The organism is Chryseobacterium sp. NFX27 (assembly GCF_049887855.1).
In the GTDB taxonomy this organism is placed as follows: domain Bacteria; phylum Bacteroidota; class Bacteroidia; order Flavobacteriales; family Weeksellaceae; genus Chryseobacterium.
In genome coordinates this window covers 288358-346028 of sequence record NZ_JAGEKK010000002.1, presented here as the reverse complement: position 1 = coordinate 346028, position 57671 = coordinate 288358, and the positions used below count along the sequence as shown (strand labels likewise).

Sequence of the window (57671 nt, the reverse complement as noted above, 5' to 3'; positions counted from 1 at the left end):
AACTTGACAAGCACGCTGTTGAGTACGCTGTAACTAGAAGAACTAAAATCAAAGCGGCTAGAGCTTAATTATTAACCCTATTTTTTAAAAAAGACAAGACATGGCAATAGACGAAATGGCTAAACAAGCCTCAGCTGGAGGAGAATCTGAAGTAAAATTCCTTACTCCACTTGATATCAATACAAAATCTGAAAAGAAATATTGTAGATTCAAAAAATACGGAATTAAGCACGTTGATTACAAAGATGCTGATTTCTTATTACAGTTCGTAAACGAGCAAGGTAAAATCTTACCAAGAAGATACACTGGAACTTCTTTAAAATACCAAAGAAAAGTTTCTGCTGCTATCAAAAGAGCAAGACACCTTTCTTTACTACCTTACGTAGCTGACTTATTGAAATAAGACAAAAAAATAAATAAGAGAAGAGGCCAACCTCTTCTTTTGTTGCTGAATAAATAATTTAATTCTAACTTGATTTTAGATAAAAGATCTAAGATTTCAGATCAAAAGACATTGTCTTCCATCTCATTTCTAATTTCCAGCATCTAAATTCTAAAAAAAGGACAACAACAATGGATATCATCCTAAAAAAAGACGTAGAAAACTTAGGACTTGAGTTTGATACAGTAAGCGTAAAGCCAGGTTATGCAAGAAACTTCTTACTTCCTCAGGGAATTGCACTTTTAGCAACTCCTAAAAACAAGGCAGCTCTTGAGGCTACTTTAGAAGCTAGAAAAGAAGAAGAAGCTAAATTAATCGCTGCTGCTAACGCTGTAGTAGATCAATTAAAGAAAACTTCTGTTACTATTCCTGCAAAAGTAGGTTCTGGCGACAAGTTATTCGGATCTATCAACAATGCAGATCTTTCTGCTGCTCTTGCTAAAGCTGGAGTTTCTGTAGAGAAGAAATACATCAAAATCCCAGGGAACACTATTAAAAGAACTGGTAAAGTTACTGCAAACATCAGACTACACAGAAATGTTGAGTACAACTTTGAATTCGACATCGTATCTGACGCTCCGGTAGAAGCTCCTAAGCCAGCTGCTCCTAAAGCTAAAGTAGTAGAAGAAACTCCTTCTGAAGAAGCTTAAGATTCTAAAGAGATTTTCTCAAATATATAAACCACTTCAAATGAAGTGGTTTTTTTGTGTTTGTAGTGTGATTTGTATATTGCTCTTCTTAACTATCCCTGTCTTTTTGCGCTGCAAAATCCACCCTTCAAAGAAGGGAATTAGGCTAAAAAAGCTTGAAGTAAAATATTTATCTTCTTTTTTCCATTGAATTCCTAAACACCACTCCATATCAACCCTCAAACCCTCAAACCCTCAAACCCTCAAACTCTTAAACTCTCAAACTCAAAACTCCACCACTTACTTATCCCCTCTCAGCTTCTGCTGATATTCTGTAGGCGGAACCCCAATTACTTTTTTAAAGATATTACTGAATGAAGAAAGGCTGTTATACCCTACCATCATCGCTATTTCGTACATATTGTATTTTCCTTCCAGCATCAGCTCCAGAGAACGGGTGATTCTTAAAGCACGCAGAAAACGGACGTAATTCATGCCTAAAATTTCTTTAAACTTTCGGGAAAGGGTTCTGGTACTCATTCCGAACTCTTTTGCCGTAGATTCTATCGTCAGGGGCTTTTCCAGGTTTGCATGAATATAACTTGCAATCTTCAAAAGAGTTTCATCTTTTGGAAACGGATGCTGAACCGGGAAAGCCAGCTTTTTATCTCTTTTTTCAGGAAGAATTCCTTTTAAGGCTTTAAGGAAATAATATTTTGCTCCATCATTTTTTGTGATTTTCCCATCCCAGTCTTTAGTGTACAAAATCATTTCCCTAAGCAGATGACTGACTGAATAGATATTAATTTCATCAAAGAAGCCACTTTCATTTTCCTCCTTTTTAAAATAAAAATTGTACAGATCTACTTTTGGGCTGGTTGAAAAAATATAATGTGGCGTTCCTGCCGGGATCCACATAAAACATCTTGCGGGAAGATACCAGTGCTTAAGATCTGTAAAAACGTGGACAATTCCGCCCTCTGCATACACTAACTGGGCAGAACTGTGATGATGAATGTCTGTGGTGACATCTCCTGTAAGCACATTATAAACATAAAATTCTGCATCATCATCTTCTACTGCTTTAAAATGGCTGTCATTCATTGAATAAAGGTAAGAAGAAAATTTTAAATTGGCGTAAATGGACAAATCTTTTTCTGCTTTCACAAATCGGGTCCGATACTCTGCATCGTAACTTTGCTGCATCAAAATCATTTTAGCAAAAATCCTTTAAATACATTATGAATATGATATTTAACGCTGGCAGATATCAGTGCATAGCGTTGTGCTTACTGCTGACAGGCAGTTTTTTACACTCACAAATGACCGATTATCGCCATCTCGGCCTTCAGCAGGCTATAGAGACCGGTTTGAAAAACAATAAAAACCTACAGATAAGCCATTTAAAAAAGGAAATGTCTGCCACCAGGGAAAAAGATCTGGCGATGGAAAAACTTCCGGATATAGAATTTCACACCAGCTATAATCAGATGACCAACCTTTTCCAGCATCAAAACGGTTTTTTCAGTAAAGCCACCCAATATGATGTCATTAATGGTATGTATGATTTCACGCTTTCAGCATCAATACCAGTGTATATGGGAGGAAAGATCAGAAATACAGAGAAAAAAGCATCTGTTGATACTGAAATTTCAGCCCTGAGAACCCATCAGGATGAAAGACAGCTTACAATGGAGATCATTACTGCCTTTCTTCAGATCCATCATTTAAAGGAGCAGCAAAATCTTATCAATGATAAAATGAAGGAAGACTCTGTCAATATCAGGCAGGTAAAAGCTTTAAAAGCTAATGGAGTCGTGACGGTAAATGAAGTGCTGAGGACATCTTTGCAGCTTTCCAACCATACCATGAGCTGGACAGAACTGGACAATGACATTCATATCGCGGAGCATAAGCTTAAAACGATCCTTTCGCTTCCGGAAAACCAGGAAATGCATGTGGACACAGAGGACCTTATTTCCGACAGAGCCTCAATTCCTTATATAAATGAATTAACGGAAACAGCCCTAAACAAAAATGAATCTGTAGAAATAGCCCATAAAAATCTTTCCCTAAAAGAGCTGGATCAAAAAATCACAAAAGCGAATTATTTACCCAAAATTACGGCTGGTGGAGAATATTTTATCAAATATCCCAATATGATGTTCTTCCCTCCCGAGCCTTATGCCTACCGCTTGGGAATGCTTGGCGTAAACCTTACCTATCCCATCGGAAACCTGTATAAGAACAAGTATAAGATGCAGGAAGCCAGGGAGAATATTGACCTGGCAAAACTTCAGATCGAAGAAAACGATGAAAATATAAGACATACCGTTTACGAAGCCTATAAAAAGTTTGAGGAAACTGACCAGAAAGTCAAAATCGCCGAAGAAGCCATTGGCCAGGCCAAAGAAAACTACCGCATTGTAAAAACAAAATATGCTAATAAACTGAGTCTGATCACCGAGCTTATCGATGCTGACAATGCCTATCTGGAAGCCGAATCCAATCTTATCTCCGTAAAAATTAACCGACAACTAAAATATTACCAACTCCAGTACACGATTGGAAACTTATAAAACAATGACAAAGAAACAACTGACACAAAAGGAAAAAAGAATCAACAAGTCGATTACGCTTCTGGCCTGGATCCTGATCATCAGCGGTATCACCGGCATGGTAAGCTTCTATCTTTTCTCAAGGAAAAATGTCACCACCAACGATGCCCAGATCGAACAGTATATTACCCCGGTTTCGAGCAAAGTTTCAGGATTTATTAAAAGCATACGGTTTGAAGAAAATCAGTTCGTCCGTAAAGGAGATACCCTGATCTTGATCGACAACAGGGAATTTGTCAACCAGGTAAAAATAGCTGAAGCAGGCCTCAATGCCAACGCTGAAAATATTACTACGATTGAAAGCGGTGTGAACACAAAAGAAAGTGATTCAAAGATTATTGATGCCAGAATTGCCTCAGCAAAAATTGATATATGGAGAACGGAACAGGATTTCACAAGATATAAAAACCTTGTCTCTGAAGATGCGGCCACCGAACAGCAGTTTGAAAATGTGAAAGCATCTTATGAGCAGGCCAAAGCCAATCTTTTAGCCTTAGAACAACAGAAAAATGCCATAAAAGCCGGTGCTAATGAACAGCAGACTAAAGTGGCTCCGGTAAAAAGCCAGATCCGGCAGAGCTCCGCAAACCTGAACAATGCCAGACTTTTTCTTTCCTACACCGTGATCACAGCTCCGTATGATGGCTGGGTAGGCAAAAAAACAATTCAGGAAGGCCAGCTGATTAAAGAAGGCCAGGCTCTGGTACAAATGGTAAGCAAGGAAAAATGGATTATTGCCAACTATAAGGAGACGCAACTCGGCCAGATTGATACGAAACAGGAAGTAACTATTACTGCAGATGCTTATCCTGATCTTGAGTTTAAAGGGAAAGTAGTTTCCATATCACCTGCATCAGGCTCACAGTTTTCTCTGGTAAAGCCTGATAATGCCACGGGAAACTTCGTCAAGATCGAACAGAGATTTCCTGTAAAAATTATTCTCGATACCCATCAAAATAACGAAAAACTGCTTTCCGGGATGAATGTCCTGGTGAGCGCGAAGAAGATATAAAGTTTTTGTGTGGGAGGGTTTTAGAGTATTAGAGTATTAGAGTATTAGAGTATTAGAGTATTAGAGTATTAGAGTATTAGAGTATTAGAGTAAAAATAGTATCACGGCTCAAATTATCAAATTCCTAAATGAACAAATTAGCCGGATTAAATTTTTTTTAGCGGAAAGACAGAACTGCAACGACAGGCTTCTGAGTATTCTTAAGCGTTTGTCATCTTACCTTTTACTTTTACACCCTGCTTTTTGTCTTTCTGCATTTTTATTCCGATGAAATGATGAGAAAACATCAATATCTTTTCCATCAAACAACCATCAATTATCACATTTACAATTCCTTATGCAGCATAATACAGTTTATCACAAATGGGTCCCGCAATGGCTGAAACTGCCGCTTCTGGTGCTGGCCTTGTTTCCCCACCTGATGTTGTTGTCACTTTTGCATTCCAACAGTGCTTTTACCTCCTCTTTTATGGACGTAGACTCAGATGACATCCAGTATTTAATGATTCTGATGTATGGAACCTTTGTGGTTACCCTTTTGGTCTTGCAGAGATTTATGGCTTATTTCAGCGTTAAATATTATGTTTTGCTGATGTCTTCTATTTCCGTAATCATTCTGTATATTCTGTCGGTTACCAATAATTATTCGGTAATTCTGGTCATACGATTCCTGGAAGGCATTTTCGGATTACTGGAAGGTGCTATTTTTCTTCCGCTGATCATTGCCGAACTAAAAACAAAACACGCCAAGGTAATCGCTTATCTTTTCATGTATACCATTATGCTGACAGGTGGAACAGTAACTACATCATTGCTTAAATCGAGCATTGAAAATTATGATTTCCGGCATATGATCTTAATGATGGTTTATTTTCATGTTTTTGTCCTGATTATCGGAATCGCTCTTTTCAATACCAACAGATTTTTCCCTAAAATGCCGCTTTATCAACTGGATATTACCAGTTGGTTTCTGCTATGGGCCTGTCTTCAGTCAGGAGGATATGCCATCATTTACGGAAAAAGACTCATGTGGCTGGAGTCAGATACCGTTATTATGTGTCTTTTTATATTCCTGCTTTCGGGAGGATTGTTTATGCTTAAACAGAGAAATTCCAAAAGACCGATTTTTCATTTTGAGGTTTTCAGCTCAAAAAATGTCATTGCCGGGATGATCCTGTTCTTTATTTTTTATCTGATCCGTTCAGGTCTGAATAATGTGTACAGCATGATGGCAACGGTCTGGAAATGGCCATGGGATTATATTGTTAATATTCAATACTGGAATGTGGCAGGAACGCTCATAGGTATTCTTCTCTCCGGGATCTGCCTGATGCGGGGCATTTCTTCAAGAATCGTTTTCTTTACCGGATTTCTGCTGCTGGCACTAGACTGTGCATGGTTTACGTATACATTTTATCCGGACACTACCCTCTCCACGATCTGCCCGCCTTTATTTCTGCAGGGACTTGCCCAGGGATTACTGTTTACACCTCTTGTTTTCTTTCTCATTTCCGGAACACCGGAAGAATATGTCGCCAATGCAACGGCTCTGGGAACTACAACCCGTTTCTGGACCACTGCGATAGGGTATGCTTTAATGCAGAATCTGATGCTTTATTTAACGTTAAAACATTCTGATACTTTAAGTTTTAATCTGACAGATACCAATCCGGTTTTCTACAGCCAGTGGAATCAGATTTTTGGAGCCCACCTATCCAGACTTCCTGTGAATGAGTCCTTATCAATGACTGCCGGAGCATTTAAAGCAAAAATAACGGCCCAGTCCATCCTGCTTTCCAATATGGAAATCTTTACCGGACTGTTCTGGCTGGCTTTGATCACCGCCTTGACCTTACTGCTTTATCATCCTGTGAAAATTGCAGTGAGAAATATTATGTGATTTTAGGCCGAAAATTTGCTATACTTTCCGAAATTTGAGAGTATGGAAATTCAGGAAATAGTAGATCGTCAGAAAGCCTTTTTCAAAACACAGCAAACGAAGAATATCAAGTTCAGAAAAATGTATCTTGAAAAGCTCCGGGATCTTATTGTAAAAAATGAAGAGTTCTTGTATGAAGCTATTTATAATGATTTCGGCAAATCGAAATTTGATACTTTTACCACAGAACTCTCTTTTGTTCTGAATGATATAAATTATTATCTGAAGAACTTAAATGCACTTTCAAAACCTAAAAGAGTCAGAACCAACCTGGCCAATCAACTGGGGAAAAGTAAAATTTATCCGGAACCTTTGGGGAATGTTCTTGTTATAGGCGCCTGGAATTATCCTTATCAATTATCACTTTCCCCTGTCATTGCAGCATTGGCGGCAGGTAACTGCTGTATTTTAAAGCCAAGTGAAATTGCTGAAAATACGATGAAAGCAATGGCAAAAATCATCAATGAAAATTTTCCTTCTGAATACCTGTATGTTTATAAAGGTGGTATTGATGAAACCACAGAACTCTTAAAGTTAAAATTCGACAAAATATTTTTTACCGGAAGTACCAAGGTTGGAAAGATTGTTTATCAGGCTGCCGCGGAAAGTTTAACGCCTGTAGTTCTTGAATTAGGAGGCAAATCGCCTGCTATTGTAACCAAAGATGCAGACCTTGAGGTAGCTGCCAAAAGAATTGTATGGGGAAAATTTCTCAACGCCGGACAAACCTGCGTGGCTCCTGACTATCTGCTGGTCGAAGAATCTATCCATGAACAGTTTCTGGAAATGCTGAGAAAATACGTGATGGAATTTAAATACGGACCGGATTCTGAACAGTATACAAGAATTATCAATCAAAGAAATTTCCAGCGACTGATAAAGATGATCAATAAAGAAAAAGTATATTTTGGAGGAAATTCCGATGAAAAGAAACTCTTTATAGAGCCTACCCTTCTGAATAACGTAAGCTGGGAAGATGATATTATGCAGGAAGAAATTTTCGGACCTATACTGCCTGTTATGAGCTTTACAAATTTTAATCTGGTTCTTACGACCATCCTGGAACTTGAAAAGCCACTAGCCGCCTATCTCTTCACCCGGAATTCTGAAGAAAAAGAAGCGTTCACCACTAAATTATCGTTTGGTGGCGGATGCATTAATGATGTGATCATGCATTTAGGAAATGACCGTCTTCCTTTTGGAGGTGTCGGGAATTCCGGTATCGGAAATTATCATGGTACTTATGGCTTTGAAGCCTTTTCTCATCAGAAATCTATTCTTGAAAAAGCAACCTGGGGCGAACCTAATATTAAATACCCGCCGTACTCTGAAAAAAAATTAAGCTGGATCAGGAAATTGCTGTAAATAAAAAACCGGGAAATTTTTCCCGGTTGTACTTTTATTATAAAATTGTACCATCCATATTAACCCAAGCAATACCATTGCAAAGGATTTTCTTTTTCAAATCTTTATCATAGTATTCAAATCCTTCGAATTCTAAGGATGGAGTTGGTCGCTGAGCCGTTGTACCTTTAGATTTAGCCGGCGGAAAGCCATTTCCATCAACAAGTTTACCTGTAAAAGCATTAATAAAATAAAATTTTTCATCTCCGTACTTATAATACATGATATCAGGAAGAGGTGTTTCCGGAAGATCATGTAGGGATTCTACCATTAAAAGAGTTGTAGATTTCCACCAATCTGAGGTTTCATTTCCGCTTGTTGAATAATCCATGCAAAAATCTGCCACTAACCTTGAGGAACCTCCGGGCTTATTCCTGATAAATCTAATGAAGCCCTGTTCTGATGATGATTTTTCTATCATAGCATGGATGTCATTTATAGGAAGAGAAATTGCATTTGCTGTATTCCCCATTTTTCTCTTCATACCAAAAGAAAAAACATTATTATCATCAATTCTGGCAAAGCCATTATTTTGAGTTTTTAAAACAGTAGCATTTATAGTCCGTTCAATATTTCTATCAACAGAAATTCCATTATCTGGATATTCATTTTCAGATAATGAAATATTTACAACAGGCTGGATAGATGCAAGCCTCTTCTTTTCGAAAGAAAAAGCATTTATATACAGATATTTTCTTGTTTCTTCAGAAATTATGCTATTTGGAGAAATCAAATTCATAAAACGATCTATCGCTATTGAATTAAAAGATATATTGATCTTTCCTAATTGTAATTCTTCATCATTAATCTCCATTATATTACGATATCTTCCGAAGGTATCACCTGATGAAAACCAAGCTCCTGATGAAATTTTAATAAAATCTGAATAGTTTTGAATTTCAAAATTATACCCAAACCACATACAATTAACGGAAGATATCCTGAAATTCTGAACATCATCAAAAGGTAAGACTTCAATCTCTGCACTCTTTCTAGCAGATGAGCTGTTATTATTTTCAGAATAACAGTTGATAAAAGACAAGGATGTAAAATTTGTTTTATCGACAGTAACGTCACCAGCAATAGCTGTAGGATCAATTAAAAATGATTGGATTCTACTGCTTTCAAAAATACAATTATCAAAGTTACAGTTAAGAACAGCAGATGGATCATTTTTAAAGTGATAGTCATTATCAAAAATATAGCAGTTTGAAAAGATTGTTGAAGTACTGGTGCTTTTCAAATTTTTATGATAATATATGGCAATATGATTTTGTGATATATCTGTATTGATAAATTTTGAAGATATTAAAACTGAAAGTTTCAAGCCGTAATGAAAATTCCTAAATTCACAATCCATAATATTTACTGATGCATCATCTGTAATAGCCAGACCGGTACTTTCCGTATTAGAGCCCAGCCCAACTACGGATATGTTTTTCATATACAATGTTGTGTGGTTAAATAACATACCTGTGGCAACTTTTGTATATAAAAAAACATTGTTTCCTTCATAAAAAAATGTAGTTTTATAATCATTGATTGCTCGGCCATTAAGTTTTTGAGACGGATAACCTCCTATGATCATACATGATGAAACGTCAACACTGTCATTGAATTTAAAAGTGCCTTCTCCGATATTTATTACCCTATGCGAAGAATAAACTTTAACAGGACTTTTTATAGCGTTTCGCAGATATTGGGTATTGTCCGGATTATTTTCATCAAGTCCGAACCATTCCGCATTCACAACAGCAAGGCCATCTACTAAAGTATTTTCAAAGATATAGGCTTTCTCATCAGCAATAACTTCTTTACAGTTGGTAATTACTCCATTCTTAAACCTACCGTTTTCAAATTTCAATGTACATCCATTCGGAATAACTACTGTTCCGTTAAGCAAATCTATTTCCCCATCAATAACTACAATATGATCATTTTTATAGTGAGAAATAATGAATAATCCAAAATTTCCAAAATATTTATAGGAAAAATCCCCAATAAATATATGTTCAAGCTTAATATTGCCTACTTCTATTATACTTCCACCATCATCAACTCTATTTGTGGAAGATAAATAATAAGGAATGGGTGCAGGTGTATCTCCTTTTTCATAATATCCTAATAATAAAACTCCTGAAAAGAGACCTGTTTGCAAATCACTAATTTCAGAAGTGGAAAGAGATCTTATTTCCAACATTGTGGACTTAACTAATAAATTACTCATAAGTCGTTGATTAAAATTCAGATACAATATAAATTAAAAATAGATCAAGAAATGAGATTTTATAATTAATTCTTATTAACTCTGAAATAACAAGTAAAACAATATATAAATTATACAAATTCAGAAAATATTTTATATGAAAAATTGCTAATAAAAAACCGGGAAAAATTTCCCGGTTTACTTTTATGACTTTGGAGCCCATTGGTTAAAGAACTCTTTTACTTTTTCTTTGCTGTATCCTTTTCCTTCTTCAAGCACTGAACTGTCTTTTAAAACATGGATCATTTTTCCGTTTTTATCTAAAACTATGAAAAAAGGATAGCCAAGCTTTTCTTTAATATCTACATATTTAGCAAAGACTTTTTCATTTTTATTATCAGGAGAATAATTCAAATGATAGTATAAATAGTTTTTATCTACAGTTTCCTTCAGCTCAGGAGTGCTTTGAACAAAATTATTAAAACGGAGGCACCAGATACACCAGTTTCCACCGGCCTGGATCACAATATTTTTTCCTTCTTTTTTAGCCTGGGCAATTAACTTATTGATATCAGCTTCAGCATTAGCTTTAGGATCATAAGGTTTGGGAAGTTTTGCTTTTTCCTCTCCTGCTTTCTTCTTTGCGTCCAGCTCTGCATGATCAGTTTTTACCAAAAGGGCATTATCCTGCTTTCTTGTTTCCGGTACATTTTTGGTATCCTGAGAAAAAGCAAGTGTGCTTAGCCCAAGGAAGGCTATAATCGACAATTTTTTCATAACATAAAAATAAAAAAAATAATACTTATTGCAAGCAAAAATAGAACCATAATTTTATTATCACTAGATTTGCATGTTTTATGAATTTCCTAATCAAAATATTATATTTCATTTCTAAACTTCCGCTTAAAGTATTGTATATTTTTTCGGACGTTATGTTCTTTTTAAATTACTATCTGGTAGGCTACCGGAAGAAGGTGATCACACAGAATCTACGCAATTCTTTTCCTGAAAAATCTGAGGAAGAAATAAGAGCCATAAGAAAGAAGTTTTATCTTAATTTTTCAGATTACCTTGTAGAAACCATTAAATCGTTCAGTATTACTGAAACGGAATCCCGGGTAAGAATGCAGCATATCAACCAGGAGGCTTTCCATGAGGCTAAAGCGGAAGGTAAAAACGTTATCATGCTTGCCGGCCATGTCTTTAACTGGGAATGGATGAATGCTTTCGCAAGAATTATTCCGCAGAGTCACTGCCATCCGGTATACAGAAAGGTAAACAGTGATTTCTGGGAAAATCAGATGAAGAAAGTGAGGAATAAGTTCGGGAATGAAGCTCTGGAGGCCAATGAAGTGATCAAGAATATCTTCAGATCAAAAAATGACGGTGAATCGGCCTATATGTTTGTAGCAGACCAGACGCCGCATGTTGCCCACGTCAATTACGGATTAGAGTTTCTCAACCAGAGGACCCCTGCCTTTATAGGATATGATAAACTGGCTACCAGAATGGACCTTGCCTTCATTTACTGTGAAATGAAGAAAGTAAAAAGGGGATATTACCAGGTAAATTATCACAGAATCTATCCTGACGGTGAAAAGTTTACAGAACATGAAGTGGTAAGGAAATTTCATAAGCTTCTGGAAAATACTTTACATAAGCATCCGGACAATTATCTCTGGTCACACAGAAAATGGAAATACCAGGAGTCTATCAAAACGTTTGACGTTGAAAAAATATAATTCTGATGCCGAAAAATTTAGCAGTTGTCATTTTAAACTGGAACGGTAAAAACTGGCTTGAAAAATTTCTCCCCAGTGTCGTCAGCTTTTCTCAGGATGCAGATATTTATGTCATAGACAACCTTTCTACCGATGACTCAGTAGAATTTATACAGGCTCATTTTCCTGCGGTAAAAATTGTTAAAAACAATCACAATTATGGTTTTGCAGGCGGGTATAATGAAGGTTTAAAGGAAATAAAGAACGAATATTACTGCCTTCTCAATTCTGATGTGGAGGTTACTGAAAACTGGACCATTCCTGCATTGGATTTATTTGAAAAAGATCCTTCAATCTCAGCTGTACAGCCTAAAATTTTATCTTTCAACAATAGAAAACAGTTTGAATTTGCCGGTGCTGCCGGAGGTCTCATTGACAATCTGGGTTATCCTTACTGCCGTGGACGTATATTTGATGAACTTGAAGAGGATAACGGTCAGTATAATGATGAAACAGAGATTTTCTGGGCTTCAGGATGCTGCTTTTTTGTGCGCTCAAAAGATTTTTGGGAGCAAAATGGTTTCGATGAACGATTTTTCGCCCATCAGGAAGAGATTGATCTTTGCTGGAGACTGATCAATTCAGGAAAAAAAATATTCTATACAGGAAAATCAAAAGTATATCATGTAGGTGGCGGAACCCTGAATAAGCAAAGTGCCCGGAAGACCTATTTAAACATCAGGAATAATCTTTCTATGATGCTGAAAAACCTGCCGTTTCCTAAATTGATAGGATTACTATTTTTCAGACTGTGCCTGGATGGAATTGCCGGAATTTATTTCGGATTAAAGAATGGCTTCCCACACCTTTGGGCTGTTGTAAGAGCTCATTTCGGTTTTTACGGGCAACTTCCGGGAACATGGAAACTGCGTCAGAAGCATCAGATAAATAAATTCTACCAGTCGAAATGGCTGATCTTCAGACATTTTTTAGGCGGTAAATAGGCTTGCAAAAAAAATCATAACTTGGAAACTTTAAACTCTGAACATTAAACCGGCAACCCATCACCATCATTCATAACTTATAATTTAATACAATGGATTTCTGCGCAATAGATTTTGAAACAGCCACTCACGAAAAAAGCTCAGCGTGCGAAATGGGTATCTGTGTTGTTCAGGATTCGAAGATCGTGGAAACGAAAACATGGCTGATCAAACCACCCAGTTTTCCTTATTTCAGCAGATTTAATATTGGGGTTCATGGGATAACTCCGGAAGATGTGAAGGATGCCCCTACTTTTGATGAGATCTGGTATGAAGCTGAAGAAATGATGTACGGAACCCTGATGATTGCGCATAATGCAAGTTTTGATGCGGGAGTCATGCGAGGCTGTTTTGAACATTACGGAATGTTTACTCCAAAATTAAATTACCTCTGTAGTATTCAGCTGGCTAAAAAATCATGGAATTATCTTCCGAAATACGGACTGAAACATCTGGCAGAGCATCACCAAATCAACCTTAATCATCACCGGGCCGGAGATGATGCGGAAGCCTGTGCAAAAATTGCCCTGCTCGCTTTTGAAAAATTAATCATCACTGAGAATGAAGAAATACATGATTCTTTCTTGAATAAGTATATTAAAAAGCTATAAGAAAAAAACCTTTTTACGGCTGCTATTCACATCAGTATCTTTTCTACAACCTCAAGCAATACTCCTAATTGCTTAACACTTCAGACAGCAGATTAAACTTTGGAATCTCAATTTCAAAAGTTTCCTGAGTCTCCATGTTTTTAACCAGGTATTTTCCGCTCATATTCCCTACTCCGGACCGAAGCATTACATTGGAGAAATAAGCGAAATTTTCGCTTACAGGAATCTCTGGTGTCAATCCTATTACACCATCTCCTGTAATCTCAGTATATCCAAAGCCTACGTCGAAGATCAGCCATTTTCTTTTCAGTACTTTAATCGGAAAGCTGCCGTCATTTTCTATTGTAATATTATACTTGAAGACGTAACGGTTTTCAGATGGATAACTGTTTTTACTATCATATTCAGGTATTACTGAAACTTTGATATTGGAAGTCATTTTTGAGAACATCATCTTAGTATTTCTTTAACAGATACAAAAATCTCGCCTTTTTTAAGGCGAGATTGTAAGTATATTATAATTTTATTCAAATTTATAATCCAAGGCCTTTTCTTTCGTCACCACCCATCAGTAATTCAACAGGATTGTCGATACCTTCTTTTACGGCTACAAGGAATCCTACAGACTCTTTTCCGTCGATAATTCTGTGGTCATAAGACATTGCTACATACATCATTGGTCTGATTACTACCTGCCCGTCAACCGCTACCGGTCTCTGAATGATGTTGTGCATTCCAAGAATAGCAGACTGTGGAGGGTTGATGATTGGTGTAGACAACATAGATCCGAAAGTACCACCGTTTGTAATAGTGAATGTACCGCCAGTCATTTCATCAACTGTGATTTTACCGTCTCTTACTTTAGTTGCAAGATCTTTGATATTGGCTTCAACACCGGCGAAAGACATGTTTTCAGCATTTCTCAATACCGGAACCATCAATCCTTTAGGACCTGAAACTGCAATTGAGATATCACAGAAATCATAATTGATCTTATAATCTCCGTCGATAGATGCATTAACGTCCGGGTACATCTGTAATGCTCTTGTTACCGCTTTTGTAAAGAAAGACATAAAGCCTAGTCCTACTCCGTGCTTCTGAGCAAATTCTTCTTTATATAGTTTTCTTAATCTGAAGATTTCAGACATGTCAACTTCATTGAAAGTCGTCAACATAGCTGTTTCATTCTTTACAGAAACTAATCTGGAAGCGATTTTTCTTCTTAGAACTGAAAGTTTAGTCGTTGTTGTAGTACGTGCACCTGTTGCAGTAGAAGGGCTTCCTCCTAAAGCAGGAACAGCAGCTAGCTCTGCATCAGTCTTAGTGATTCTTCCGTCTCTTCCGCTTCCTGAAACCTGTCCAGCCTCAATACCTTTCTCATCAAGAATCTTTTTCGCTGCAGGAGATGGAGCTCCTGTTGCATACGTTTGTGGAGCCGGTGCCGGAGCAGCTGGTTTTGGAGCTTCCTGTTTAGCCGGTTCAGCAGCTTTTGGCGCTTCTTCCTGTTTTGGAGCTTCAGCTTCCGCAGCCGGTGTGCTTGCGCCTTCAGGTCTTGCAGCATCCATATCAATTAAACAAACTACCTGGCCAACCTGTACTACATCACCCTCTTCTGCTTTTAACGTGATTATACCGCTTTGTTCTGCAGGCAATTCAAGAGTTGCTTTATCTGAGTCTACTTCTGCGATTGGCTGATCTTTTTCTACATAATCACCATCTTTCACAAGCCAAGTTGCAATTTCAACTTCTGTAATGGATTCTCCCGGTGAAGGAACTTTCATTTCTAAAACTGACATATTGAGTATTTTTTATTTTTTAATTGGGTATTATTCTTAATTACGCTGTAACGGGTCTTTTTGCAGGAGCATCATCTCTGTCGAAAACTCTGTTGATCACTGCATTCTGGTTTTTCTCAAACATTTTATGGCTTCCCGGAGCCGGAGCACCGCTTGGTACCGGAGCAACTACCTGGATTCCTGTATCTCTGAAATTTCTCAGGATATAAGACCATGCTCCCATATTTTCAGGTTCTTCCTGAGCCCAAACCAATTGTGTTCTGTTGCCATATTTGCTGAAGATTGTTTCCAATGCATCTGCCTGAAGCGGATACAGCTGCTCTAATCTTACCAGAGCAATATTTTCACAGTTAAGTTCTTCTTTCTTCGCTAATAATTCGAAGTATAGCTTACCTGAACACAATACTAATTTTTCCACTTTTTTAGGATCTGCTGTAGGATCGTCCAATATCGGCTGGAATGAACCGTTTGCAAAATCTTCTAATGGAGAAACCACTTTCGGATGTCTCAACAGAGATTTAGGGCTCATTACGATCAACGGCTTTCTGAATGTCCATTTAAGCTGTCTTCTTAATAAATGGAAGTAGTTGGCAGGTGAAGTGATATTGGCTACCACCATATTTTCGTTCGCACAAAGCGTTAAGAATCTTTCTAATCTTGCTGAAGAGTGTTCTGCTCCCTGTCCTTCCGAACCGTGAGGCAACAGCATGACCAATCCGTCCTGGATCTTCCATTTTTCTTCTGCAGCAGCCAGATACTGGTCAACGATGATCTGAGCACCGTTCACGAAGTCTCCGAACTGAGCTTCCCAGATCGTCAGCGTATTAGGAGAAGCCATTGCATATCCGTAGTCGAAACCTAGAACTCCGTATTCTGAAAGGTGAGAGTTGTATACATCAAATCTGCTTTCTGACACATGTCTTAACGGGATATACTCTTCTTCTGTATCTTCAGTTTTCACTACCGCATGTCTGTGGGAGAACGTTCCTCTTTCCACATCTTCTCCGGAAATTCTAATGTTGTGACCTTCCACCAAAAGTGTTGCATAAGCCAACCATTCTCCAAGAGCCCAGTCTAATGAATTCCCTTCGATAGCCTTAACACGGTTATCAAACAGTCTTGTAATTTTATTGATGAACTTTTTATCAGCCGGAAGAGATGACATTTTAATCGCCAGCTCTTTAAGCTTTGCCAGGTCATATTTTGTATCTACAGGAATCTGAACTGCACCTCTTTTTCCGATCGGATAATTGGTCCAGTCTTCTGCCATGAAAAGATCCATTGCATTTTTCTCAATCTCTTTGGAAGCATCAAAGTCTTTATCTAGAAGTGCTTTGAACTCTGATTCCATTTTAGCAATAAGATCATTGGATGTAATGCTGTCCTTAAGTAATTTATCTTTATAAATTTCTCTTGGGTTCGGATGTTTAGAAATTAGTTTATACAGATTAGGCTGCGTGAATCTCGGCTCATCACCTTCGTTGTGTCCATATTTTCTGTATCCTAATAAATCGATATAAACGTCTTTTCCGAATTTCGCTCTGAAATCTGCTGCAAAATGCATGGCATGAACTACCGCTTCAGCATCATCAGCATTAACGTGCATTACCGGAGATTCCGTAACTTTTGCAATGTCTGTACAGTATGTTGACGATCTTGCATCAGCATAGTTTGTTGTAAATGACACCTGGTTGTTGACAACGATGTGAACAGTTCCTCCTGTTCTGTATCCTTCTAAGGTCATCATCTGAGCCACTTCATAAGCAATCCCCTGACCTGCAATAGCACCGTCACCATGGATTACGATAGGAAGGATCTTGGAACCGTCTCCTTTGTATTTGTCATCTATCTTAGCACGGCAGATCCCTTCTACAAGAGCTGCTACAGTTTCAAGGTGAGATGGGTTCGGTGTAAGGTTGATGGCTACTTCTTCTCCGGAAGCGGTTTTCACTTTTTTAGATGATCCCAAGTGATATTTAACGTCCCCTGAGAATACATCTTCTTCAAATTCTTTTCCTTCAAATTCTGAGAAGATCTGCTTGTAAGATTTTCCAAAAATGTTGGATAAAACATTCAGTCTTCCTCTGTGGGCCATTCCCAATACCACTTCATCCACTCCAAGCTGAGAAGATCTTGAAATCAGCTGGTCCAGTGCCGGAATTAATGTTTCGCCTCCTTCCAGAGAGAATCTTTTCTGTCCAACAAATTTTGTGTGAAGATAGTTTTCAAAAGCTACTGCCTGATTTAACTTCAATAAAATCTCAGTTTTTTCATTGGCAGAAAGGCTTGGGTGGTTTTCGTTCACCTGAAGCCACTTCTTGATGAAATCTTTTTCTTCAACGTTGTTGATATAGGTATACTCTACCCCGATAGAATCGCAGTAGATATTTTCCAAATGCTTGATCAGATCCTGTAATGTAGCAGGCTCTTTCATTCCTGTTTCAACAGCACAGTTGAATTTTGTATTTAAATCCTCCTTGCTCAAACCGAAGTTTTCGATGTCTAAAGTAGGCGTATAATGTCTTCTTTCTCTGACAGGATTTGTTTTTGTGAACAGGTGCCCTCTTGTTCTGTAAGCCTCGATAAGGTTTACTACCTTGAACTCTTTTTTGATGTGCTCAGGAACTTCTCCGCCGGCTACTGCCTGAGAGATCTGCTGTACTGCCGGAGCAGCATTGGCCGGAGCCTGGATGTATTGGATGTTATCGTCATCTCCATAGTTCTCCAAAGCAAAATCAAAGCCTTGAAAAAAGGCTTTCCATGATGGCTCTAAAGAATCCGGGAATTTTAAGTACTGTTGGTATAAATCCTCAATTAACTGAGAATGAGCTGCGTTTAGGAATGAAAATCTGTCCATTATTACAGTTTATCTATTATTAAAATTTATTTGTAGAATTAATCTTCAAATTTAATAAAAAAAACCGAGTTAAGACAGCCTGAAACCGTTAAAAAAAATTAAGAAAAAAATAATCGAAAAAAAATTACTTAAACACTGATAATGAGAGCTTAATATTCACCTCCTGCCCTTCAATGGGACGTTCAATAAAGGTCTGACGGATATCTCCGAAGCGCATCTCGTCTTTTTTCGCCTTCTGAATCAGCTGCTGAACTGCCCGTATTCTTCCTTCATAGCTTCCTTTGTAGTACATCACATAATTTTGGGAAGGGTTTACAGTCCGGAAATTGAAATTGTTATCCGGAACTCCTATCTTTTTGGAAAGGGGAATTCCCATGAAATAAGAAACTTCTTTGTCTTTGTAGTTATCGGCATCGGTAATCAGGACCGGAAAGCCGAATTCATCGTCTTTTTTACCAAGATCCATGGTAACATAGTTATAAACCTTGCTGTAATTCATAACGATGTTTTTATACAAAGCTTCTTTCTTGTTTGATGCACTTACATTGATACCCAGCAACAGTTTATCTTCCTCATTTTCCACCATAAGACTATCATATTTGATGGAGGCCATCTGGTTGTCTTTTTCCACCTTATTGCCCAGTACATTTTTCAGATTGACCATGCTTTTATTAATATTTTCGGCAAAACGGTCTTCTGTCCAGAAATTTTCCACTCTTCTGAACACGGAGAGTTTAGGCGTGTGCACATACCATGTAATCTTTGTTTTATCTGCAGAAACAGGCTTAAACTGGACATCCACCACTGTTGGGCTTTCATTTCTGTCTTCAAAAAGCTGATATCTCAAGCTTTTAGCGGGGTTTTCATAGCGGATGAACATTTCCCCGTCCGTATCGTTTTTCGGATCTACATAGCTTATTGCACTTCCCTGGCCTTCGTAAGGGGTATAATAATCGATATCGATTGATGGTGAACTTGTGAAAAAATTGTTCCAGCGGGTAAAATGCTGAAGATTATTAAACTGGGAAAAGACTTTATCTATGGGATAATCTACTTCTTTTTCTATCTTAAAATCCTTGTTTTCGTCCACGAAAAAATACATGGAAGCAGCATAGGCTCCTACCACAAGAACAAGAATTACGGCTATAACTTTAAAAAAACGCATCACGCAAAAGTAAGACAAATAAAAAAAGTAACCAATATCTCAGTTATTTTGAAAAAGATCATTTCAAAAATAAACTACTATATAAAAAAGTGAATTATTCAAATTACACTTTTTTAAAAAAGCTCATTATTATTAGCAATTTTAATTATTAATATGCTATTTTATAAAAATAACTCCACTTTTAAACACTGAATAACGGTATATTTTTTGATGCATGAAAAAGCCTAAAATTAAATATTTTTCTATGAAGAAGTTATTTGTATTTCCTTTTATTTTACTTTTTTCAACGGGCTTTTCCCAGTATTCAATTTCAGAGATCCCAGAAGACGGTTATCTCAAAGATTTTGATATTGCAGTTGACATTATCCAAAAACAACATCCTAATCCTTACAGGTTTCATAGCAAAGAAACCATTACCAGAAAGCTGGATTCCCTGCGTAATGAAATTAAAAAAAATCCGGGCTATATCAATTTGCTGATTAACAACCCTACAAGAATCATTGGTGATGGTCACAGTTCTTTTGGCACTGATTCCAATTATTTTGAGGATGTTATGAATTCCATCTCCTATTTCCCTCTTTCAACGTATGTACATAATGGTGCTATATATGTAAACGGAGCTAACAAATATGCTATTGAAACAGGCAGTGAGATCACCGAAATTAATGGTTTAAGCGCGGATACTATTCTGAAAAGAATTCCTAAAGCTGCAGACGGAAATATTAAAGTGGAAGATTTGGATATATCTTTCAATATTCCTTTTATTTTAAAAAACCGCACCAATGATTATACTTTAAAATATAGAGCTTTAAACGGAGCGCAGAAGACAGTGAAAGTAAGTGGCATACAATATCCTCAGTATTATTACGAAACCAAGCATGCTGTACTCCCCATTGACTTAGTTTCGGAAAACTACGGAATTTACGGTTATAAAATAGATCCGGAAACGTATTATTTATCGGTAAAATCTTTCTCCTACGATGAAAGCTTTTTTTACGAAAGATTAAAAAAATATTTCCAGGAAATAAGGGATCTGAAATCTAAAAAACTTATCATAGATATCCGTAATAATTCAGGTGGTGCCATCAGTAACGTAGCATTATTATATTCTTTTATAGCAGCAGAGAAAAGCTTTAATAATGAGTATAAATACGGAACTAAAGTTGTTGATATCAATTATACCAACTATCTGATAGATCCTCAAACCAACCAGTATTATTCAGATAAAGACATTACGGATCTGAATAATTTTATGAGACAGCGCTTTGACAAAGGAGAAAAAGGAGACTATTATTTTGGAAATTCAAGGCTTGATAACACTTATATAAAAAGCTACCCAAGAGATGGATTGTTTTTTGACGGCAAAACTTTATTGTTGACCAATAACCGTACGTTTTCTGCTGCCACTTATTTTGCTTCTTTATTCAAAACTGAAAAAAGAGGAGAAATTGTGGGAAAAGAAACAGGCTCATGCAGTAATTTCACCACTGCTGCATGGTTTCTATCTTACAGGCTCCCTAATACTAAATCCACCCTTTCCATTCCGCGGACGGAAATTTTCTTTAACAGTAATGATAAAGAAAATGTTGCCCACTGCACAGGGGTAATCCCTGATCATAGTATTAAAAGTGATTATTTTTTAAAATCATTAAAGGAACAGAAAGATCCGGAGTTAGAATATTCCTTAAAACTGCTTTCTCAATAAAAGCGTGAAGCTTACTATATACAGAAAGAGGAAACCTTTATTGGTCTCCTCTTTTTTATTGAGAACTAGTCAGACTAGTCAATTAGTCACATCTTTTTATTAACCTATATGGGTTCCCGAAGGAAGCACAGCTCCTTTTTTCACCACTACAATTCCATCCTGAACGGAATAGGTTCCATAGTCGCCGTCCGGAATATGTTTTCCGCCAATAATCTTCACATTGTCGCCGATATAGCAGTTTTTATCAAGAATAGCCATTTCAATATAGCAGTATTTTCCGATTCCCATATTCGGATATCCGTTTCTGTCATTGAGTACAATTTCGGTCGTATTCTGGTAAAAATCGGCACCCATCACGTAAGAATTGACGATGGTGCTTCCTTTATCTATTCTGGTTCTGTTTCCAATCACGGAATTTTCAATCTTATCGGCCATAATGATGCATCCGTCCCCGAAAACAGCTTTACTTACGTAAGAACCGTTAATTTTGGACGGCGGAAGCATCCTTGCTCTTGTATAAATGGGTGAAGAGGAAAACAGATTAAACTGCGGAAAATCCTGACACAGATCCAGGTTGGCTTCGTAGAAAGATTCTATGGTTCCAATGTCTGTCCAGTAGCCTTCATACTGGTAGCTCAGTGTTTTATATTTCCCTATAGAATTTGGAATGATATCTTTCCCAAAATCATCCCCGGCTCCATCTTCGAACATTTTTTTCAGAATGGTTCTCGTGAAAATATAAATACCCATCGATGCCAGATATTCTTTTCCTTTACGCTTATTTTCTTCTGAAACTTCAGATTTTAAGCTGTCCAGAACCTCATATTCCGGTTTTTCATAGAAGGACGTGATATTACCGTCATCATCAGACTTTAAGATCCCGAATCCTGTAGCATCTTTTGCCACCACGGGAATAGTCGCAATTGTCACGTCGCCACCATTCTCAATATGAAAATCGAGCATTTCCCTGAAATCCATCTGATAAAGCTGGTCACCGGAAAGGATCAGGATATAGTCATAATCATATTTTTCCAGATGCTTCATCGACTGGCGGACAGCATCTGCAGTTCCCTGATACCAGCTGTCATTTTCAACATTCTGCTCTGCTGCGAGAATATCTACAAATCCTTTGCTGAAAATATCAAAGTGATAAGAATTTTTGATATGTGAATTTAAGGAAGCTGAATTGAACTGCGTTAAAACAAGGATCTTATTGAGTCCCGAATTCAGACAGTTGGAAATAGGAATATCTACCAGCCTGTATTTTCCTGCAATAGGAACTGCCGGTTTCGATCTTGAATATGTTAACGGGAATAATCTTGTCCCTCTGCCGCCTCCCAAAACAATGGAGATTACATTTCGTTTCATAGGTATCTTGCGTTTTATTGAATTAAATTTACTGTTTTTTTCTTAGTATTTACCGCTAATCTAAAGCACTCTTTATTTTCGTATTTGAGTTCATTATTATACACAATGACCCTAAATTCACCTTCATTATTGAGTTCAAACACTTCTTTGTCTACATTATAAATTTCTATATAATGTTTTTTAAGTTCATCCCTGAATAATTTATTCGTAATCAGAACATCCATGACATCTACTTTCTTCACTACGAAATCATCAATATCCTTATTGTATTTTTCTTTCCAGTTCTTCCCGAATTTTTTTTCAATTGCAGTGTAGGTCCTTTTATTTTCTGCATCTGCATTATGCATCTCTTTTTGGCTGATCGTACATCCTGAAACAGCATAATATTTAATTTTCCATTTTTCAGAGAGGCCTTCCGCTGCCTCATAAAAAGCCATTCTCGGATATCCGTAAGTATAAATCCAATAATATCCGCCATGGTAATTTCCATCATCTTCTTTGCATGAAAAAATCATGATCATAATCAGCAAAAGAGATCCGGAAACTTTCATGACATCAGTTATTATATAAAGCTATATATTTTTCTGCAGATTTCTCCCATGCAAAATCAAATTTCATATTGGCGTTGATAAGGTCTTCCATAACTCCTTTTTGGTTATAGATCCCCAATGCCCTGTTCATGGCATGTACTATATCATCTACTCCCGGGTAGGTAAAATTCAATCCTGCCCCTCCGGTTGAAATATCTTCCACTGTATCTCTGAGGCCTCCGGTATATCTTACAACGGGAACAGTCCCGTACCTCATAGAATACATCTGGTTAAGTCCGCACGGCTCCACTCTCGATGGCATCAGCAGAAAGTCTGCGGAGGCATAAATCTTGTGGGAAAGATATTCTTTATATCCCAGATCCAGTGCAAAATTGGTATACGTGTAGGTATATTCCTTAAGCTTATTTTCAATATAAGCATCTCCGGAACCCAGGATCATAATATTCAGTGCGCCATAACTCTGTTTAATGCTTCTCCAGACTACATCCGGCAGGAAATCGGCTCCTTTTTCGGTGGCAAATCTTCCTATAAAAGCAAATAGAGGAAGTTCCGGTTTCAAACCATATTCTTTGCAGAGCTTTTCTTTATTTTTTTTCTTTTGGGCTACTGCATTTTTAATATTAAAATTAAAATCCAGCATCGGATCTGTCTCCGGGTTCCATATTTCCGTATCAATCCCGTTGATGATTCCGTATGCTTTTCCGAATTCCTGGCGCACCAGGCTTTCCAGTCCGCGGAAGCTGATAAACAGTTCTTCGAGATAGCCTTCAGAAACGGTTGTAAAAGCATCTGCACATTTAATCATGCTTGCCAGTGGATTCATCAATCCGTTCCAGTCCATCAGTCCCCATTTGTAGGAATCAAAAAATGGCATATAATTCGCCATATTCCAGCTCATCATTCCCTGGTACTCTCCATTGTGGATGGTCCCGATAGTTTTCACTCCTTTCAAAAATTCAAATTCAGGACAGTGCTGGGTCATAAAAGGCACCAGACCTGTATGATAATCGTGGCAATGCAATACATCCGGACGGATCTTCATAGCACTCAGCCAGTGAAGCACTCCATGCTGAAAAGCTAAAAACTGGAAGCTTTCATCCTGATATCCGTAAGGATTTTCCCTGTCTAAAAGCCCGGGAATTTTCACCATATACAATTCAAATCCCAAAGCATCCGTTGTCTCCTTCATGACCTGAACCTGAAGCATATTCTCTCCCTGATGAATAAAACCATCAAAAACTATGTCAAACTCGTGATCATGAATAAAAGATTTATTATACCAGGGCATTACAACCTTGGCATCTATTCCCTTTATTTTATTCTGATACTTCGGCAGTGCTCCCACCACATCTGCAAGACCACCTACTTTTGCTACCGGATAACACTCTGTACTTAAATGATATATTACCATAATTTCACTTTCATTTGTATTTCATCAACCTCTTTTTTAACCGTCATCATAATGATTATTTCTTATGTAGTTTTATTCTCTGTAATTTATATTTTTTATCTTTTCTCTGTCTTAAAATAATTCCTGCCATTGGCGGAAGTTTAATTGTAACAGCTTTTGGATGCCTCATCCATTCTTCCTGCTTTTCATTCAGAATATCAGCATCTACACCGCTTCCGCCATATTTCTGATCATCTGAATTAAATATAACTTCCCAGTGGGTTCCTGCATTGACTCCGATGGTATATTCCAAAACCTGTGGAATCATGTTGAGAACAACCATCAATACATCGTCTCTTCTTTTACCTTTTCTGAGATAGACATACACCGAATTCTCGAGATCATCTGCTTCCACCCATTCAAATCCGTTTTTATCAAATTGATTTTCATAAAAAGCAGCCTCCTTCCTGTACAAATGATTCAGATCTCTGATGAGTGTCTGTATTCCTTTATGAACCGGATACTGAAGCAAATGCCAGTCGAGGCTTCTGGTAAAATTCCATTCACCGGTCTGTGCAAATTCGTCTCCCATAAAGAGAAGTTTGGCTCCGGGATGGCTATACATATAGACATATAGTGTACGGAGATTGGCAAATTTCTGCCATTCGTCACCCGGCATTTTATAGATCAGACTCGCTTTTCCGTGCACGACTTCATCATGCGACAGCGGCATCATATAATTTTCATTATACATGTATACGGATGCAAAAGTGATTTTATGGTGGTGGTATTTTCTGTTTTCAGGGGCTTCTTTAAAATAATCCAGCGTATCATGCATCCATCCCATCATCCATTTCATTCCGAAACCTACTCCGCCATCATGAACGGGCTTTGTAAGCATAGGAAAATCCGAACTTTCCTCAGCGATCGTAACAATACTGTCACCAAATTCTTTATATACTGCTGTATTGAATTCCTGCAGGAAAGCCTTGGCTTCAAGATTTACATTTCCCCCTTCAATATTGGGTTCCCATTCTCCTTCGTTTCGTGAATAATCAAGATGAAGCATAGAGGTGACTGCATCTACACGAAGTCCGTCGGCATGATAACGCTCCAGCCAGAACATCGCATTGGAGATCAGGAAAGACTTTACCTCATTTCTGCCATAATTGAAAATATAAGACTTCCAGTCGGGATGAAATCCTTTTCTGGGATCTTCATGCTCATAAAGATAGGAACCGTCAAAACGGTGAAGCCCGTTGGCATCTCCCGGAAAATGAGACGGCACCCAATCCAAAATAACCCCAATATCATTTTTATGAAGTTCATTAATCAGAAACATCAGATCCTGTGGTGAACCGAAACGTGAGGTGGCTGCATAAAACCCGGTAATCTGATATCCCCAGCTCGGATCGTACGGATATTCCATGACAGGCATGAATTCTACATGGGTAAAGCCTGTTTCCTTTACATAAGGAACTAATTTGTCAGCAATATCACGGTAATTTAAATATTTATCCGGAGCGTCACTTTGCCTTATCCAGGAACCTAAATGAAGTTCATACACAGATATCGGTGCGTTCAGGCTGTTGCTTTTCCAGCGTTTTGTCATCCACTCTTCATCACTCCATTCATACCATGTTGTGGACACCAGCGAGGCTGCCTGCAGATTTTGTTCCCAGCTTAAAGCATAAGGATCACTTTTTTCCAGAATTTCACCTCTGGCAGTTTCTACAGCATATTTATACAATGTACCCCAGGTAAGTCCGGAAATAAATCCTTCCCAGATTCCCGACCCGTCCCACCGCGGAAACAGAATATGATCTTTATGATTCCAGTTATTGAAATTTCCTATAACAGAAACTTTTTTTGCATTGGGAGCCCAAACTGAAAAATAGACGCCTTTTACACCCTCTTTTTCAACAGAATGTGCTCCAAATTTCCCATACAGCTTATAATGTCTGCCTTCTTTGAAAAGGTAGATATCATGATCCGTGAACAGTGTATAGGTTTTAACAGAATTCATCAAGATATAGTTATACTTTATTATTCTCTGAAACTACGAAAATTCCCAGCAATAATGACTAATAATTGATCAAATAATTATTATGTTAATTTCCCACTTTTGGGCACAATTATCAAATATATTATTTTTTCTATTTATTTTTTTATGATTTTAAAACAATCTTTTTTATAAATTTAGCTTCAAAATTATATTAAACACATAGGATGAGGTTTGAACTTTATACTGAAGAAAGCGACGACAGAACGGTATACATCACCGGAAATTTCAACAACTGGAACCCCAGAGATTACAATTATCAGCTTAAACAGCTGGATCCGCACAATTATTTCATAGAGATTGACAGCGAAATACTTCCTGATACCGTAGAATACAAATTCACAAAAGGAGGCTGGGAAAATGTGGAGCTCGATAAATACGGAAATATTACTCCCAACCGGAAAGCTGAAAAAACAGCAGAAAAAACATCTGATGTCATAGAAAAATGGAGGCTCAACTGGGGACCTTTTAAAAAAGAGTATTTCCCCATTGCAGAAGTTATTTCCGAGGAATTCTATATTCCGCAGCTTGAACGTTACCGGAAGGTCTGGGCCGTATTGCCTTATGATTACTATGTATCCGATAAAAGCTATCCTGTGCTTTATCTTCAGGATGCCCAAAATCTCTTCAACGAAGGAAGCGGGTACGGAAACTGGGAAATCGACAAAAAACTGTCTATTCTGGCAGAATACGGACGTGGCGATGTTATTATCATTGCGATAGAACACGGCAGTGAAGAGCGTATTAAGGAATATATCTTTGACAATGACAATATTGCAAACGGCTCAGAAGGAAAAAAATACATCCGCTTTATTACGGATACTTTAAAACCTTTTGTAGATGAACATTACCGCACAAAAAAAGACCGTGACAATACAGGAATCGGAGGCAGCTCTTTAGGTGCACTGATCAGTATTTACAGCGGATTTCTTTATCCTGAAGTATATTCTAAACTGCTGATCTTCTCCCCTTCACTCTGGGTGGAACCTAACAATAATTTTCCGATGATGAGCTTCAGGGTACCTTTTAAAACCAAAATATACCTGTATGGAGGTGGCCAGGAAGGTTCCAAAATGGTAAAAAGAATTCATGTTTTTGAAGAATATTTAAAACGTTGGGAAAAAAAGAATCTTTTTGACTTTGAATTCAGAACCAGCATCAATCCGGAAGGAACCCACAGTGAATTTTACTGGTCTCAGGAGTTTCCCAGAGCCATTGAGTGGCTGTTCTATGACAACACAGAAAATCCGGTAGAAGTAAAACCACAACAACAGAGCATTAAAAATTAAGCTTATGAAACTGATCAACAAAAAAAATAAAAAATATACGCAGGTTTTCCACCTTTTCACAGAGGAAGAATGGACAAAATCCAGCAAGAATTACAATAAAAATATTTCTTCTTTTTTCTCCGGAAAGAAGCATGAGGTTTTCATTCATACCGATGAGGAAAGTATCATGTATCTGATTGGATTGGGGAAATCTACGCTACAGAATTTCGAGGTTCAGCAGGTAGCCGTTAAATTCTCCCAAACACAAAAAGACAAGCTTCAGGCCGTTCCTAGCCTCATTTTAGCAGATTTTCTGAATGAGAAACAGTTTGAAGAGTTCATAAAAGGTTTACTTTTAGGAACATACAGCTATCCTTTTGATAAAAAGCATGCTTTCTGGAATCCAAAACTGGAGATCCATTTTGAAAACCTAAGCCAGAAAAAGCTGGATGTAATCAGTTCAAGAGCCGAAGCATTGGCCAACGGACAAACAGCCTGTCAGGAATGGCTGAATAAGCCAGCCAATTTAAAAAAACCTGATATCTTAAGCCTGTTTCTGAAAAACCTGGCCAAGAAATATGAATTAAAATATACCGCATTCAACAGAAAAAAATGTGAAGAGCTTGGTCTCGGTGCTTATCTGTCAGTTAACCAGGGAAGTGCCTATGATGCCGCTTTTACCATTATAGAATACAAAACTACCGTTAAAAATGCCAAAACATTCGGGCTGGTAGGGAAATGTGTCCTTTTTGATACAGGAGGTATTTCCCTGAAAAATCCGGACAATATGCATTATATGAAATCTGATATGGGGGGTGCCACGGCAGTTATCGGAACCCTGATCTATGCCGCAGAAATGAAGCTTCCGGTGAATATAGTTGCCGTACTTCCTATCACGGACAATGCCATTTCTGAAAACGCTTTTCTTCCAAGCGATGTCATTACGGCTTATAATGGAAAAACCATCGAGGTCCTTAATACAGATGCAGAAGGCAGAATGATCCTCGCCGACGGACTTTCCTATCTTGCTAAAAACTATACAACGGATTTTCTGATTGACCTTGCCACTTTAACGGGGAGCTCTGTCCGAATGTTCGGTGATACCTGCGGAGCCATGTTCTCCAACCATGATGAGCTGAGAAATCTTCTGATAAAAACCGGAGACAATACCAACCAAAGGGTATGGAATCTTCCTTTGTGGGAGGTATGGAAAGATGATATACAGTCTGATGTCGCAGATCTGAAAAACATTTCTATGAAACCTATCGGTGACTGTATCATTGCCGCTAAATTTCTGGAACAGTTTATTGAAAACCACCCTAAATGGGCACATCTGGATATTGCAGGCGTTGCTTTTGGAAGTACGGGATACTCAAAGGAAAAAGCCGCAACCGGCTTTGGAGTGCAGCTGCTGGCCGATTTAATTGAAAATTATCATTAAAAATTAGTTTTTTAGAAAAATTCTCTGTATACTTGATTGTGTATTTTCAAAAAAGCAGTATATAATGGTTATTTAACGTTAATTAATCAATAAAAAATTGCTTTTATTTTTGATAATTCACCAAAAGCTAAAAAACATTATATGGAGGAGAAAACAATAGTATGTATTTCGTGCTATTACAAGGGCTATGACTTCATGGACGAAATGAAGAAGCTCGGTAATAAAATCATCTTGGTAACATCAGAGGGCCTTAAGGAAAAAAACTGGCCATGGCACGCTATTGATGAGGTATTTTATATGTCTGAACTACGACCGTCTGTCTGGAATATGGAACATCTGGTCCAGGGATTTTCACATCTTATGAAAACCAGAAAAGTAGATGCTGTAGTGGCTCTTGACGATTATGATGTAGAAAAGGCTGCGCTGATCAGAGAAACATTCCGTATTCCCGGGATGGGACAGACTACCCACCGGTATTTCAGGGATAAGCTGGCTATGCGCCAGAAGGCAAAAGATTCAGGAATCAGTGTTCCTGAGTTTACAGCAGTTTTTAATAATGATGAAGTAAACAGCTTTATAGAGAAAGTTCCGGCTCCGTGGGTACTAAAGCCACGGTCAGAAGCATCAGCCTCCGGCATTAAAAAGTTTTCGTCCAAAGATGAGCTTTGGGACGAACTGAATGCTCTGGGTGAAGAACGTCATCTTTTTTTACTGGAAAGTTTTAAACCGGGAGATGTTTATCATGTGGACAGCCTCACTTTTAATAAAGAAATTGTATTTACATCAGCTTCAAAATATCTTGCCCCTCCTATGCAGGTTTCTCATGAAGGCGGCGTATTCAGATCCAAAACACTGGGAAGATATTCTGATGAATTTAAAGCCCTTGATGAAGTGAATGCTAAAGTGCTTTCAAGTTTCGGATTGCTAAACGGAGCTACTCATACTGAATTTATCCGTGGAAAAGCGGACGGAAAATGGTATTTCCTTGAAACATCCTCCAGGGTTGGCGGTGCTCACATTCCGGATCTTGTAGAAGCTTCCAGTAATATCAATATCTGGCGGGAATGGGCAAAAATTGAAGATGCTCTTCTGCGTGGGAAAACTTACCAGGCATCAAAACCTACGGGCTACTATTCGGGGCTTATCGTTGCTCTGATCAAGGACAAAGATCCCGATTACAGTGTTTTTGACAGTGAAGAAGCCATAAAATATCTTCCTATTGATTATCATGTCGGAATTGTTTACAAATCCACCGATCCGGACATTATACAGGAAAGATTAGACAGCGCTGCCGAAAAGATCCAGGCTGAGATGCTGAATATCCTGCCACCCAAAAGTAAACTAACAAGCTAAACACAGTATAATAAAAGAAATTTATCAATGCCGCATATAGAACATACAGATTACTACTCCAATATATTAGGAACAAGCCTTAAAATAGAAGTTACCGGGCATTACGGACATCCCATCATTATGTTTCCCACTTCTCAGGGGCAATATACCCAAAATCATGATTTCCATCTCAACGGAAGCATCAACTGGTTTATAGAGCAGGGAAAAGTAAAACTTTATAATGTCCAGACTATTGATGCATGGAGCTTTTATGATGAAAAGATTTCACCCCAGAAAAGAATAAAGAACTATGAGCTGTATATGCAGTTTCTGATCCAGGAATTTATACCGTATATCCAGAAGCTCCATAAAACACACCGTGTCGCAGTGGCCGGCGCAAGTTTCGGAGGTTATCATGCCGCAAATTTTGCTTTCAGATTCCCGGATGTGGTTTCACACCTTTTTTGCCTTTCCGGAGCCTTCAGCATCAGAAATTTCATGGATGGATACTCGGATGAGCTTGTTTATTTTAACTGTCCGAAGGAATTTGTAAAGAATGATGAAGCCTGGAAATACAAGCATATGCATATTGTCCTAAGCACTTCTGACCAGGACATCTGCAGAGATAAAAATATTGAAATGGCAGAAATATTAAGCTCGAAAGGGATTGATTTCTGGTATGATGAGAAAAAATGGATCAATCACGACTGGCCGTTATGGAGAATGGTTTTTCCAACATTTATAGGAGCATTTTTTTCCTGAAAACAGCATATTAAAGATAAAAATACATTTACACCAATTTAAAAACAGAAATTATGGCAAAAAAAGTGGGAATTCTATTCGGTATGGAAGATACATTTCCTTGGGCGTTTATCGACAAAGTAAATGAACTGGGTGGTGGAGAAATCATTGCTGAAGCAGTTAATATCGACAAACTGGAGCAGGGAGCTGATTACGGCTATGCAGTCATTATCGACAGAATTTCGCAGGATGTTCCTTTTTACAGAGCTTATTTGAAAAATGCCGCGCTTAACGGAACTTATGTAATCAATAATCCTTTCTGGTGGAGCGCTGATGAAAAGTTCTTCAATAATGCGCTGATGACAAAACTTGGGATTCCTCTTCCTAAAACTGTACTTCTTCCTTCGCATGAAAGACCTACCGACACTTCGGAAACATCATTCAGAAACCTGAAATTCCCTCACGACTGGGAATATATTTTCAATTACGTAGGATTTCCTGCCTATATGAAACCTCATGACGGCGGCGGATGGAAAAGCGTGTACAGAGTGGAAAATCCAGAGGATTTATGGGAGAAGTTAAGCGAAACAGAACAGCTGGTGATGATGGTACAGGAAGAAATTGTTTTCGATGATTATTACCGGGTTTACTGTCTGGGCAAAAAATATGTTCACATTATGCCTTACGAGCCACGTAATCTGCCTCACCTAAGGTATGCCACAACGCATCAGACCAAAGGAGAGGAGCTTGAAAAACTGTTAAAAACGATCCACGATTATACGATTACGATGAACGAAGCTTTAGGCTACGATTTCAATACGGTAGAATTTGCTATCAGAGACGGAATTCCATATGCAATAGATTTCTGTAATCCTGCTCCGGATGCAGATAAGAATTCTGTGGGCGAAGAAAATTTTGCATGGATTGTAGAGCATTCAGCTAAACTGGCCATTGAAAAAGCAAAAGAATATGTTCCGGGAAAACCTAATATCTCCTGGGGAACTTTTGTAAAAGATTCTGTAAAATAACCATTAAAAAAATAAAAAACACGAAAAAAAATGCATCAGTTTACTATAGGAATCGAGGAAGAATATCAGATCATTGATGTGGAGAGCAGAGACTTAATATCTCATGTTTCGAAGATCATTGAAGGTGGAAAGGCTGTTTTAAGTGAAAATTTAAAACACGAAATGCATGAATCAATGATCGAAATGGAAACCGGCATCTGCCAGAATATCAAAGAAGCCAGGGCGGAACTGACAAACCTTAGAAGACATTTAATCAACACAGCTCATGAACAGGGCCTTCGGGTAGCCGGAGGCGGAACCCATCCTTTTTCAAACTGGGAACACAATACCATCACAAACGGTGAGCGTTACAACAAGATTGTAGATGACATGGGGGATGTAGCCCGCGGAAATTTAATTTTCGGACTCCACGTTCATATCGGAATCCCCAACCGTGAAGAAGGAGTAAGGATTCAGAATGTGATGCGTTATTTTCTTCCTCACGTTTATGCACTTTCCACCAACTCTCCTTTCTGGATCGGAAGAAATACAGGCTTCAAGTCTTACAGGCAGGAAATTTTTGTAAAATTCCCAAGAACCGGTATTCCCAGCTATTTCAATTCATTAGCTGAGTTTGACAGCTATGTAGAGCTTCTGGTAAAAACAGGAACTATAGATAATGCCAAAAAAATCTGGTGGGATCTGCGTGTTCACCCGTTCTACCCTACTATTGAGTTCAGGATTTGCGACATGCCTTTAAGGATAGAAGAAACGGTTTGTATGGCTGCCATTATGCAGAGTCTGGTGGCAAAAATCTATAAACTTCATCAACAGAATCTAAGTTTCAGAAGCTATAGAAGATTACTGCTGAACGAAAACAAATGGAGAGCGTCTAAAAGCGGCATTGAAGCCCATCTCATTGATTTCGGGAAAGAGGAGTCTGTTCCTTACCCACATCTGCTGAAGGAACTTCTGGAATTTATTGATGATGTTGTAGATGATCTGGACTGCAGAAAAGAGGTCGAATATGCCTGGACCATTCTGGAAAACGGAACGGGCGCCGACAGACAGCTTAGGGTGTTTCATGAGACCGGAGATCTTACCAAAGTGGTTGATTATATGATCTCTGAAACGGAGTATGGCATAACACATGGCGAAACGGCTTCATAATATTTTTGGTAACTTTGCAAAAAATATGAAGTAGTATGAAAGATATTCGAATCGCTCTGGTTGATATGAACAACAACCATGTCAATCAAGGCTTTAGAAATATTAAAGAGATTTCAGAAGCATTCCAACAGAGCTCTGAAGACAATGTGACTATCGAAACATTTGATGTAAGGTTTAAGAATGAAATACCCAACATTGAAGATTTTGACATTTTTATTTCTTCAGGCGGGCCCGGAAACCCACACAGAGAAGGTCTGGAATGGGAAGACAGGTATGCCGCTTTTCTGGATGCTGTTTTAGAGCACAATAAACATAATGAAGATAAAAAATATCTGTTCCTGATCTGCCATTCATTCCAATTGGCAAGCATTCACTGGAAACTTGGGAATATCTGTAAAAGAAGATCTTATTCTTTCGGGGTAATGCCGGTTCACAAAACAGAGGAAAGCGAGCAGGAATTTTTATTTAAAAATCTTCAGGATCCTTTTTATGCTGTAGATTCCAGAGCATACCAGTTCATTGAACCGGATATGAAGCGTTTTGATGAGTTGGGAATGAAAATCACGGCTATCGAGAAATTCAGACCTCATATCAACCTGGAGAGAGCTGTAATGGCTGTACGTTTTTCAGATGAGATATTCGGGACACAGTTTCATCCGGAAGCTGATCCTAAAGGCATGATCGAAAATCTTAAAGACGAAAAAAATAAAACAGCAATGATTGAGAACTTCGGCATGGAGAAATATCTTGAAACGGTAGACAGAATAGATGATGAAGACAAGATCATCCTTACCAGAAACCAGATTCTTCCGAGATTCCTTCAGTCTGCAAAAAAAAACATTTTGAAAGGAAATAAGGCATTAGCTTAGCCTTTAATAAATGTTTCGACTTTGCTCAGTGTGGCAATGCTGAAAAGATAACAGTCAGTATTAGAGATGTTATGCTGAGCGAAGCCGAAGCATTATTAAAAAGATATTGCAATAACCAGAACAAATTAAATCGGGCACTACTGCTCGATTTTTTAAAATCAAAACCACAAAGAAAAAATATGATCCCAAAATACAGAAAACAGTTCAATCAGGAATTTTCGCAGGAAAAATATAATCAGCTTAAAGAAAGTCTTGCCGAAAAAGGAAATACCGCACCGGCATTCAGAATTTCAGAAAGCCCGCTCTTTCTTACTAATGAATTTAAAAATAAGCTTCTTGACGCGAGTGAAAGTATTATTGACCAGATAAAAATCCTTCCTGCCGAAGTACTTTACAAGGCTGTTCCGGATAACTGCCGAGTACCTAATGACACACTTCAGCCTCACTTTTTTACGATTGATTTCGGGATCTGCCGAAGCGATAACGGAGAAATTGAGCCTCAACTGATCGAACTGCAGGCTTTTCCGTCACTGTATGCTTTTCAAAAAACCTTTGAAGATACATTCTGTGAGGTTTATCCATTTCTTTCCGAGCTCAGGCATACAATGCCCCATTCTGAGTTTAAAAATCATTTAAAAGAATTGATTATCGGAAATGAAAACCCCGAAAATGTCATTCTGCTTGAAATATTTCCGGAGAAACAGAAAACAGCAATTGATTTTGCTTTAACAGAACAATTACTGGGAATAAAAACCGTGTGTCTGACCAAAGTAAAAAAAGAAGGTAGAAAGCTGTTTTATGAAAACAACGGAAAATCTGTTGAGATCAAGAGAATCTATAACCGTGTTATTTTTGATGAGCTGGATAGAATTCCGGATCTGAAAGCCGGATTCGATTTCCGTGATGATATTGATGTAAAATGGATTACGCATCCCAACTGGTTCTTTAAGATTTCAAAATTTCTTCTTCCCATGCTGAAGCATCAATTCGTTCCGAAGAGCTATTTTCTTCACGAATTCCCGGAATCCGAAAGTCTGGATAATTTTGTCCTGAAACCCCTGTTTTCATTTGCAGGAAGCGGAGTAAATTTAAGTCCTACGAAAGAAATCACTGAGGCTATTGAAGATAAAGAAAACTATATTTTACAGAGAAAAGTAACGTATGAGCCTATTTTTGAAGACATAAACGGAGAATTTTCAAAAGCAGAAATCCGACTGTTGTACATCTGGCACGAAAATGATGAACGCCCTATTCTGCTGGAAAATCTGGGAAGAATGACTAAAGCGGCAATGGTAAATGTAGATTTTAATAAGAAAGATGCCATCTGGATCGGGAGTTCTAATGCGTTTTTTGGAGATGAATGATTTGACAAATCAAAAAACACGATAAACAAAAACCTGATTAATACAACAAATGCTTCTGAGTCCAGGGGATTTACTATTTTTGTAATGTAAGCTTTCGATGCTAATCTTTATATCTGATAAGAACTCATTGGAACAATAAAAAACACTGCTCATGAATCTTAAAAATGTTGATGAACTGATTTTTCAGCCACTTGGGCTGAAGCTTTTAAATGTAGAAGAAGATACAGAAGCCCAAGAGTATTCGGGTTGCAGTTTTGTTCTAAACCATTTAAATATTAAATTCCGTACAGCGAAGATAACACCGACTAAAACCGGTCAGTTTGTGACCATCTGGAAACGCAATGAAAAGGGGGAAACGTCTCCGTTTGATTCTAAAGATCTCTTTGATTTCTACTTAATTTCAGCTTCCACGGACAGTAATAGAGGAATTTTTATATTTCCAAAAGAAATCCTGATAGAAAAAGGGATTTTGTCCCATGATAAAAGGATTGGTAAAAGAGGAATCAGAGTATATCCTGGCTGGGATTTTACGGTAAATAAACAGGCTAAAGCTACTCAAAAATGGCAGGTAGAATACTTTCTTGATCTTTCACAGAATACGGAATCGTATCTTCAAAAGACAAAATTACTGCTTGATTGAAAATAATTAATCTATATTTTTTAACGCAAAGTTTTACAATAATTATCCATATTTAGGGATGCAAAGGCGGAATCAATTGCATTGATTCGACTAAGCGAACGTTTTATTCATACAGCTTCTCAGCGGCTACGCCGCCTCCTTTGCATTCTTTTAAAGTAAAATATGCTTATAAAACTTTGCGTTAAAAGAGATTAAAGAGATTCTGCTGATACTTATTTGTCGGAATATAATTAAAAGTAAAATGGAGATTTTATTAAAATAAAAACGGCTGAAAATTCAGCCGTTTTGTATAGATTATTTATTTTATGAATTTTTATCATCTTCCAGAAGCTCGCGTGCCTGGTATTCCTGTACCAAATCGATTGCATTGGAAATAACATCACTTAAAGCAGTAATGAAGGTACCGTCTTCAGCCATTCCCATGGCATGCTTTAAAGCTTCAATTTCTTTTGGAATAATTTCATAACTGATATCCCTTCCGGAAGATTGCATTCCTTCAATGATTAATCCGTTAATTTCCTCTTCAGTTCTGCCGCGAAGATGCTTTTCATTTCTGATAATAATATGATCAAACATTCTTCCTGCGATTTTTCCGCATTCTCTGATATCATTGTCACGTCGGTCTCCAACGCCGGAAATAATACCTATTTTCTTAGCAGATTCTACATTTTTAAGATAATCTTCAATGGCTTCATAGCCTGAAGGATTGTGTGCAAAATCAATAAGAACTTTAAAATTTTTGAATTTAAAAATATTTAATCTTCCCGGTGTAAGCTGTGCACTTGGAATAAAAGTTCTTAAAGAATTGGAAATATCTTCAATCCCGAAACCATAAAGATAACTTGCCAAACTTGCTGCCAAAACATTCTCGATCATAAATCTGGCCTTGCCTTCCATGGTGATTGGAAAATCTTTAGCCTTTCCTATTCTGATCTTCCAGTCGCCTTTTTTGATTGTTACGAAACCTTCTTCATAAACACAGGTGATTTTTCCTTCTTTGGCAAATTTTACAATATGAGGATTATTTTCATCCATACTGAAGATCGCGACATTACTGTCAAGATCATTAATAATCTTCATAGAATATTCGTTATCAGCATTCAGGACGCTCCAGCCGTTTTTCTTTACGCTATCCAGAACAACCCTTTTTACCTTCGTCAGGTCTTTCAAATTGTGAATATCATTCATTCCTAAATGATCCTCTTCAATATTCGTTAAAACACCGATGTCACACTGGGAATACCCTAAGCCTGAACGCAGGATTCCGCCTCTTGCAGTTTCCAGAACAGCAAATTCTACCGTAGGATCTTTCAGAACAAATTCAGCAGAAAGCGGGCCTGTAGTATCTCCTTTTGAAAGCATTGTATTCTGTATATAAATACCGTCAGAAGTCGTAAAGCCTACTCTGTAGCCGTTACTTTTTACAATATGGGAGATCAGTCTTGTTGTCGTTGTTTTTCCATTCGTTCCTGTCACAGCGATAATCGGGATTGTAAATGGTTTTCCCGGAGGATACAGCATATCTACCACCGGAGCAGCTACATTTCTCGGAAGACCCTCGCTTGGTGCCAGGTGCATTCTGAATCCGGGGGCAGCGTTTACTTCTATAATAGCAGCGCCGCTTTCTTTAAGTGGCTGTGTCAGGTTTTCTGCCATGATATCAATACCGCAGACATCCAGGCCAATGATTTTGGAAACTCTTTCAGCCATAGTAATATTCTCAGGATGTACCATGTCTGTAACATCTATGGATGTACCGCCCGTAGAAAGATTAGCAGTAGATTTCAAATAGACAACCTCTCCTCTTTGCGGAACGGTTTCCAGGGTATATTGAAGCTTTTCAAGAAGTTCCAGTGTATCTTTGTCTACTTCTATTTCAGTAAGAACATTTTCGTGGCCATACCCCCTTCTCGGATCCTTATTTTCTTTATCTATGAGCTCCTGAAGGTTCAGCTCACCGTCTCCAACAACATGTGCGGGCACTCTCCTTGCTGCGGCAACCATTTTATTGTTAATGACCAAAACCCTGAAATCATATCCTGTAATATATTTTTCTACAATAACTTTTCTTGAATATTTCTGAGCATGCTCCAATCCTATTTTTGCGGCTTCCCAATCATTTACATTAATGGAAGAACCTTTTCCGTGATTTCCGTCCAAAGGTTTTAGAACGATGGGATAGCCTATTCTTCTTATAACGCTGTCCAGGCCTTCTTCATCCACTACCAGGTCCCCAATAGGAACAGGTATAGCAGCATCATGAAGCATTTTTTTTGTCAGTTCTTTATTGCATGCAATATCTACTGCTATGGAGCTTGTTTTTCCTGTAATGGTAGCCTGAAAACGTTGTTGGTTTACACCATATCCAAGCTGTACCAAAGAGTTTGTCCCCAGTCTTATCCATGGAATTTTTCTGGAAACAGCTTCTTCCACGATACTTCCCGTAGAAGGCCCCAGGCGGACACGTTCTCTGATCTCCTTCAATTTCTGTATACAGGCATTAATATCATATTCTTTATTATCGATTAAAGCCCTGGCAATATTTACTGCTTCTTCAGCAGCATAGATACCTGCATTTTCTTCAATATAATTAAAAACAACATTGTATACTCCCGGTGACTTTGTCTCACGGGTTCTCCCGAAGCCTACGTCCATGCCTGCAAGTGTCTGTATTTCGAGCGCTATGTGTTCGATGACATGTCCCATCCAGGTTCCGGTTTCTATCCTGTGAAAGAATCCACCTTCCACTCCTTCAGAACATCTGTGGGTGAAAAGAGAAGGGATCAGCTTTTCAATTCTTTCTCTGAAACCGTCGATTTTATTCGTAGGATAATTTTCCATTTCTTCAAGATCCAATCTCATCTGTATCAGCTTCTTTCTTCTGATACTCCAGATGTTTGGACCTCTCAGTGCCTGTATCTTCTCAATTTTCATAATCTATTTGCATTTTATCAGTTAACAATAACTCCTTCAAAAATCAAAGATAATGTAAAACCCTAAACCAAACTATACCACATTTAAAGATTCCCAAAAAAAAATTAAAATAAATTAACAATTTTAAAACATTAAAAATCATTAAAATGTGGCATGAATTTCGCCAAATGTTAATTATTTTTTAAATTTGCACACTATGATGAGACCCGTTGGAAAATTAATTATTATCGGAGGAGCTGTAAACAAAGGAAGCTTTGCAGAAACCGATTTCGACCAGAATATTGAAAAAAACCTTAACTTTTTTGAAAGAGGAATCTTAAGAAAGATCATTAATGAATCTAAGCTTAAGGAAAATTCTGTCATCGAAATTGTAACCACCGCCTCCCAGATCCCACAAATTGTAGGCACAGAATACAAAAAAGCTTTTGAATTTCTTGGCGCCAAAAATGTAAATATCCTTGACATCCACAACCGTGAAGAGGCCAATTCTGACGCTATGGCTGCAAGAGCCAATGCAGCAGATGTCGTGATGTTCACCGGTGGAGATCAGCTCAGACTGACTTCTATTCTTGGCGGAACGAGATTTCATGATACCATTTTACTGAAATATCAGGAACAGGATTTCATCTATTCCGGGACTTCTGCCGGAGCCGCTGCGGCTTCTGAAAATATGATCTATCAGGGAAGCAGTTCCGAATCTCTTTTAAAGGGCGAAATTAAAACGACTCAAGGGCTGGGCCTGATCGACAATGTAATTATTGACACACACTTCGTACAGCGCGGCAGAATCGGACGTCTTTTTCAGGCTGTAGTCAATAATCCGAGAACATTAGGTATAGGACTTGGTGAAGATACCGGGCTTTTTATCCATAATGATATTATGACGGCTGTAGGTTCTGGCCTTGTGATCCTGGTGGACGGAAGATTCATTAAAGATACCAACCTTACGAATATCAATCTGGGTGAACCTATTTCAATTGATAATCTTACGGTACATGTCATGTCTATGAATGATCATTACGACCTTACCACAAAGAAGCTTACGATTGAGAACTCACAGTTTAATCCTATCCCACAGGATAAATAACGTAGAGAATGGTGAATAAGAATTTCACCAATCATAATTATTATACTTAACTTTAAAATTGACAATTGACTTTTCACAATTGACAAAATATAATCCTATGAAAATTATTATCCACGGCGGTTTTTTCTCTGAAAGCGATCAAAGTCATGAAGTAAAAGCAGCAAAGCAGAACTCTTTAAAACAGATTGCCCAAAAGGCTTTTGAATATCTTCAGACCCATTCCGCTTTTGATACGGCAGCTTATGCTGTTTCTCTTCTGGAAGACGATCCGTTGTACAATGCTGGTATTGGTTCTCAGATACAAAGTGACGGTGTGATCCGCATGAGCGCTGCGATTATGGATGGAGAAACGCAGAAGTTAAGCGGTGTAATCAATCTTCAGGATGTAAAGAATCCAATTTTTGTAGCGAAAGAACTGATCAATGAGGATGATAGGGTTTTGGGCGGTAATGGCGCAAAAATCTATGCCTCTGAACACGGCTTCGAGAACTTCTCAACGGAAATTCCTCAGAGAAGAAGTGAATATGAAGCCAAGCTTAGTAATGGCGGAAAAGGAACGGTAGGCTGTGTTGCTCTTGATAAAGATGGAAAGCTGGCCGTAGCAACCTCTACCGGCGGAAAAGGCTTTGAGATCCCGGGAAGAATTTCAGATTCGGCAACGGTAGCCGGAAATTATGCCAATTCGGTTTGTGCCGTGAGCTGTACGGGTGTAGGAGAAGATATTGTAAGCAATGCTACTGCGGCAAAGATCGTAACGAGAACCACCGACGGAATGAGTCTTGAGCAGGCATTTCATAAAACATTTGAAGAGCTTAAAACCATAGACGGCTTCGCAGGGGCCATCGCTATTGATAAAGACGGAAATATCTATCATCAGGATTCTTATCCTACTATGGTCTTTGCAAGTTTTGATGGAGAGAATTTTCAGGTCTTTCAATAATTTTAACATTTTTTTATTATCCTATTTAATTTTTTGGCACGTATTTTACATGTTTATCAGTAACAAGTTTTAATATAAATCATTAAAAATAAAAATCATGGGAAATAAAACAAAAGGGCTATTGGCCTTACTAGGGGTAGGTGCTTTAGCATATTGGAAATACAAGAATTCTACACCTGAAGAAAAGCAGGCTGTAAAAGATAAAATCAATACGGCAAAGGACAACCTGAACAAATGGGGAAATGATGTGAAAAACAAAGCCAATGATGTTGCCTCTCAGGTTCAGAATAAAGTAGACGAAGCTAAAACAAAAGCTGAGGATTCATTCTAAAAGCAGATTAGTTTTTTTAACATTCATATATGAAAAGTCATTGTAATCTCAGGATTAGAATGACTTTTTTATGTTATAGCTACTGGCTTAAAAATTATTTCTTCTGCCCTTTCAAAGCATAGACCAACGGTAATTTATTACCAAATTTTGAAATTCTCCATTTACCTTTTTCAAATTCTTCCACATGGTTAAAACACGGATACGGTGACCAGTCAAATTCCTGAAAAATTTCCAGCTCTATATTATATTTTATAAGACTCTGAAGAACCTCAGCTAAAGAATGATTCCACATCACATATTCCTGAACAATATCTGCAGATTTATCAGCGTAGGTTCCTTCGTAGGTCTCAATAATAGGCTTTTCATTGAAATAATTGTAGGCAATTGTTGTAAACTCATCATCAAACATCCAGACTGCGGGATGAAATTCTGCCATTATAATTTTTCCGCCCGGTTTTAAAAAGTGACTGATGACACCAGCCCACTTATCAAGGTCAGGAAGCCAGCCTACTACACCGTAGCTTGTATAGACCATATCGAATTTCTGATCAAGAATGTCCGGAAGACTGTACACATCTGAACAGAGAAATATTGTATCTGTACCGCATTTCAGAGCAAGTTCTTTTCCTGTTTCAATTGCTTTGTCAGACAGATCTATACCCGTGACATGAGCTCCCATTCTTGACAGTGAAATAGAATCCTGTCCGAAATGACACTGCAGATGCAGAATACTTTTGCCTTTAATATCTCCCAAAAGTTCCAGCTCTATTGAATTGAGGGAACTTTTCCCTTTTAGAAACTCATCTACAAAATAAAAATCCGATTTCAGATGCGGATCTACTTTGGCATTCCAGGAATTTTTATTGATTTCCAGGTAATTTTCCATGGTATTTGTTTAATGCTAATTTAGTAAATGTTTTTACTTTATACATCTTTACAAACAATTAAATTCCGGGAATAACAATGGATGTATAAGAACTGTAAAGCTTCCATCCTATTGTTTCATACAGTGATTTTCCCTGCTCTGTTGCCACTAAAAAATTGTTGTGGATACCATTTGATAATGCAATTTTCTCAAGTTTGTGCATCAGAAAAGTAGCAAGCCCCTTTCTTTGATGGTTCTCTTCTGTTACAATCCTGTCATATACAGCCAGATCATCTACAAGTACTATTCGGCCTATACAAGCCAGCTCCCCGTTTTCATCAATAATCTTAACTGCTGTTGTGGAACTGTACTTTTCATATTCAAGCCGATAGCCTTCGCACAGGTTTTTCCCGGAAATATTCATTGGCCTGAAACAGCACATCATATATCCGGAAGGCTGGATGATCCAATTTTCTGATACCTTATTTTTTACCTCATCTGAAGAAGCGCAGGCTTTGAGATAAATCCACGGTTCATCAATCTGTTCCGAGAGTTCAATGAAATCATCATTGATTCCAGGAAAAACATATCTTATTTTTTGCTTTTCCTCACCTACTTCTACTTTAAAACCGGATTTATATCTTACCGGTAGGGGAAGCTTTCTCGACAATGACCAGGCCTTCAACCACTTCTCTATAATATCATAAGATACGTTGTTCATCATGATTGAATATTATTTACGAAAGCTGATCCAGCAGTTTCTTTTTCTGTTCAGTAAATTCTTCTTCACTTAAAATTCCACTATTTCTTAGCCTTCCCAACTGTTCCAACTGATCTAAAACTGTAGGTTCTGGTTTACTTTGAAAATATTCTTTAGGACGGGCCATAAAATCTCTTACTTTCTCACAAAACAGTTCTGCGTAATATTTTCCAACATTATCGATTTCAAGAACATTATCCGAGATATGAATATCTATGGAAGCCAGCATTAAGGATTTCTCATATTGTATGGAGCTTATTTTATCGTAAGAAAAATCTTCTACTTTCAGTCCATACATGAATTCTTTATCTACAAAAATTAACCTCCTTTCAGTAGCCACTACAATGATATGATGGTTGGTCAGTTTATTTCTTCCCTCAACCAGGTACACAATTTTTTCATTATCCGAAAGTACATCCGGTAATGCACGGATTTCTTTCCTGGCAAAAATGGTAGGATTTATATCTAATATTTCCAGTTCATCTTTTATTTCGTCAAGTCTTGATTTTTCACTCATTATTTGTTTTATAAATGGTAGATATTACAAATTTAATTTTTTTCTAAAATACGGAAAGTCTGTTATTTTATTCTAAACATTTATAAGCAATTGTCTTCTTATCACAAAGGCATTTTATTCAGTAAAGTAACGCAATATACTTCCCTTTGTAGTGCTTACCAATAAGTGAACCGCTTTGTATATATAAAAAAATAACTGAATGTTTATCATTACCGTTTAATCTTTATCCTGAACTCAGGTTAATATTAGTTAATGCAAAAAGCATTATCGTCTGATAATGCTTTTTAATTTTATATTTTCCAGAATATTACCCTAAAAATTCTTCCAGAGAAACCGTTTTCTGTTCTCCGGCAGCAAGATCTTTAAAAGTAACCGTTCCGTTTTTAATCTCTTCTTCGCCTAAGAAAACAAGGTTTTTAATTCCTTTCTTTTCAGCGTACGTAAACTGTTTGTTCAGCTTTGCATTTTCCGGGTACAGCTCAGCGGAAATTCCTTTTGCTCTCAGCTGCATGATCAGTTTTAAAGCTTCTACTGTTTCTTCTCCTCCGAAGTTAGCAAACAGATATTCTACCTTCATGGAAGCTTCTTCAGGGAAAAGATTAAGCTCCTCCATGACCAGATAAACCCTGTCCAAACCAAATGAGATCCCGATTCCCGGAATATTTTTAACTCCGAAAACCTCTGTAAGATTGTCATATCTACCGCCACCGCCAATGGATCCCATTGCCACCTCATCCGCTTTTACTTCAAAAATAGCTCCGGTATAATAATCTAAACCTCTGGCCAGCGTGATATTGAATACAAGATTCTTCATATCTACCCCAAGATTCAGAGATTGCGTAAGAACAAATTCCAGCTCTTCCACTCCTTTCAATCCAATTTCACTGTCAGCAAATTTCTCTTTTAACTGAAGAAGATTTTCCAGTGCATCATCTGACTGATTAAATAAGAATTCCAGCTTATCAATAGATTCCTGAGAAATTTCTCTTTCCAGTAATTCTTTAACGACTCCTTCCTTTCCTATTTTGTCAAGTTTATCAAGAGCTACAGTAAATTCAATCAGCTTCTCCGTAATACCTGCATATTCTGCCAGGCCGGAAAGGATTTTTCTGTTATTCATATGGATAGTAACAGGAATTCTCAGATCGGAAAATGATTTCAGATATAGCTGAACCAAATCCACTTCCTGTAATAGGCTTTCGCTTCCTACCACATCGGCATCACACTGGTAAAATTCTCTGAACCTCCCCTTCTGTGGACGGTCTGCTCTCCATACTGGCTGAATCTGGTAACGTTTGTAAGGAAATGTCAGCTTACCATGATTCATTGCCACGAATCTTGCAAAAGGTACGGTAAGGTCATAACGGAGTGCTTTATCTGAAATCTGAGAAATAAGCTTCTGATGATTTTTATTATCCCAGTCTTCCTGATTCACTTTTGAAGCGTACTCTCCTGAATTCAAAATCTTAAAAATCAGTCGGTCACCTTCTTCTCCATATTTCCCCGTTAATGTAGAAAGATTTTCAAAGCTTGGGGTTTCTAACGGCTGAAAACCGAACAATTCAAAATTATTCTGTAAAATATTGATAATATATTTTCTTCTTGAAACTTCCTGTGCTGTAAAATCTCTCGTTCCTTTTGCTAAACTTGGCTTCATTTTATAATTGATAAATGATATTAATATTAAACATGCTTTAACTTATCCAAACATTCCGAACCACAAAAGATAAACACTTAAGTTGCATTGAAGTTTATTATAAAAATGGTTCATAAAGAACACTTAAGTTTTTTTTGAAAATCAGTGATTTTCATTCTTTACCTATTTTTATGGGTAATCTATCAAATTTTACACACAAAATATTTAAAAACTACTTTTAAGTTTGGACTAAATGAATAAGCAGTGCAAAAATAAGTAATTCAAAGGACTTTCCGCAGATAAAAAAGCTGAGGAAAATTATTCCCCAGCTCTCGATGCATTACCATTACTCATCCGAAAAATCAGACGCTTTCAAGAATCTCCAGGATCTCTTCACCATAGTTTTCAATCTTATGTTTTCCGAAACCCTTGATCTCAAGCAGTTCTTCTTTTTTCACAGGCTTATATTTAGCCACAGACATCAGTTCTTTATTGCTCGCGATAAAATAAGTGGGGAGATTCTGTTCTTTCGCCTTCTCTGATCTCCAGTATTTCAGGGCATCTAAAATTTTCTCTTCATCGGAGTTTAGAACATCATTATCTGCAGAGTACTTTACAGCCTTTGATTCTTTCACTGTATTTTTAGTCGTTTTCAGCTCCTCAAAATACAGGATTACGGACCAGTAACATTCATCATTTATAAAAGCTGTTTCCACTTTTATAATTTCGTTCACTTCAAGAAAATCATCGAGCATTTTTTGATCTCTATGGAGAAATTCTTTGGAAAGTCTGATTTTAAAAACTTTTACGTTCATCATTTGTGTTTTTAGAATTATTTGCCTCCTAAAAGCAGGATCTCATCGATTCTGATCTCTGTGATATAACGTTTAATGCCGTCTTTGTCATCATACGATCTGTAGGTAAGTTTCCCCTCAATCGCAATTTCCTTTCCTTTGGGTACATACTTCTGAAGGATTTCCGCTGTTTTTCCATAAGCAATCAAATTATGCCATTGTGTTTCTTCTACTTTTTCACCTTTTGCATTGGTGTAATGATCACTGGTGGCTAATGACACACTTGCTTTTACATTTCCATTGTCGAAGTTTACTGTTTCAACTTCTTTACCTGTGTAACCAATTAATGTTACTTTGTTTCTTAGTGACATAACTTTTAAAATTTTAGATTAATAATTCAGATAAGAGACGTTCACTGCCTTCTCAAATCTCTGTTGCAAAGATTGTTACATCGAAGCATCATAGTCGGTTATAAACTATTTAAATTCATTTGTATTCGTTTGTTGTCGGATATTTCTTTGAAAAGTTTTTGATACAGTCTGATTTTATTCTTTAGTTAAAAAAATAAGCTTTTCTTTATTAATCAACAGATAAAAAATTATGTACATCTTCTGCCGTATAAAATTATAAAACAGTTCTATTCTTTCTTATGCCTTTTCCCATTAAGTCTACTCCCAAAGAGTCATTAAAAATACTTTCCTGCTCAGTTTTATCCGTTTGCAAATGGATAATTCCGTATCTTTGGGGAAACATCATTTATGAAAAGGAACATCAATATTTTTGAGTTTCCTCTCAATCTGGGACTGAAGAAAAAACAACATGAAACTGAACCCGGCGTCAGGAAGCTTCCGGAATGGCTCAGAAAATTTAACTTTCATAAAGAAATTAATCCTGTCAATATTTTCAGACTAGAAGCTCCGGACTACTCTATAGAACCAGATCAGGAGTCTGGTGTTCTAAATGCTGATGCTATTATTGCTTACGCTCAGAAACAGGCCGCTCTTATTCTGAATAATCATCAGGAAAATACTTTCAGCATTATGCTTGGAGGTGACTGCAGCATTCTGATAGGAACATCTTTTGCTTTACGGAAACTTGGAAATTTCGGGCTTTTCTATCTGGACGGACATACTGATTTTATTCCGGCTCATCTTTCCGAAACCGCAGCAGCTGCAGGAATGGATCTCGCTATTATTACGGGAACCGGACATGAAAAACTAACCAATATTCAAGGACTTAAGCCTTATTTTTCAGAAGAAAATATCTTCTGTGCAGGAAATGCAGAAACTGATGATGAAGAATACGTGGACCAGATCGTTAATTCTGACATCCGGTATTTTGATGTAGAAAAGCTGAGGATGAACGGTTTTAGAAAAACAGCTGAAGATTTTTTACACATGGTGGAAAGAAAAGGTCTGGACGGATTTTTTATTCACTTTGATGTTGACGTCCTGAAAGATGAACTGATGCCTGCCGTAGACAGCAGAATGGAAGAAGGAATCGATTATGAAAATCTCAAAGAGATTCTGAAGCCACTGATCCATTCTCCCTTATGCTTTGGAATAGAGATCACAATTCTTGATCCAGATTATGATGAAAACGGAACTTACACAAAACCTTTTGTTAAAAATTTAATTCAGATAATAAAAAATAAAGAAGATTAATGAAGAAGACCATAAAAAGAACGTTCAGGGTTTCAAAATATGTGATTTATAAAGAGACGCTGGTTGACTATAAAGAGCACTTCTGGTCCTTTTTAGGGGCATTTGTCGGGATCGGAATTATTGCATTTATTCAGTCTCATACTTTAGCTGCCACAGAAAACATCTTCCTCATCGGTTCATTTGGGGCATCAAGTGTGCTAATCTATGGTGCTATTCAAAGCCCACTTGCACAGCCCAGAAATTTGGTGGGCGGACATGTTATTTCAGCCCTTGTTGGAGTTACCGTTTATAAGCTCGTTCCGGATATCATCTGGCTTTCCGCACCTTTAGCTGTAGCTTTTTCCATTGTACTGATGCAGTATACCAAAACCCTTCACCCTCCCGGAGGAGCAACCGCGCTGATTGCAGTGAGTTCTACAGGAAAAATTCCGGAACTTGGATACTGGTATGTACTTTCTCCTGTTTTATCAGGCTGTATCATTCTGTTACTGGCAGCCCTTCTATTCAACAATATAACTTCCAACAGAAGTTACCCTTCTCATACAAGGTTTAAACGGTTATTAAGAAAAAAACATGAACATCCACACAAAATGAAAAAATAAAAGTATGAACTGTCTTGAATGTGGCGAAAAAATTATCGGGAGGTCTGATAAAAAATTCTGCAATGATGCCTGCCGGAATGCCTACAATAATAAGCAGAATAAAGATTCTACCAATCTGATGCGGAATGTGAATAATAAGCTCCGCAGAAATTACCGTATCCTTATGGAACTGAATACAGATGGCAAAGCGAAAATTGCAAAATCAAGGATGGATGGCTTGGGTTTTGATTTCGATTATTTTACCAATCTGAAAGTCTATAAGAACGGATCTGAATACAGGTTTATTTATGATTACGGCTATAAACTTCTGGAAGATGATTTTGTCCTGATCGTCAAGAGTCAGAGATAATTTCCCACCTTAAATATTCAATTATGAAAGAAATTGTCCTTATCACCGGTGCCAGCGGAATGATCGCACGGGAACTCTCAAAAAAGATAGAAAATGAATACACCGTACGATTCCTGACGCGAAAGAAAAAACATGACAATGAATTTGAATGGGATATCAAAAACGGAACAATGGATGAATCTGCTCTTGAAAGTGTTTCCCATATTATTCATCTCGCCGGCGCCAACATTTCAGAAAAACGATGGACCAAGGAAAGAAAGCGGGAGCTGATATCCAGCCGGGTAGATTCTGCAGGACTTCTTTTAAAAACTGTAAAAAAGAAAAAGATAAAACTTAAATCTTTTATTTCGGCTTCAGGGATCAATTATTACGGAACGGTAACAACAGAAAAAATTTATACTGAAAAAGATCCTCCCGGAAATGATTTTCTGAGCGAAGTTGTTGTTTTATGGGAAAGATCGGCAGATGACTTTAAAGAACAAAATCTGGCGGAAAGAGTGGTTAAAATACGGACAGCCGTTGTTCTTTCCAAAGAAGACGGAGCGCTGAAGAAAATAGTTCCTACGATAAAGTACGGCATCGGGTCTGCTTTAGGAAGCGGAAAACAATATATGCCGTGGGTTCATATTGATGATATCTGCACTGTCTATATGGCAGCTCTGAGAAACTCAGATATGGATGGAGCTTACAACGCGGTTTCCCCCCAGCACACGACCAACGAAAATTTAACAAAAAAAATAGCTGAAGTCCTGAAAAAACCTCTGTTTATGCCTCATGTACCCGCATTTGTTTTAAAACTGATCTTTGGAGAGCTTGCAGATGCTTTACTGGAAGGTTCAAGAGCTTCTTCACAAAAGATACAGGATACAGGATTCCAGTTTAAATTTCCTGACCTGAAGAACGCTTTGGAAGATCTTCTGATGAAAGAAAAGTAAAAATAAAAGCAGATGTTAATTATCTCGGTAAACTATGCTCAGACCTGGATACTTTCCAAAATTTTATTAAGTAAAGCTGTTAATGTATCCAATTCTGTTTTGTTTAAGATAGCTGAAGCCTGATCTGCTACTGTTTTCCGGAAATCTTCAGAATTATTGATCAGAAACTTACCCTTTTCTGTAGCAGAAAGATTGAATATTCTTCTGTCGGAAACACTTTGCTTCTGTTCAACAAGGTGATTACTGATCAGAAATTTGATCTGTTTCGATATAGCTGGCTGGCTGACCTTAAATGCTGCAGCAATCTGTTTTCCGGTAACCTGATGCTTCCGGTATATATATTCTATAATATTGTAATGCGTTGCCGTAACACCACTGATGTTTCCCTTGTTCATATTAGCCAATATAAAACACTGAAGATCAGTAAAAGTATTAAAAAATTGATCCTTTTCTATTCCCATGAAAATACTTAACTTAGTTAACTATTAACAAAGTTAATGAAATTATCATGAAAGAAATCATTATCACCCACGCGAGACAGAATAATCTGAAGAATATTTCATTACGCATTCCCAAAAATAAGATTACTGTCTTCACAGGAGTTTCAGGATCAGGAAAATCATCGCTGGTATTCGAAACAATAGGCGCCGAGGCTCAACGCCAGATTAATGAGACACAAAACAGTTTTATAAGAAACCGTCTACAGCATTTTGGAGTTCCGAATGTTGAAAAAATCGAAAATCTTAATGTCCCTTTTATTATCAATCAAAAGAGGCTGGGAGGAAATGCACGCTCAACAGTAGGAACGGCAACGGATATATATGCTTCTCTCCGGCTTCTGTTTTCCAGGATAGGAAAACCATTTGTGGGATATTCCAATGTATTTTCATTCAACAATCCTCAGGGGATGTGTCCCGAATGTGAGGGTTTGGGCTATGTACAGACCGTGAATACAGAAACTCTTTTTGACAAAAACAAATCACTGAATGAAGGTGCCATACAGTTTCCCACTTTTCAGCCAGGAGGATGGCGGCTGACACGTTATATTTATTCCGGGTATTTTGACAATGACAAAAAGCTTAAGGATTTCACAGAAAAAGAATGGGAAATGTTACTGAATGCCAAAGAACATATTCCCAAAAATCCTGCCAAAGAATGGGGAAAAACAGTCCGGTATAAAGGCGTGATTCCCCGAATTGAAAGCTCATTTCTGAAAAAGGATTCTAAGGAAAATATTACCCGAAAAGACACTTTAAAAAAGGTCATCATTACCAAACCATGTCCGCTCTGTCAGGGAAAAAGGCTCAATGCAAAGGTTCTGTCCTGTAAAATTGAAGGGAAAAACATTGCAGACTGTACATCCCTATCCATTGACGAACTTCTCATTTTTATTCAGAGCTTATCATCTGAAATGTACGCTTCTGTAATTAATGAATTGACAAAAAAGCTTCAGAATCTTATTGATATCGGTTTACAGTATCTCACTCTGGACAGGCAAACTGACACCCTATCCGGAGGGGAATCCCAACGGATAAAAATGGTAAAACAGCTGGGAAACAGCCTTGTAGATCTGTTGTATATTTTTGATGAACCCAGTATAGGCCTTCATCCTAAAGATATTGACCATATTGTAGATATCATCAAAAAAATAAGAGATAAAGGCAATACCGTCTTAATTGTTGAACATGACACGGATCTCATCAAAATAGCAGATCTTATTGTTGATATGGGACCTGATTCAGGGAAAAACGGCGGTGAAATTATGTATCAGGGAAGTTTTAATCATTTAAAAAATGCGGAAGGTAAGACAGCCAGCTATTTCAATAAGAAACGCAGCTATAATAAAGCCCCGAGATCAGCAAAAGGCTATCTGGAAATAAAGAATGCTCATCTTCATAACTTAAAAAATGTCAGTGTAAAAATACCTACAGGCATAATGAATGTGGTGACCGGTGTGGCGGGATCTGGAAAAAGCACTTTAATTAATAAAGTTTTACCCTTATTCTATCCGGTAACCGTAGTAGACCAATCAGTTTTTACAGCCAGTATCCGCTCAAATCTGTTGACGTATCTCAATCTTTCAGATACTGTCAGAAAACTTTTCTCCAGTGCCAATAATGTCTCTGAAAAACTTTTCAGCCGGAACGGTGAAGGTGCCTGCTCCAATTGCAGAGGGCTGGGCGTGGAAAAAATAGATATTGCTTTTATGGATGATATTGAACAGCCTTGTGAAGTCTGTCATGGGTCAGGATATAAGCCTGAAGTTTTACAATATCAATACCAGGAAAAAAATATCGCTGATATCATGAATATGACAGTTCTGGAAGCCCTGCAGTTTTTTCCCGGGCCAGGATTTGAACATGAACTCAGCCTGCTGGTTAAATTAGGACTGGATTATCTGACTCTGGGACAGCGGCTGGACAGCTTCTCCGGAGGTGAAAGACAACGTTTAAAACTCACCAAAGAGCTGAACCGTACAGATAAGATTATTGTTTTGGATGAACCCAGCACAGGCCTCCACCCTATTGATAATGAAAAGCTGCTTTCTTTCTTTGATGAACTGGTAAATAATGGAAATACCCTCATCGTTATTGAACATAACCTGGATATCATAGCTCAGGCAGACTGGATCATCGATATCGGCCCCGGAGCCGGAAAATGGGGTGGTACTATTGTATTCGAGGGAACCGTGAAAGATTTATTATCGGCACAGCACTCTGAAACTTCTGTTTATTTAAGAAAACATCTGGAAGCATAGACGCTATAGCATGATTCATTTTTAAATCGTATAGATTTAAGGTATTTTTAAATGTCTGTTGGAAAAGAAATATTAATTTAGCATTTCATATAATGAGGCCAGTCAGGCATTATCACTTAATATAATATAGAAGCAAGTCCAATGCAGAATCCAGACATTAGTATTCTTAAAACAGAAATTTTATCCGATAACTGGTATACTTTAAAGAAAGTGACCTATACCATTGCAAAAAAAGACGGAACAACAGAAACCCAAAGCAGAGAAGCTTACGACAGAGGAAACGGAGCGGTTATCCTGCTTTATAATAAGATTTCAGGTACTGTGATCTTAACCAGGCAGTTCAGGCTTCCTACTTTCATCAATGGAAATACCACAGGGATGCTTATTGAAGCATGCGCAGGCCTTTTGGACAATGATAACCCCGAAGACTGTATAAAAAGAGAAACAGAAGAGGAAACAGGCTATAAAATCTCAAAAGTAGAAAAAGTATTCGAGGCCTATATGTCTCCCGGTTCCGTGACGGAAATCCTGCATTTTTTTATCGCTGAATATTCTCCGGAAATGAAGATCGCAAACGGCGGCGGACTTGAAGAGGAAGGTGAAAATATTGAAGTTTTAGAACTTTCTTTTAATGATGCTCTTGCTATGATAGACCGTGGAGAAATAATGGATGCCAAAACCATCATGTTACTGCAGTATTTGCGCATTAAAAGTATCGTATAGAAATCAGACGACAGGATCACCTCTAACCTTGTTCCGGCTTGGAAACGAGGATGGCACACTCAAAAACAACGATATGAAATATATCTGTGATCATCGATCATTAAACTATCTCAAATAGGATGACAATTAAGATCATCAGGATACTCGCTGCCGCAGCTATTCTGATTTTCAGTATTCTGATGCTGAAAACGATCTCTCAATATACCGGTTTTGATAAAAATGCTGGCTTTCTCTTGTTTAAACAGAAGGTGGTCAGCAATCCGTATTGGATGACATTTTTTTATATTCACATTTTTTCAGTCACGCTTTGTTTGTTGGCTGGACTCACTCAGTTTTCAAACCGTTTTTTAAGTGAAAACAAAGCACTTCACAGATGGATAGGGAAAATTTATGTTTACAATATTCTGACCATCAATGTTCCGGCGTGTTTTGTCTTGGGATTATTTTCAAATGGCGGAGTCATCGGAATTACAGGATTTATGCTTCAGGATGTTCTGTGGGCTTATTTTACGACTGCTGCCGTTCTCTTTATTAAAAAGGGAAATATTGCAGAGCACAAAAAATGGATGATCCTAAGTTATGCAGTTACTACCACCGCTATCACTTTCAGGATCATAAAAAATCTGTTCTATCAGGAAAGCCGGCATGACTATGAGCTGTTTTACGGACTGAATGTCTGGGTTTCCCTGATTTTCAATCTTGCGGCAGCCTATTTTATTATCAGAAGTCAAACATTACCGCTCAAACCTTACGTTCATGATCAAAATAATAAATGAAATAAACAGCAACAATGCATAGGACACAACGAAGATCAAGCCATTCAAGACTGTTCTGTGTTGAGATTTTGCTGTCCACCGGTTAAAAAACCGCATCATCAGATAAGATAATCCAGCCAGGATCAGTAAAGTAAAAATAAAAAAAACAAAGCCCGAATCCATAGATATTAATTTATACCAAAACTATTATTTTAAAATTTAAAAACATCATAAGATCTCTAAATTAAACTCAGGATCAGAATATTTCCGAATAAAGCCTACAATAAAATATGAAAAAATTAGTATTTACACTTTCATTGGCTCTTTCTGCAATGGTTTTTAGGACAGAAAATGGTTCGCTTTTATTTCAGACAGCTGAACCGATGTAGAAGGAATTCCAAATTTTATCAGCCTGTCAATAATATTTTCGAGGTGGGAACTGTCTTTTAAAACACACTCAGCAATGAGGCAGTATTCACCTGTGATCCTTTTACAGCTGATGATCTCCGGAAACATTTTCAGGTGATCGATAAATATTTTAAACTCATCATTTTTAAACTTCAGATGAATAATAACTTTCAGGCTGTATCCGAGAAGGCCATAATCAATATCTACTGTAAAACTTTTGATAACACCGGTGTCGGTAAGGTTCTGCACCCTCTCTTTTGTGGCAGACTGAGAAAGGGAAATTTTGCGGCCTATTTCGGCATAACTCAACCTGGAATTTTCAGTCAGCAACTTCAAAATTTTATGATCAAATTCGTCTAAAACTATTTTCATTGTATTTCTTATTTAAATCCGTAGAAACAATCAAAATTATAAAATTTTACCCTTAAATTCATTTTAAATTTATACACAATACACAGAAATTTGTCATAAAAAAATGACAACAATCGAATTTTCAGACCATGGAAGTACACCATTTGAAAAACTTATCGGCCACAACCCAGAAATATTACACCACTGGAACAGACTTGAAGAGACTTTCTTTAAAAATACAAGTTTAGACCCTGACCTGCTGGAACAGGTTCGAAGAACACTTGCATTTGGCAATGGCTGTGAATACTGTATGGTAAAAGGCGGAAGACCCGATTTCAACCAGTCAGATCTTAAAATTTCTGTGGCGGTAAGCTTCGCAGAGCTGTTCTATAAAGATCACCGTTCCATACTCAAAAATCATTTCAGCATGTTGAGAGAATTCTTTTCCGAAAAAGAAATTTCGGAGCTCTGCACGTTTATCAGTTTTATCAGCGCTTCCCAGAAATTGGGAAAAATATTTAATCTGACAGAAGAATATCAAAAAAATGCAGTGGTGGAAATGGAACAATTGAATTTATATAAAGATTGAAAAATTGAATGATTTAAAATCAGCATTCGTTTTCGGGTGCTGATTTTGTTTTTAAATACTTACCCCATGAATATTTTTAACCTCGGCCATCACAAAAGTACTATGTGCACTTCCGATGGAGTCTAATGAACCCAGCTTATTGAATACAAAATCCTGGTAATGTTTCATGTCTCTTACCTGAACTTTAAGGAGAAAATCGAAATCTCCTGAAATATTATAGCATTCGGCAATTTCATCAATCTGTAGAATATCTTCCACAAACTGATTTCCTACGGAACGGTCATGAATTTTAAGTTTAATCTGGCAAAAAACAGTAAATCCCCGGTTCAGTTTTTCTGCTTCAAGAACCGCTGCATAATGCTTGATATATCCCTCCTGCTCCAGTCTTTTCATCCGTTCAAAAACAGGTGAAGGAGAAAGATTTACTTCTTTTGCAATCTCTTTTACAGTCAGTTTAGCATTCTTTTGCAGGATCCTGAGCAATTGAAGATCCCTATCGTCAAGTCTTTCCACAGAATAATATTCTTTTTGAGGTTATGTTTTTCAAATTTACAGAATTTTCAACTTCAAAACCGGTATTAAACCAAATTATATTCTGAATTTATAATGCCAAGCCAATCAATTCACTTTAATCAATACCTTTGATACAGATTTTGTTCTTTAACATCCTTCATCAAACAGAAGAGGTTTTACATAACGTAGATTAATAGGGAATCGTGTGAGAATCACGAGCTGTCGCGCAACTGTAAGTAACACATCAAAAGTTTTTATCAGGGAATATCCACTGCAACAGCGGGAAGGATGATAAAACCGTTACAAGCCAGGAGACCTGCCTGTTCTGAATTGACAATGCTTTCGCGGACTGAAGCTTTTAAGTCATACAGATGATACTTTGAACGTATTGGGTTTAAAATTTAAATTGATTTGATTTTAAACGCAAAGATTTTTTTATGATGACTTCTTATTTTAAGGAGCAAAGAACTGCAACTTTGTCACTGATGAAGCTTATGGGTAAAACTTCCGCTTCAGCAATTCAATGTATTGATTAAGTCTTTGTCCTCTTAGAATATAAAGTATGTTGAAGTAAAACTTTGCGTCAAAAAATAAATATTTAAGCCAACTCTCTTATTTGAAGAAAAATTACGTCCTAATTGTATCTCTTCTATTTCTAAAAATCACTTTCTTCGGCGGCATTGTGAAGCATCTCTAAGAACTTTACATTATTATTTAATTAAAAGTTAAAAAGAAAAATGCAAACACACCTACTTGGCTATCCGCGTATTGGTAGCAACAGAGAACTCAAAAAAGCCTGCGAACAGTATTGGTCAGGCAAAGCAACACTAAATGAACTCCTGGCAACCGGGAAAAACATCAGCCTTCAAAACTGGAAAATTCAGCAGGAAGCAGGAATCGATCTTATTCCCTGCAACGATTTTTCTTATTATGATCAGGTTCTGGATATGACTCTGACTGTCGGGGCCATTCCGGAGCGCTACAAAGAGATTGCTTCAAGAGCCTCCGGTTCCGAACTTGATCTGTATTTTGCAATGGCAAGAGGCTATCAGAAAGACGGTCTCGACATTACCGCCATGGAAATGACAAAATGGTTTGACACCAATTACCATTACATTGTTCCTGAATTTCAGAAGAACCAACAGTTCGGATTATTCTCCAAAAAGATCATCAGTGAATTCATCAGTGCAAAAGAAGCCGGAATAAATGCCAAGCCTGTGATCTTAGGTCCTCTTACCTATCTTCTTCTTGGAAAAGAAAAAGAAGAAGGTTTTGACAAGCTCGATCTGATAGAAAACCTGCTTCCGGTATACATTGAGATTTTAAAAGAGCTGGAAAACCACGGAGCCACCTGGATTCAGTTTGACGAACCGTTTTTAGGCCTGGATCTCACCGGAAAAGCAAAAGAAATCTACCAGTCTGCTTATGCTGAAATCAGAAAACAGTTCCCGGATCTTATCTTTATTCTTGCTACTTATTTTGAAGGTTTAAAAGACAATCTTTCATTGGCGGCTTCACTTCCTGCGGATGTTCTGCATATTGATCTTGTACGCTGTCCTGAACAGCTGGATGAGGTTTTAAATACCATTCCACAAACTTTAAGCTTATCCTTAGGTATTGTAGACGGAAGAAACATCTGGAAAAATGATTTTGAAAGATCTTTAAGCTTCATCGAAAAAGCAGTACATGCAATTGGTTCAGAAAGAGTTTTTATAGCCCCTTCCTGTTCACTCCTCCACTCACCTTTTGACTTGGATCTTGAGACCAATGAAAAGACATTATCTCCTGAAATTAAGCAGTGGATGGCTT

53 protein-coding genes and 1 riboswitch (2 of these 54 only partly in view) are annotated in these 57671 nt (G+C 37.6%); of the genes, 32 read left to right on the top strand and 21 right to left on the bottom strand.

What is annotated here, in order from left to right; genetic code table 11:
• From rpsF to rplI, 3 genes are all read left to right on the top strand, one after another.
• Positions 1–68 carry the 3' end of a 30S ribosomal protein S6 gene (gene rpsF / locus J4Q03_RS04160; protein WP_034706729.1) on the top strand. Its footprint begins 274 nt before the window's first position, so only the last 68 of its 342 coding nucleotides appear in the window; its start codon lies beyond the left edge, outside the window; it ends in the stop codon at positions 66–68.
• Positions 69–100: 32 nt separating this feature from the next.
• Positions 101–403: a 30S ribosomal protein S18 gene (rpsR, locus tag J4Q03_RS04155; RefSeq protein ID WP_034706728.1), complete on the top strand. Its 303-nt coding sequence runs from the start codon at positions 101–103 to the stop codon at positions 401–403.
• Positions 404–573: 170 nt separating this feature from the next.
• Positions 574–1092 (top strand): 50S ribosomal protein L9, encoded by a 519-nt coding sequence (rplI, locus tag J4Q03_RS04150; RefSeq protein ID WP_111958111.1) that lies wholly within the window; start codon positions 574–576, stop codon positions 1090–1092.
• A 279-nt stretch (positions 1093–1371) separates the two neighbouring features.
• Here rplI and J4Q03_RS04145 read toward each other — a convergent pair whose 3' ends face one another.
• Positions 1372–2277, bottom strand: a complete 906-nt coding sequence (locus tag J4Q03_RS04145; protein ID WP_426046942.1) for a helix-turn-helix domain-containing protein — start codon at positions 2275–2277, stop codon at positions 1372–1374.
• Positions 2278–2393: 116 nt separating this feature from the next.
• Here J4Q03_RS04145 and J4Q03_RS04140 point away from each other — a divergent pair, with 116 nt between their 5' ends.
• The 4 genes from J4Q03_RS04140 (at position 2394) to J4Q03_RS04125 (ending at position 8005) form a co-directional block, all read left to right on the top strand.
• Entirely contained in the window at positions 2394–3650 is a 1257-nt protein-coding gene (locus J4Q03_RS04140) for a TolC family protein (protein ID WP_426046941.1), read from the top strand.
• 4 nt (positions 3651–3654) lie between these two features.
• A complete protein-coding gene (locus J4Q03_RS04135; protein ID WP_426046940.1) occupies positions 3655–4701 on the top strand; it encodes an HlyD family secretion protein in 1047 nt (348 codons plus the stop codon).
• A gap of 337 nt (positions 4702–5038) precedes the next feature.
• Positions 5039–6601: a hypothetical protein gene (locus tag J4Q03_RS04130; RefSeq protein WP_426046939.1), complete on the top strand. Its 1563-nt coding sequence runs from the start codon at positions 5039–5041 to the stop codon at positions 6599–6601.
• 15 nt (positions 6602–6616) lie between these two features.
• Complete coding sequence (locus J4Q03_RS04125) at positions 6617–8005, top strand: aldehyde dehydrogenase (RefSeq protein ID WP_426046938.1); 1389 nt, start codon at positions 6617–6619, stop codon at positions 8003–8005.
• Between the two features lie 37 nt (positions 8006–8042).
• Here the strand turns inward: J4Q03_RS04125 and J4Q03_RS04120 are convergent, their stop codons facing one another.
• Positions 8043–10271 (bottom strand): hypothetical protein, encoded by a 2229-nt coding sequence (locus J4Q03_RS04120; RefSeq protein WP_426046937.1) that lies wholly within the window; start codon positions 10269–10271, stop codon positions 8043–8045.
• Between the two features lie 183 nt (positions 10272–10454).
• A complete protein-coding gene (locus J4Q03_RS04115; protein WP_426046936.1) occupies positions 10455–11027 on the bottom strand; it encodes a thioredoxin family protein in 573 nt (190 codons plus the stop codon).
• A gap of 80 nt (positions 11028–11107) precedes the next feature.
• Here J4Q03_RS04115 and J4Q03_RS04110 point away from each other — a divergent pair, with 80 nt between their 5' ends.
• The 3 genes from J4Q03_RS04110 to J4Q03_RS04100 all read left to right on the top strand — a co-directional run bounded on the left by J4Q03_RS04110 (position 11108) and on the right by J4Q03_RS04100 (position 13625).
• Positions 11108–11992 carry a lysophospholipid acyltransferase family protein gene (locus J4Q03_RS04110; RefSeq protein WP_426046935.1) on the top strand — a complete coding sequence of 295 codons (885 nt, stop codon included), beginning with the start codon at positions 11108–11110 and terminating at the stop codon, positions 11990–11992.
• Positions 11993–11997: 5 nt separating this feature from the next.
• Positions 11998–12975: a glycosyltransferase family 2 protein gene (locus J4Q03_RS04105; protein WP_426046934.1), complete on the top strand. Its 978-nt coding sequence runs from the start codon at positions 11998–12000 to the stop codon at positions 12973–12975.
• A gap of 92 nt (positions 12976–13067) precedes the next feature.
• Positions 13068–13625 (top strand): 3'-5' exonuclease, encoded by a 558-nt coding sequence (locus J4Q03_RS04100; RefSeq protein WP_426046933.1) that lies wholly within the window; start codon positions 13068–13070, stop codon positions 13623–13625.
• 64 nt (positions 13626–13689) lie between these two features.
• Here the strand turns inward: J4Q03_RS04100 and apaG are convergent, their stop codons facing one another.
• The 4 genes from apaG to J4Q03_RS04080 all read right to left on the bottom strand — a co-directional run bounded on the left by apaG (position 13690) and on the right by J4Q03_RS04080 (position 19443).
• On the bottom strand, positions 13690–14079 hold the full coding sequence (gene apaG / locus J4Q03_RS04095) for a Co2+/Mg2+ efflux protein ApaG (RefSeq protein ID WP_116012523.1): 390 nt from the start codon (positions 14077–14079) through the stop codon (positions 13690–13692).
• 79 nt (positions 14080–14158) lie between these two features.
• On the bottom strand, positions 14159–15421 hold the full coding sequence (gene odhB / locus J4Q03_RS04090; protein ID WP_426046932.1) for a 2-oxoglutarate dehydrogenase complex dihydrolipoyllysine-residue succinyltransferase: 1263 nt from the start codon (positions 15419–15421) through the stop codon (positions 14159–14161).
• A 40-nt stretch (positions 15422–15461) separates the two neighbouring features.
• The gene (locus tag J4Q03_RS04085; RefSeq protein ID WP_426046931.1) at positions 15462–18278 is read right to left on the bottom strand and encodes a 2-oxoglutarate dehydrogenase E1 component; all 2817 of its coding nucleotides are present in this window, start codon (positions 18276–18278) and stop codon (positions 15462–15464) included.
• 124 nt (positions 18279–18402) lie between these two features.
• Positions 18403–19443, bottom strand: a complete 1041-nt coding sequence (locus J4Q03_RS04080; protein ID WP_426046930.1) for an SRPBCC domain-containing protein — start codon at positions 19441–19443, stop codon at positions 18403–18405.
• A 244-nt stretch (positions 19444–19687) separates the two neighbouring features.
• On the opposite strand from J4Q03_RS04080, the gene J4Q03_RS04075 reads away from it, so the two are divergent.
• Positions 19688–21148 carry a S41 family peptidase gene (locus J4Q03_RS04075; protein WP_426046929.1) on the top strand — a complete coding sequence of 487 codons (1461 nt, stop codon included), beginning with the start codon at positions 19688–19690 and terminating at the stop codon, positions 21146–21148.
• 99 nt (positions 21149–21247) lie between these two features.
• Here the strand turns inward: J4Q03_RS04075 and J4Q03_RS04070 are convergent, their stop codons facing one another.
• Genes J4Q03_RS04070 through glgB form a run of 4 tightly spaced genes read right to left on the bottom strand, consistent with a single transcriptional unit; the run spans position 21248 to position 26483 of the window.
• A complete protein-coding gene (locus J4Q03_RS04070) occupies positions 21248–22516 on the bottom strand; it encodes a glucose-1-phosphate adenylyltransferase (RefSeq protein ID WP_426046928.1) in 1269 nt (422 codons plus the stop codon).
• A 14-nt stretch (positions 22517–22530) separates the two neighbouring features.
• On the bottom strand, positions 22531–23067 hold the full coding sequence (locus tag J4Q03_RS04065; protein ID WP_426046927.1) for a hypothetical protein: 537 nt from the start codon (positions 23065–23067) through the stop codon (positions 22531–22533).
• Between the two features lie 4 nt (positions 23068–23071).
• On the bottom strand, positions 23072–24478 hold the full coding sequence (locus J4Q03_RS04060) for a glycogen synthase (RefSeq protein ID WP_426046926.1): 1407 nt from the start codon (positions 24476–24478) through the stop codon (positions 23072–23074).
• Between the two features lie 55 nt (positions 24479–24533).
• The gene (gene glgB / locus J4Q03_RS04055; protein WP_426046925.1) at positions 24534–26483 is read right to left on the bottom strand and encodes a 1,4-alpha-glucan branching protein GlgB; all 1950 of its coding nucleotides are present in this window, start codon (positions 26481–26483) and stop codon (positions 24534–24536) included.
• A 203-nt stretch (positions 26484–26686) separates the two neighbouring features.
• Here glgB and J4Q03_RS04050 point away from each other — a divergent pair, with 203 nt between their 5' ends.
• From J4Q03_RS04050 to J4Q03_RS04010, 9 genes are all read left to right on the top strand, one after another.
• On the top strand, positions 26687–27808 hold the full coding sequence (locus J4Q03_RS04050; protein ID WP_426046924.1) for an alpha/beta hydrolase-fold protein: 1122 nt from the start codon (positions 26687–26689) through the stop codon (positions 27806–27808).
• 4 nt (positions 27809–27812) lie between these two features.
• Positions 27813–29228: a leucyl aminopeptidase family protein gene (locus J4Q03_RS04045; RefSeq protein ID WP_426046923.1), complete on the top strand. Its 1416-nt coding sequence runs from the start codon at positions 27813–27815 to the stop codon at positions 29226–29228.
• A gap of 141 nt (positions 29229–29369) precedes the next feature.
• Positions 29370–30581 carry an ATP-grasp domain-containing protein gene (locus J4Q03_RS04040; protein ID WP_426046922.1) on the top strand — a complete coding sequence of 404 codons (1212 nt, stop codon included), beginning with the start codon at positions 29370–29372 and terminating at the stop codon, positions 30579–30581.
• 27 nt (positions 30582–30608) lie between these two features.
• Complete coding sequence (locus J4Q03_RS04035) at positions 30609–31322, top strand: alpha/beta hydrolase-fold protein (RefSeq protein ID WP_426046921.1); 714 nt, start codon at positions 30609–30611, stop codon at positions 31320–31322.
• A 53-nt stretch (positions 31323–31375) separates the two neighbouring features.
• Positions 31376–32329: an ATP-grasp domain-containing protein gene (locus J4Q03_RS04030; RefSeq protein ID WP_426046920.1), complete on the top strand. Its 954-nt coding sequence runs from the start codon at positions 31376–31378 to the stop codon at positions 32327–32329.
• Between the two features lie 30 nt (positions 32330–32359).
• Positions 32360–33478, top strand: a complete 1119-nt coding sequence (locus tag J4Q03_RS04025; RefSeq protein ID WP_426046919.1) for a carboxylate-amine ligase — start codon at positions 32360–32362, stop codon at positions 33476–33478.
• Positions 33479–33513: 35 nt separating this feature from the next.
• The gene (locus tag J4Q03_RS04020) at positions 33514–34347 is read left to right on the top strand and encodes a type 1 glutamine amidotransferase (RefSeq protein ID WP_426046918.1); all 834 of its coding nucleotides are present in this window, start codon (positions 33514–33516) and stop codon (positions 34345–34347) included.
• A gap of 179 nt (positions 34348–34526) precedes the next feature.
• Complete coding sequence (locus J4Q03_RS04015; protein WP_426046917.1) at positions 34527–35711, top strand: hypothetical protein; 1185 nt, start codon at positions 34527–34529, stop codon at positions 35709–35711.
• A 151-nt stretch (positions 35712–35862) separates the two neighbouring features.
• Positions 35863–36351 carry a MepB family protein gene (locus tag J4Q03_RS04010; RefSeq protein ID WP_426046916.1) on the top strand — a complete coding sequence of 163 codons (489 nt, stop codon included), beginning with the start codon at positions 35863–35865 and terminating at the stop codon, positions 36349–36351.
• Between the two features lie 303 nt (positions 36352–36654).
• Here J4Q03_RS04010 and cphA read toward each other — a convergent pair whose 3' ends face one another.
• The gene (gene cphA, locus J4Q03_RS04005) at positions 36655–39285 is read right to left on the bottom strand and encodes a cyanophycin synthetase (RefSeq protein WP_426046915.1); all 2631 of its coding nucleotides are present in this window, start codon (positions 39283–39285) and stop codon (positions 36655–36657) included.
• A 196-nt stretch (positions 39286–39481) separates the two neighbouring features.
• On the opposite strand from cphA, the gene J4Q03_RS04000 reads away from it, so the two are divergent.
• The 3 genes from J4Q03_RS04000 to J4Q03_RS03990 all read left to right on the top strand — a co-directional run bounded on the left by J4Q03_RS04000 (position 39482) and on the right by J4Q03_RS03990 (position 41643).
• The gene (locus J4Q03_RS04000) at positions 39482–40372 is read left to right on the top strand and encodes a cyanophycinase (RefSeq protein WP_373426874.1); all 891 of its coding nucleotides are present in this window, start codon (positions 39482–39484) and stop codon (positions 40370–40372) included.
• A 97-nt stretch (positions 40373–40469) separates the two neighbouring features.
• A complete protein-coding gene (locus J4Q03_RS03995) occupies positions 40470–41312 on the top strand; it encodes an isoaspartyl peptidase/L-asparaginase (RefSeq protein WP_426046914.1) in 843 nt (280 codons plus the stop codon).
• Positions 41313–41409: 97 nt separating this feature from the next.
• Positions 41410–41643 carry a YtxH domain-containing protein gene (locus J4Q03_RS03990; RefSeq protein ID WP_306843007.1) on the top strand — a complete coding sequence of 78 codons (234 nt, stop codon included), beginning with the start codon at positions 41410–41412 and terminating at the stop codon, positions 41641–41643.
• A gap of 94 nt (positions 41644–41737) precedes the next feature.
• Here the strand turns inward: J4Q03_RS03990 and J4Q03_RS03985 are convergent, their stop codons facing one another.
• From J4Q03_RS03985 to J4Q03_RS03960, 6 genes are all read right to left on the bottom strand, one after another.
• Positions 41738–42529 carry a class I SAM-dependent methyltransferase gene (locus tag J4Q03_RS03985; protein ID WP_426046913.1) on the bottom strand — a complete coding sequence of 264 codons (792 nt, stop codon included), beginning with the start codon at positions 42527–42529 and terminating at the stop codon, positions 41738–41740.
• Between the two features lie 58 nt (positions 42530–42587).
• Positions 42588–43232, bottom strand: coding sequence for a GNAT family N-acetyltransferase (locus tag J4Q03_RS03980; protein ID WP_426046912.1), 645 nt, complete (start codon positions 43230–43232; stop codon positions 42588–42590).
• Between the two features lie 13 nt (positions 43233–43245).
• Positions 43246–43785 carry a PH domain-containing protein gene (locus tag J4Q03_RS03975; protein WP_426046911.1) on the bottom strand — a complete coding sequence of 180 codons (540 nt, stop codon included), beginning with the start codon at positions 43783–43785 and terminating at the stop codon, positions 43246–43248.
• A 307-nt stretch (positions 43786–44092) separates the two neighbouring features.
• The gene (gene hisS, locus J4Q03_RS03970) at positions 44093–45442 is read right to left on the bottom strand and encodes a histidine--tRNA ligase (RefSeq protein WP_426046910.1); all 1350 of its coding nucleotides are present in this window, start codon (positions 45440–45442) and stop codon (positions 44093–44095) included.
• A 341-nt stretch (positions 45443–45783) separates the two neighbouring features.
• The gene (locus J4Q03_RS03965) at positions 45784–46239 is read right to left on the bottom strand and encodes an HRDC domain-containing protein (protein ID WP_426046909.1); all 456 of its coding nucleotides are present in this window, start codon (positions 46237–46239) and stop codon (positions 45784–45786) included.
• A gap of 14 nt (positions 46240–46253) precedes the next feature.
• Positions 46254–46586 carry a single-stranded DNA-binding protein gene (locus J4Q03_RS03960; protein ID WP_426046908.1) on the bottom strand — a complete coding sequence of 111 codons (333 nt, stop codon included), beginning with the start codon at positions 46584–46586 and terminating at the stop codon, positions 46254–46256.
• Between the two features lie 387 nt (positions 46587–46973).
• Here J4Q03_RS03960 and J4Q03_RS03955 point away from each other — a divergent pair, with 387 nt between their 5' ends.
• The 4 genes from J4Q03_RS03955 to J4Q03_RS03940 are packed head-to-tail and all read left to right on the top strand — an operon-like array spanning position 46974 to position 49765.
• Positions 46974–47879, top strand: a complete 906-nt coding sequence (locus J4Q03_RS03955) for an arginase family protein (protein WP_426046907.1) — start codon at positions 46974–46976, stop codon at positions 47877–47879.
• On the top strand, positions 47879–48481 hold the full coding sequence (locus J4Q03_RS03950) for an HPP family protein (protein ID WP_426046906.1): 603 nt from the start codon (positions 47879–47881) through the stop codon (positions 48479–48481). The genes J4Q03_RS03955 and J4Q03_RS03950 overlap by 1 nt, the downstream gene beginning before the upstream one ends.
• Before the next feature lie 4 nt (positions 48482–48485).
• Positions 48486–48830 (top strand): hypothetical protein, encoded by a 345-nt coding sequence (locus J4Q03_RS03945; protein WP_426046905.1) that lies wholly within the window; start codon positions 48486–48488, stop codon positions 48828–48830.
• Between the two features lie 23 nt (positions 48831–48853).
• Positions 48854–49765, top strand: coding sequence for a TIGR01777 family oxidoreductase (locus tag J4Q03_RS03940; protein WP_426046904.1), 912 nt, complete (start codon positions 48854–48856; stop codon positions 49763–49765).
• A gap of 38 nt (positions 49766–49803) precedes the next feature.
• Here the strand turns inward: J4Q03_RS03940 and J4Q03_RS03935 are convergent, their stop codons facing one another.
• Positions 49804–50160: a MarR family winged helix-turn-helix transcriptional regulator gene (locus J4Q03_RS03935; RefSeq protein WP_426046903.1), complete on the bottom strand. Its 357-nt coding sequence runs from the start codon at positions 50158–50160 to the stop codon at positions 49804–49806.
• A gap of 113 nt (positions 50161–50273) precedes the next feature.
• On the opposite strand from J4Q03_RS03935, the gene J4Q03_RS03930 reads away from it, so the two are divergent.
• From J4Q03_RS03930 to J4Q03_RS03920, 3 genes are all read left to right on the top strand, one after another.
• Positions 50274–52523 carry an ATP-binding cassette domain-containing protein gene (locus J4Q03_RS03930; RefSeq protein WP_426046902.1) on the top strand — a complete coding sequence of 750 codons (2250 nt, stop codon included), beginning with the start codon at positions 50274–50276 and terminating at the stop codon, positions 52521–52523.
• Positions 52524–52664: 141 nt separating this feature from the next.
• Positions 52665–53246, top strand: coding sequence for a GDP-mannose pyrophosphatase NudK (gene nudK, locus J4Q03_RS03925; RefSeq protein WP_426046901.1), 582 nt, complete (start codon positions 52665–52667; stop codon positions 53244–53246).
• A gap of 119 nt (positions 53247–53365) precedes the next feature.
• Positions 53366–54022 (top strand): DUF2306 domain-containing protein, encoded by a 657-nt coding sequence (locus J4Q03_RS03920; protein ID WP_426046900.1) that lies wholly within the window; start codon positions 53366–53368, stop codon positions 54020–54022.
• A gap of 318 nt (positions 54023–54340) precedes the next feature.
• Here J4Q03_RS03920 and J4Q03_RS03915 read toward each other — a convergent pair whose 3' ends face one another.
• Positions 54341–54781, bottom strand: coding sequence for an Lrp/AsnC family transcriptional regulator (locus J4Q03_RS03915; RefSeq protein ID WP_426046899.1), 441 nt, complete (start codon positions 54779–54781; stop codon positions 54341–54343).
• Positions 54782–54884: 103 nt separating this feature from the next.
• On the opposite strand from J4Q03_RS03915, the gene J4Q03_RS03910 reads away from it, so the two are divergent.
• Positions 54885–55349 (top strand): carboxymuconolactone decarboxylase family protein, encoded by a 465-nt coding sequence (locus J4Q03_RS03910; RefSeq protein WP_426046898.1) that lies wholly within the window; start codon positions 54885–54887, stop codon positions 55347–55349.
• Positions 55350–55400: 51 nt separating this feature from the next.
• Here J4Q03_RS03910 and J4Q03_RS03905 read toward each other — a convergent pair whose 3' ends face one another.
• The gene (locus J4Q03_RS03905; protein ID WP_116013801.1) at positions 55401–55862 is read right to left on the bottom strand and encodes an Lrp/AsnC family transcriptional regulator; all 462 of its coding nucleotides are present in this window, start codon (positions 55860–55862) and stop codon (positions 55401–55403) included.
• A gap of 154 nt (positions 55863–56016) precedes the next feature.
• A riboswitch (cobalamin riboswitch) is annotated at positions 56017–56200 on the top strand.
• A gap of 399 nt (positions 56201–56599) precedes the next feature.
• Here J4Q03_RS03905 and metE point away from each other — a divergent pair.
• A protein-coding gene (metE, locus tag J4Q03_RS03900) for a 5-methyltetrahydropteroyltriglutamate--homocysteine S-methyltransferase (protein ID WP_426046897.1) crosses the window boundary here: on the top strand, positions 56600–57671 show its 5' end (the start). It continues 1262 nt past the right edge of the window; the window shows 1072 of its 2334 coding nt (coding positions 1–1072); the start codon lies at positions 56600–56602; its stop codon lies beyond the right edge, outside the window.

Excerpts from the sequence above, each read along its gene's own strand:
- rpsR (WP_034706728.1), top strand. The coding sequence starts at position 101 with ATGGCAATAGACGAAATGGCTAAACAAGCCTCAGCTGGAGGAGAATCT.
- rplI (WP_111958111.1), top strand. The coding sequence starts at position 574 with ATGGATATCATCCTAAAAAAAGACGTAGAAAACTTAGGACTTGAGTTT.
- J4Q03_RS04145 (WP_426046942.1), bottom strand. The coding sequence starts at position 2,277 with ATGCAGCAAAGTTACGATGCAGAGTATCGGACCCGATTTGTGAAAGCA.
- J4Q03_RS04140 (WP_426046941.1), top strand. The coding sequence starts at position 2,394 with ATGACCGATTATCGCCATCTCGGCCTTCAGCAGGCTATAGAGACCGGT.
- J4Q03_RS04135 (WP_426046940.1), top strand. The coding sequence starts at position 3,655 with ATGACAAAGAAACAACTGACACAAAAGGAAAAAAGAATCAACAAGTCG.
- J4Q03_RS04130 (WP_426046939.1), top strand. The coding sequence starts at position 5,039 with ATGCAGCATAATACAGTTTATCACAAATGGGTCCCGCAATGGCTGAAA.
- J4Q03_RS04120 (WP_426046937.1), bottom strand. The coding sequence starts at position 10,271 with ATGAGTAATTTATTAGTTAAGTCCACAATGTTGGAAATAAGATCTCTT.
- J4Q03_RS04115 (WP_426046936.1), bottom strand. The coding sequence starts at position 11,027 with ATGAAAAAATTGTCGATTATAGCCTTCCTTGGGCTAAGCACACTTGCT.
- J4Q03_RS04110 (WP_426046935.1), top strand. The coding sequence starts at position 11,108 with ATGAATTTCCTAATCAAAATATTATATTTCATTTCTAAACTTCCGCTT.
- J4Q03_RS04105 (WP_426046934.1), top strand. The coding sequence starts at position 11,998 with ATGCCGAAAAATTTAGCAGTTGTCATTTTAAACTGGAACGGTAAAAAC.
- J4Q03_RS04100 (WP_426046933.1), top strand. The coding sequence starts at position 13,068 with ATGGATTTCTGCGCAATAGATTTTGAAACAGCCACTCACGAAAAAAGC.
- apaG (WP_116012523.1), bottom strand. The coding sequence starts at position 14,079 with ATGATGTTCTCAAAAATGACTTCCAATATCAAAGTTTCAGTAATACCT.
- odhB (WP_426046932.1), bottom strand. The coding sequence starts at position 15,421 with ATGTCAGTTTTAGAAATGAAAGTTCCTTCACCGGGAGAATCCATTACA.
- J4Q03_RS04085 (WP_426046931.1), bottom strand. The coding sequence starts at position 18,278 with ATGGACAGATTTTCATTCCTAAACGCAGCTCATTCTCAGTTAATTGAG.
- J4Q03_RS04080 (WP_426046930.1), bottom strand. The coding sequence starts at position 19,443 with ATGCGTTTTTTTAAAGTTATAGCCGTAATTCTTGTTCTTGTGGTAGGA.
- J4Q03_RS04075 (WP_426046929.1), top strand. The coding sequence starts at position 19,688 with ATGAAGAAGTTATTTGTATTTCCTTTTATTTTACTTTTTTCAACGGGC.
- J4Q03_RS04070 (WP_426046928.1), bottom strand. The coding sequence starts at position 22,516 with ATGAAACGAAATGTAATCTCCATTGTTTTGGGAGGCGGCAGAGGGACA.
- J4Q03_RS04065 (WP_426046927.1), bottom strand. The coding sequence starts at position 23,067 with ATGAAAGTTTCCGGATCTCTTTTGCTGATTATGATCATGATTTTTTCA.
- J4Q03_RS04060 (WP_426046926.1), bottom strand. The coding sequence starts at position 24,478 with ATGGTAATATATCATTTAAGTACAGAGTGTTATCCGGTAGCAAAAGTA.
- glgB (WP_426046925.1), bottom strand. The coding sequence starts at position 26,483 with ATGAATTCTGTTAAAACCTATACACTGTTCACGGATCATGATATCTAC.
- J4Q03_RS04050 (WP_426046924.1), top strand. The coding sequence starts at position 26,687 with ATGAGGTTTGAACTTTATACTGAAGAAAGCGACGACAGAACGGTATAC.
- J4Q03_RS04045 (WP_426046923.1), top strand. The coding sequence starts at position 27,813 with ATGAAACTGATCAACAAAAAAAATAAAAAATATACGCAGGTTTTCCAC.
- J4Q03_RS04040 (WP_426046922.1), top strand. The coding sequence starts at position 29,370 with ATGGAGGAGAAAACAATAGTATGTATTTCGTGCTATTACAAGGGCTAT.
- J4Q03_RS04035 (WP_426046921.1), top strand. The coding sequence starts at position 30,609 with ATGCCGCATATAGAACATACAGATTACTACTCCAATATATTAGGAACA.
- J4Q03_RS04030 (WP_426046920.1), top strand. The coding sequence starts at position 31,376 with ATGGCAAAAAAAGTGGGAATTCTATTCGGTATGGAAGATACATTTCCT.
- J4Q03_RS04025 (WP_426046919.1), top strand. The coding sequence starts at position 32,360 with ATGCATCAGTTTACTATAGGAATCGAGGAAGAATATCAGATCATTGAT.
- J4Q03_RS04020 (WP_426046918.1), top strand. The coding sequence starts at position 33,514 with ATGAAAGATATTCGAATCGCTCTGGTTGATATGAACAACAACCATGTC.
- J4Q03_RS04015 (WP_426046917.1), top strand. The coding sequence starts at position 34,527 with ATGATCCCAAAATACAGAAAACAGTTCAATCAGGAATTTTCGCAGGAA.
- J4Q03_RS04010 (WP_426046916.1), top strand. The coding sequence starts at position 35,863 with ATGAATCTTAAAAATGTTGATGAACTGATTTTTCAGCCACTTGGGCTG.
- cphA (WP_426046915.1), bottom strand. The coding sequence starts at position 39,285 with ATGAAAATTGAGAAGATACAGGCACTGAGAGGTCCAAACATCTGGAGT.
- J4Q03_RS04000 (WP_373426874.1), top strand. The coding sequence starts at position 39,482 with ATGATGAGACCCGTTGGAAAATTAATTATTATCGGAGGAGCTGTAAAC.
- J4Q03_RS03995 (WP_426046914.1), top strand. The coding sequence starts at position 40,470 with ATGAAAATTATTATCCACGGCGGTTTTTTCTCTGAAAGCGATCAAAGT.
- J4Q03_RS03990 (WP_306843007.1), top strand. The coding sequence starts at position 41,410 with ATGGGAAATAAAACAAAAGGGCTATTGGCCTTACTAGGGGTAGGTGCT.
- J4Q03_RS03985 (WP_426046913.1), bottom strand. The coding sequence starts at position 42,529 with ATGGAAAATTACCTGGAAATCAATAAAAATTCCTGGAATGCCAAAGTA.
- J4Q03_RS03980 (WP_426046912.1), bottom strand. The coding sequence starts at position 43,232 with ATGATGAACAACGTATCTTATGATATTATAGAGAAGTGGTTGAAGGCC.
- J4Q03_RS03975 (WP_426046911.1), bottom strand. The coding sequence starts at position 43,785 with ATGAGTGAAAAATCAAGACTTGACGAAATAAAAGATGAACTGGAAATA.
- hisS (WP_426046910.1), bottom strand. The coding sequence starts at position 45,442 with ATGAAGCCAAGTTTAGCAAAAGGAACGAGAGATTTTACAGCACAGGAA.
- J4Q03_RS03965 (WP_426046909.1), bottom strand. The coding sequence starts at position 46,239 with ATGATGAACGTAAAAGTTTTTAAAATCAGACTTTCCAAAGAATTTCTC.
- J4Q03_RS03960 (WP_426046908.1), bottom strand. The coding sequence starts at position 46,586 with ATGTCACTAAGAAACAAAGTAACATTAATTGGTTACACAGGTAAAGAA.
- J4Q03_RS03955 (WP_426046907.1), top strand. The coding sequence starts at position 46,974 with ATGAAAAGGAACATCAATATTTTTGAGTTTCCTCTCAATCTGGGACTG.
- J4Q03_RS03950 (WP_426046906.1), top strand. The coding sequence starts at position 47,879 with ATGAAGAAGACCATAAAAAGAACGTTCAGGGTTTCAAAATATGTGATT.
- J4Q03_RS03945 (WP_426046905.1), top strand. The coding sequence starts at position 48,486 with ATGAACTGTCTTGAATGTGGCGAAAAAATTATCGGGAGGTCTGATAAA.
- J4Q03_RS03940 (WP_426046904.1), top strand. The coding sequence starts at position 48,854 with ATGAAAGAAATTGTCCTTATCACCGGTGCCAGCGGAATGATCGCACGG.
- J4Q03_RS03935 (WP_426046903.1), bottom strand. The coding sequence starts at position 50,160 with ATGAACAAGGGAAACATCAGTGGTGTTACGGCAACGCATTACAATATT.
- J4Q03_RS03930 (WP_426046902.1), top strand. The coding sequence starts at position 50,274 with ATGAAAGAAATCATTATCACCCACGCGAGACAGAATAATCTGAAGAAT.
- nudK (WP_426046901.1), top strand. The coding sequence starts at position 52,665 with ATGCAGAATCCAGACATTAGTATTCTTAAAACAGAAATTTTATCCGAT.
- J4Q03_RS03920 (WP_426046900.1), top strand. The coding sequence starts at position 53,366 with ATGACAATTAAGATCATCAGGATACTCGCTGCCGCAGCTATTCTGATT.
- J4Q03_RS03915 (WP_426046899.1), bottom strand. The coding sequence starts at position 54,781 with ATGAAAATAGTTTTAGACGAATTTGATCATAAAATTTTGAAGTTGCTG.
- J4Q03_RS03910 (WP_426046898.1), top strand. The coding sequence starts at position 54,885 with ATGACAACAATCGAATTTTCAGACCATGGAAGTACACCATTTGAAAAA.